This is a genomic window from Huintestinicola sp., assembly GCF_051882455.1.
Taxonomy (GTDB): domain Bacteria; phylum Bacillota; class Clostridia; order Oscillospirales; family Ruminococcaceae; genus Huintestinicola.
Genome location: NZ_JBJERV010000006.1, coordinates 1 through 57,057 on the forward strand (window position 1 = coordinate 1; position 57,057 = coordinate 57,057).

Here is a 57,057-nt window from a genome sequence, read left to right on the forward strand (position 1 = left end):
GGGCTTATTCTAGCCGAGGATTTGTCTATAGGTTGATTGAGAATTAGTATTATATCACGAACATTATCAGAATAAAGCACACCAAAACGGTCTGAACGAAAATTATCAGGGGCAGACCTATCATAAACCGCTTGTGAAGGGTCTTGTGACGGATAATTCGCATCGTTATGTACATTGCCGCCGCGCCGCCAAGCAGGGCTGCGCCGAAAAGCTTTTTCTCGGGTATCCGTCTGCCGCCGTCCCGGGCAAGGCGTTTGTCTGTGCAGGTGAGCGCCGCCGAATAGAAGCTGACGGAGAGGAAATACACGATAAGCACAAGCCACAGCCATTTGTTTTCCGAAAGCATTTCCATAGCTATCACTTTTTCCACGTTGCTCTCGAAAACAGCAGGAGCATGGGGAAAAGCTCCAGTCTGCCCGCAAGCATATCAAAGATAAGCACAAGCTTTGATATGGGAGAGAAGAAGCTGAAATTCTGCGTGGGTCCCACAAGCTCAAGTCCGGGACCGATATTGTTCACAGCTGCGCTCACTGCCGTAAAATTGGTGATGAGGTCGTGTCCGTCAATGGAGATAAGCGCTGCCGATGCCATAAACAGCAGCACGTAGCAGACCATATAGCTGTTTACCGAGCGGACTACTTCGTGCTCGATGGGCTTTGAGTCAACGGAGATTTTTTTAAGCTGCTTGGGGTGTATCATGACCTCAAGCTCCTTGGCAAGACCCTTTACAAGGATAATTATTCTGGTGACCTTGATGCCGCCGCCCGTACTTCCCGCACAGCCGCCCACAAGCATGAGCAGGACGATAATGGTTCGTGAAAGCTCCGGCCAGACATCAAAATCAACCGTCGAAAAGCCTGTGGTGGAGATTATGGAGGCTACCGTAAAGCTTACGTGCCTGAGCGCTTCACCGATACTGTCAAAGAGCCCTCTTACGTTGAAGGTGATTATGGCGATCGCCGACAGGACAATGGTCAGGAATACCCGTACCTCTTTGTTGAAGGCTTCCTTCAGCTTACCCGAAATGATAAAATAATATGAGCTGAAATTGATGGCGAACATTACCATAAAGACAGTGACAACTATCTGGATATAGGGCGAGTAACCGCCCAGACTGTCATTTTTTATTCCGAAGCCGCCCGTTCCCGCTGTGGCAAGAGCGGTATTTAACGCCTCGAACACGCTCATTCCGCCGAAAAGGAGAAGAACGAACTCGGTAAGCGTCAGCACGAAATATATCGAATAGAGGATAAGCGCGGTGGTCTTTACTCTCGGCACAAGCTTGCTCACAGAGGGTCCAGGGCTTTCCGCTTTCATTATGTGGATATTCTGTCCGCCGCTCAGCGGGATAAACGCCATTATGAAAACCAGGACTCCCATTCCGCCCACCCAGTGGGTAAAGCTTCGCCACATAAGCATTGCCTTGGGCATACTCTCTACCTCGGAAAGTATGCTGGCGCCTGTGGTGGTAAAGCCCGAAACGGTCTCGAAAAGTGCGTCTATGAAATTCGGTATGGCTCCCGAAAAGAAAAAGGGCAGCGCTCCGAAAATACTCAGAACTATCCAGCTCATCGATACGATAACAAAGCCTTCACGGGAATAAAGCTCCGTATTTTTCGGCTTCTTTAAAATGAGAAGCCCTCCCACCGCAAGGCAGACCGCTATTGACAGAAGTATCGCCGTTATGCAGCTTTCGCCGTACACCGCCGCAGTTATCAGGGGGATAAGCAGAAACAGGGTCTCAAAAACCAGTATCCACCCGAGTATATATTTTATCATCCGGAAATTCATATGTCCCCCGCTCAACCTTTCTTCAGCACGTCGGTAATGTCATGGAGAGCCATTATCTCAGACACGATGACCACTGCGTCCCCGGGCATAAATACGTCGTGACCTCTGGGAATGATGACCTTTCTGTCTCTGAGTATGGCGGCTACAAGAACATTTTTCTTGAATTTAAGCTCGCTGAGAGGTATCCCCACTATGGGAGATTTTTCCCTGACGATGAATTCCGCCGCCTCCACCTTGTCCTTGATAACGCTGTAGAGCGTTTCCACATTGCTTCCGATGGTATTTTTCATTGCACGGACATAGCGCACGATGCTCTCGGCGGTAAGATGCTTGGGGTAGATTATGGTATCAAGGTCAAGCTGGTTTACCACCTCGTCAAAATCGATACGGTTTATTTTGGTGATGAGCTTGCCCTTGCTCTTGTTTTTGGCAAACAGGGAAAGCAGGATATTTTCCTCGTCAAGATTTGTAAGCGCCACAAATCCGTCTGTATTCTCAAGCCCCTCCTCAAGGAGCAGCTCCTGCTCCACAGCGTCTCCGTTGATGACGGTAACATCGGGAAGGGTGGTGCACATTTCCTCACAGGTTTTAAGGTCCTTTTCGATGACCTTCACGGCAATGTCCGAGCGCAGGAGGATATCCGCAAGGTAATGGGTTATTTCTCCGCCGCCAACTATCATTACGTCTCTTACCGAACGCATTTTATACTTTATCTTGTTAAAGAAATCATTCGCCTTTCGGGGAGATGCCACAACGGAAATAACATCCTTTTCACGGAAAACAAAATCGCCGTTTGCGATGTACGCCTCGCCGTCACGCTCGATGGTGCAGATAAGCACGTCGCACTTGAGCCTTGCAATGACCTCCTTGACAGCCATATTGATAATGGGGCTGCCCTCGGGAAGACGGAATTTTATCAGCTCCACTCTGCCCTTGGCAAAGGTGTCTATCTTTATCGCCGAGGGGAAACGGAGGATACGGGCTATCTCCGCAGCAGACGCAAACTCGGGATTTATTATCATTGCAAGTCCCAGCTCGTCCTTTAAAAACCGCGCCTCCCTGCTGTACTGGGGATTGCGCACGCGGGCGATGGTCTGGCAGTTGCCCTCTTTTTTGGCTATAAGGCAGCACAGGAGATTTAATTCGTCCGAGCCTGTTACGGCGATAAGCAGGTCTGCCTTTTCGATGCCCGCCTCCTGCTGGATAAGGTGGGTGGCGCCGTTTCCCACGACCCCCATGATGTCGTGGCGGCTGATGACCTCGTTTACCTTTGCGGCGCTCAGGTCGATGACTGTGATATTGTTTCCGTCGTTGTTCAGCTGCACCGCAAGGGTCTGTCCGACCTTTCCGCAGCCGACGATGATTATATGCATATAGAAGCTCCTTTTTGTGCTGTAAAAAATTTCTGTATCGTACTTCTGCGGTACATCAGCGTGTCGCTGAAGCCACCTCGTTGGTGAAACAGCAATAATTTCCCTGTTTTGCGGCTCGGTAACTTAAAAAGTGTTGAAGCCGAATTATGCAGATGAACTTTTGTTCGGTGCAGGATCTCGGCTTTTTCGACAGACTGATGTATCGTACTTCTACGGTACATTCTATACCATTTCGGGAGTATTGTCAAGTATATGAGGAAAAGAGACGTGAAAAAGGTGTAAAGAATTATATGTTAAATTAACGGGCGGGATCTTTGTGGGAAATGTCAATTGACATTTAAGAACTTTTGTGCTATAATATTGGTACAGCTTTTTTAAAACCGTTTCCTTTCTGCTTTTTTTAGACGGATATTTACAATGTCATAAAGCCAAATTTTTGTACGTTATCATCATTTTAGCTTATGAGACCGCTTTGTAATTGTTAAAAGTGTTAGAACCTGCTATGCAGTTTGTTAAATTTTTGACAAGTGCATAATTTATGAGTTTTTTCTCTTGATTTTTCTTCGCAAGTGTGATAGAATATATTTAACGAGAAAATTCTGTCTTTTTGTCTGAAAAAATGGCAACGCGGGACGGGATCTTCACAAAATGATGGTATGCGAACGCAATTTTCGGCTCGCACAAAAAAATACTCACAGAAAGCGGGAAATGATTTATGAGCAACAAAGTCACTATTATCGGCGCAGGCAGCGTCGGCTCCACAATTGCCTATACTATGGTCGTTGACGGAATAGCTTCCGAGATCGTTCTTGTTGATATCAATGAAAACAAGGCTCACGGCGAAGCTATGGACATCGTTCAGGGCGTGCCCTTCTGCTCTCCCTGTTCCATTTATGCAGGCAGCTATGAGGATGCCAAGGATTCTGACGTTGTTATCCTCACCTCAGGCGTGGCAAGAAAGCCCGGTCAGTCTCGTCTCGAGCTTGCTCAGACAAACGTTAACATCACCAAGTCCATTATCCCCCAGATCGTTAAATACGCTCCCAACGCTATCTATATCATCGTAAGCAATCCTATCGATATCCTCACCTATCAGTTCATCAAGACATCGGGTCTTCCCGCTAACCACATCATCGGTTCGGGTACTACTCTCGATACCTCCCGTCTGCGCACAGGTCTTGCGGAGACCTTCAACATCAGCCAGCAGAACGTTCACGCTTACGTTTTCGGTGAGCACGGCGACTCTTCCTTCGTTCCCTGGTCTCTCGCAAATGTTTCCAGCATTCCCATCGATCAGTATATCGCTTGCCTCCCCGAGGACAGACGTCCTGTTGTGGACTATGCCGCTATCGAGGAGTATGCAAGAAAATCCGGCGGAAAGATAATCGCAAACAAGGGCGCTACCTTCTATGCTATCGCCATTTCCGTTTGCCATATCTGCAAGTGCCTGTTCAGCGGAATTGACACTAACCTTACCGTTTCCACTATGATGAACGGCGAATACGGCATCAGCGACGTTTGTCTCAGCACACTGTCCGTTGTTGGCAGAGACGGTGTTGAAAGCAAGCTGAACGTTCCCCTCACCGATGAGGAGGTCGCTAAGCTCAGACACAGCGCCGATTGCCTCAAGGCCGTTATCAAGGACCTGGATTTCTGATTTAGTCTGTAACTTATGCAGGCGGCAGTCTGAAAATAACTGCCGCCGTAAGTTATGTATACAGCTATAACAGCTGTATATAATTTTGCTTTAATTTGTTTATAATTTATTCTTACATAAAGGAGTACATAACCAATGGAATACCGTATCGAACACGATTCTATGGGTGAAGTCAAGGTCCCTGCCGACAAGTACTGGGCTGCTCAGACTGAGAGAAGCCACGAGAACTTCCTTATCGGCGTCGGTATCGAGACCATGCCCAGAGAGATCACCAAGGCTTTCGGTTATCTCAAAAAGGCGGCTGCTATGGCTAACCACGCCCTCAAGCCCGAAAAGATGACCGATGAAAAGCTTTCGGCTATCTCCAAGGCCTGCGACGAGGTCATCAGCGGAAGTCTGAACGACCACTTCCCTCTCGTTGTATGGCAGACAGGAAGCGGCACTCAGTCCAACATGAATGCCAACGAGGTAATTGCCAACCGCGGCAATGAGATCGCAGGCAGCAAGCTGCTTCACCCCAACGATGACATCAACATGAGCCAGTCCTCCAACGACACCTTCCCCACTGCAATGCACATTTCCGCTGTTATTGCCATCGAGGACAAGGTCATTCCCGCTGTGGACGAGCTTATCGCTACATTCAAGCGCCTTGAGGAAGAAAATCAGGGCATTGTTAAGAGCGGCAGAACTCATCTTCAGGACGCTACTCCCATTGCTTTCTCCCAGGAGATAAGCGGCTGGCGCTCCTCTCTCGAAAAGGACAGGAAGCTTCTTGAGATAGCTCTTCCCGAGCTTAAAGAGCTGGCTCTCGGCGGTACTGCCGTTGGTACGGGTCTTAACACTCCCAAGGGCTTTGACGTTAAGGTAGCAGAGGCTGTTTCCGAGCTTACAGGCAAGGATTTCAGGACTGCTTCCAACAAGTTCCACGCTCTTACCAGCAAGGACGAGATCGTATTTGCTCACGGCGCTCTCAAGGCTCTCGCTGCCGATATGATGAAGATCGCCAATGACGTCAGATGGCTTGCCAGCGGTCCCAGAGACGGTCTCGGCGAGATAACCATTCCCGAGAACGAGCCCGGTTCCTCCATCATGCCCGGCAAGGTAAATCCCACTCAGTGCGAACAGGTAACTATGGTCGCTGTTCAGGTAATGGGCAACGATGTGGCTGTGGGTATGGCTGCGAGCCAGGGCAATTTCGAGCTTAACGTATTTATGCCCGTCTGCGCTTACAACTTCCTCCAGTCCGCAAGACTTCTTGCTGAGTCCATTACTTCCTTCAACAAGAACTGCGCTGTGGGGATCAAGGCTAACAAGGAGAAGATGCACCACAATCTCCACAACTCTCTTATGCTCGTTACCGCGCTCAACCCCTACATCGGCTATGAGAATGCGGCTAAGACTGCCAAGAAGGCATTCAAGGACAATATCTCCCTCAAGGAAGCCTGCGTTGAGCTTGGTTTCCTCACTGCTGAAAAATTTGACGAGGTGTTCCACCCCGAGCAGATGATATAATTTAATGAAAGGATAAAAGCTATGATTTACAGTTACTATCCGGGCTGCACTCTGAAAAACAAGGCTAAGGACCTTGACAGATATGCCCGTCTTTCCGCACAGGCGCTGGGCTTCACGCTTGAGGAAATCGAAAACTGGCAGTGCTGCGGCGGCGTTTATCCGATGGCAAAGGACGAGATCGCTACCAAGCTTTCCTCGGTAAGAGCCCTTGCTGACGCCAAGGCACACGGCAGAGACCTTGTAACTCTCTGCTCCGCCTGCCACAACGTTCTCAAGCAGGTGAACAACGATATGCTCACTGACGAGGATATCTGCATGAGAGCCAACAACTACCTGAAGCTTGACGAGGAATATCACGGCGAGACCAAGGTGATCCATTTCCTTGAGGTCCTTCGTGATGTTGTGGGCTTTGACAAGCTCAAGGAAAAGGTCGTTAATCCCCTTACAGGCAAGAAGATCGGCGCTTATTACGGCTGTCTGCTCCTCCGCCCCGGCAAGGTAATGCAGATGGACGACCCCGAAAATCCCAAGATAATGGAAGATTTTATCCGCGCTATCGGCGCTGAGCCCGTTATCTACCCCATGAGAAACGAGTGCTGCGGCGGATATGTTGCTCTTGAGGACCGGGAGGCAGCTGCAAAGAGAAGAAATGCTGTTGCTTCAAGCGCAGCAGGCTTCGAGGCTGAGATGATGGTCACTGCCTGTCCTCTCTGTATGTACAACCTCAAGAAGAACGACAGCAGCGTTCCCGTTTACTACTTTACCGAGCTGCTCGCTGAAGCTCTCGGCGTAAAAGATAACTAAGGAGGCAGGAAGATGGATAAAAAAGAAGAAATTCTCCGCATAAGCGGCGTCAATGTACGCAAGTGTATGCGCTGCGGCAAATGCTCCGGCACCTGTCCTTCCTATGACGAGATGGAATATCATCCTCATCAGTTCGTTTATATGGTTGAGTCGGGCGATATCGAGCCCCTGTTAAAGAGCGAGTCTCTTTACAAGTGCCTTTCCTGCTTTGCCTGTGTCGAAAGATGTCCCAGAGGCGTTGAGTCTGCTAAGGTAGTTGAGGCTGTTCGTCTCGCTGCCATCAGACAGAAGGGCAGCAATCACCTCAAGGCAGAAATGGTTCCCGAGCTTTTAGACGATGAAACTCCTCAGCAGCTTCTCGTCAGCGCATTCCGTAAATTCAGTAAGTAAGGAGGAGAAAGATCAATGCATAGAATAGGCGTATTTGTATGCCACTGCGGTACAAACATTGCCGCAACTGTTGATGTCAAGGCTGTTGCCGAGGCTATGAAGCAGGAACCCGGCGTCGTTTTCTCCGTTGAATATCAGTATATGTGTTCCGAGGGCGGTCAGACCATGATCCAGGACGCTATCAAGGAACATAACCTCTCAGGCGTGGTCGTATGCTCCTGCTCTCCCCGTATGCACGAGGCTACCTTCAGAAAGGCTGCTTCCAAGGCAGGCATCAACCCCTATATGGTGGAGATCGCCAATATCCGTGAGCAGTGCTCCTGGATACATAAGGATATTATGACTGCCACAGAAAAGGCTATCATTCTCGCAAGAACTGCTGTTGCCAAGGTTCAGCTGAACGCTCCCCTGGTTGCAGGCGAAAGCCCCGTTACCAAGCGTGCGCTGGTTATCGGAGGCGGTATTGCGGGTATGCAGACTGCTCTCGATATTGCTGAGGCAGGCTTCGAGGTGGACATTGTTGAGAAGCAGCCCACCATCGGCGGAAAGATGACTCAGATAGACAAGACATTCCCCACCCTGGACTGCGCTTCCTGTATCCTCACACCTAAAATGGTTGACTGCGCTCAGAATGAAAAAATTCACATCTACGCTTACAGCGAGGTTGAGGAAGTTAACGGCTTTGTGGGCAACTTCACCGCTAAGATAAGGAAAAAGGCTCGTTATGTAGACACAACTAAGTGCACAGGCTGCGGCGTATGTACCGAGAAATGTCCTCAGAAGAAGGTCCCCAACGAGTTCAACCTCGGTCTCAACACAAGACGTGCTATTTACATTCCCTTTGCTCAGGCTGTTCCCAAGGTTGCTACCATTGACGCTGATTACTGCACGATGCTCAAGACAGGCAAGTGCGGTGTCTGCTCCAAGGTCTGCACAGCAGGCGCTATCGACTACAAGCAGCAGGACGAGATCATTGAGGAAAAGTACGGCGCTATCGTTGCGGCTACAGGCTACAATCCTATAAATATCGAAAAGTATGACGAGTTTGCTTATTCTCAGAGCAAGGACGTTGTTACTTCTCTCGAGCTTGAGAGACTGATGAATGCTGCAGGTCCTTCCAGCGGTACTCTTATCAGACCCTCTTACCTGGACAAGCAGGACGACCCCAAGGCTCACCCCAAGACCATTGTATTCGTACAGTGCGTAGGTTCCAGATCCGACGACGGCTGCGGCAAGCCCTACTGCTCCAAGATATGCTGTATGTACACTGCTAAGCACGCTATGCTCATAAGAGAGAAATATCCCGATACCAACGTTTATGTATTCTACATCGATGTTCGTACTCCCGGAAAGCTCTTCGACGAGTTCTACCGCAGAGCTGTTGAACAGTACGGCGTTCATTACATCAAGGGTATGGTCGGCAAGGTAGCTCCTCAGCCCGACGGCACTCTTTCCGTTCAGGCTTCCGACCTTATCGCCAACAAGCAGCTCCATATCAATGCCGATCTGGTGGTTCTCGCAACCGCTATCGAGCCTGATAAGACTGCCCGCTCCGTTGCTACTATGCTCAGAGCAAGTATGGATACCAACGACTTCTTCACCGAGGCTCACGCTAAGCTTCGTCCCGTTGAAAGCCCCACAGCAGGCGTTTTCCTCTCGGGCGTTTGTCAGGGTCCTAAGGATATCCCCGAGACTGTTTCTCAGGCAAGTGCCGCTGCCGCTAAGGTGATCGGTCTTCTTGCTAAGGACAAGCTCACAGGTAACCCCTGCGTCGCTCAGCCCGACGAGCTTATGTGCAACGGCTGCTCCTCCTGCGAAAAGGTTTGCCCCTACGGCGCTATCACCTATTCCGACAAGGAATTCAGACAGCCTGACAGAACTGTGGCTATCCGCCGCGTTGCTTCCGTTAACGAAGCCGTTTGTCAGGGCTGCGGAGCTTGTACTGTTGCTTGTCCTTCCGGTGCAATGGATCTGAAGGGCTTCTCCAATAAACAGATTATGGCGGAGGTAGATGCAATATGCAAGTAAACGAAAACAAGGAATTCAGACCCAAGATCGTTGCATTCTGCTGCAACTGGTGCTCCTATGCAGGCGCTGACCTGGCAGGCACCAACAGACTTAATTATCCCGCAGATGTCAAGATAATCCGTGTACCCTGCTCCTGCCGTGTTAACCCTATGTTTATCCTCCGTGCTTTCCAGAGAGGCGCTGACGGCGTTATCATGTGCGGCTGCCACCCCGGAGACTGCCACTATACTTCGGGCAACTACTTCGCAAGAAGAAGAATGACTCTCCTCTTCTCCATGCTCGACTTTATGGGCATTGAAAGGGAGAGAACAAGAGTTGAATGGGTCTCCGCTGCAGAGGGCGCAAAATTTGCAGCCACAATGAATGAGTTTGTCGAGACTGTTGCCAAGCTCGGCGAAAACAAGAGATTGGAGGATCTGAGATGCAAGAAGCAGTGATAAAGCGCGCTAAAGAGCTTCTGGCTGACGGCACAGTTAACCGTGTCGTAGGCTGGAGATCAGGCGAATTTGCTTACGATACGACTCCTGCTGTTTTCACATCAGCCGAGGAGCTGGACGCAGATTTCATCTACAACGATTTCTGTGCGCCCAATCTTTCCAAATACATCATCAAGGAATCCCGCAAGGAGGGCAAGCTCCTTGTATTCCTCAAGCCCTGCGATACTTACAGCTTCAACCAGCTTCTCAAGGAGCACAGGATCATTCGTGAAAACGTATATATCATCGCCGTTCCCTGCACAGGCAAGGTTGACGCCGATACAGTAAAATCCAAGGGCGTCAAGGGTATCACAGGCATGGAGAGCGACGGCGAGACCGTTACTATCCACACCCTTTACGGCGACAAGACTATGCCCAAGTCCGAGACTCTCGGTGACAAGTGCCGCACCTGCAAGAGCAAGAAGCACGTTATCTTTGACGAGATCATCGGCGAGGACGGCGAGGTAAATGACGACGGCGCTCGTTTTGAGCTTGTTGAAAAGCTTGAGATGATGACTGCCGACGAGCGTTACGATTTCTGGAGAAATGAACTTTCCAAGTGCATCCGCTGCAATGCCTGCCGCAATGTATGTCCTGCCTGCTCCTGCGAAAACTGCGTTTTCGATAACCCCAATTCAGGTATCGCTCAGAGAGCGGCTACCGATTCCTTTGAGGAGAATATGTTCCATCTTATCCGCTCCTTCCACGTTGCGGGCAGATGCACCGACTGCGGCGAATGTACAAGAGTTTGTCCTCAGAACATTCCTCTCCACCTTATCAACCGCAAGTATATCAAGGATATAAACGAGTTCTACGGTGATTACCAGGCAGGCTCCGACCTTGAGACAAGAGCTCCTCTCAACGCTTACACATTCGATGACTGCGAGCCTAATATCGTATACAAAAGAGGAGGTAACGAATAATGTTCAAGCTTCCTATTGATAAATTAAACGACTTCTTTGCGGCTGTTTCTGCATCTGCGTCACTTTATATGCCCGTTGACGGCGATGACGGCAGAGCAAGCTACAAGAAGTGGAGCGAGGGCGTGACCCTCAGCAAGGCTCTCAACACCGTAAGAAGCGCTAAGGATTTCTTCTTCCCCCAGACCGAAAATCTCTGCGACTTCAACAGAAACGGTCTTAACATCGAGATAATCGACAACAGAACTGAGAGCGAGGACTTCGTTGTATTTGGCGTTCGTGCCTGCGACGCAAGAAGCTTCACTATTCTTGACAAGGTCTTCCTTGTTGACCCTGTGGACAGCTACTATGCTACAAGAAGAGAGCACGGCACTATCGTTACTATGGCGTGCACCGCGCCCGAAGAGAACTGCTTCTGCAATGTTTTCGGCATTGACGCTGCTGCCCCCGAGGGTGACGCTGCCTGCTGGATGACTGAGGACGCTCTCTACATCAAGGCTAACAACGAAAAGGGCGAGAAGTTCATCGAGTCCGTCAAGAGCCTGCTTACCGAATGCGGCAGCGAGGCTGTTGAGGCTCAGCAGAACGAGACCAAGGCTATTATGGAAAAGCTCCCCTTTGCAGGCATTTCCACCGATTATTTCAGAAAGAACACTCTTCTCGATATTTTCAACTCCGAAAAGTGGGCTAAGCTTTCCGAGGCTTGTCTCGGCTGCGGAACCTGCACATTCGTTTGTCCTACCTGCCAGTGCTACGATATCAAGGACTATGATACCGGTCACGGCATAAAGCGTTACCGCACCTGGGACAGCTGTATGTATTCCGATTTTACAAGAATGGCTCACGGCAACTCCAGAAACACTCAGCTCCAGCGTTTCAGACAGAGATTTATGCACAAGCTTGTATATTTCCCCGACAACAACGACGGCGAGTTCGGCTGCGTTGGCTGCGGACGCTGCCTGTCCAGATGTCCCATTTCTATGAATATCGTTAAGGTCGTTAAGACTTTCGGAGAGGAGTAATGAATAATGCTGAATGAAACTTTGATACCTAAAATCGGCGTTGTTACAGATATCCGTCAGGATACTCCCGACGTCAAGACCTTCCGTGTTGTGGGTACAGACGGCAAGAAGCTCTTTGAGCATATTCCCGGTCAGTGCGCTATGCTTTCTATCCCCGGCGTCGGCGAGGGTATGTTCTCCATCACCTCTTCCCCCACTAACAAGGAATTTATGGAATTTTCCATCAAGAAGTGCGGCTGCCTTACCTCCTGGCTCCATATGATGGACGTTGGTCAGCAGATCACCGTAAGAGGTCCCTACGGCAACGGCTTCCCCGTTGAAAGCGTCTTCAAGGGCAAGGACCTCCTCTTCGTTGCAGGCGGTATCGGTCTTGCTCCTCTGCGCTCCGTTATCAACTATGTTCGCGATAACCGCGCTAATTACGGCAAGGTCCAGATAGTTTACGGCTCCCGTTCGATGGACGATCTCGTTGACTACAAGGAGATCATCGACGAGTGGATGAAGGACGACGGCATTGAGGTAAACCTCACCATCGACCGCGAGCAGGAAGGCTGGGACGGTCACGTTGGCTTCGTTCCCAACTACGTTAAGGAGCTTAATCCCGATATAAGCAAGACTGTTGTTATGTGCGGACCCCCTATTATGATCAAGTTCACACTTGCAGGTCTTAAAGAGCTGGGCTTCAACGAAACTCAGGTATTTACCACTATGGAGCTTCGTATGAAGTGCGCTGTCGGCAAGTGCGGAAGATGCAATATCGGCAACAAGTATGTCTGCAAGGACGGACCTGTATTCAGATTTGACCAGCTCGACGAGCTGCCTAACGAATATTGATTAAGGAGTGAAGTTCACGATGGAAAATATGGTAAATATTTATCTGTTCGGCAAGCAGTACAGCGTACCTGCAAGCCTTACAATCATGAAGGCTATGGAATATGCCGGATATCAGCTCGTAAGAGGCTGCGGCTGCCGCAACGGCTTCTGCGGTGCCTGCGCTACTATCTACAGGATCAAGGGTGAGCAGGAGCTCAAGACCTGCCTCGCTTGTCAGACTCAGGTACAGGAGGGTATGTACATCGCTACTCTGCCCTTCTTCCCCCTTGTTAAGCAGATCTATGATATCAACAAGATACCCACTACTCAGGCTGTTATGATGCAGCTCTATCCCGAGATATATGCCTGCGTAGGCTGCAATGCCTGCACTAAGGCTTGTACTCAGAAGCTCAATGTTATGCAGTACATCGCTTACGCTCAGAGAGGCGAATTCGACAAGTGCGCTGAGGAGTCCTTTGACTGCGTAATGTGCGGCGTTTGCTCTTCAAGATGTCCCGCGGGCATCTCTCATCCTCAGGTCGGTATGCTTGCAAGAAGAATCAACGGCAAGTACCTCCAGCCCAAGAGCCAGCACCTTGAGGACAGAGTCAAGGAGATCAATAACGGCGATTTCAAGGCATTCCTTGACGAGCTTATGGCAATGTCCGACGAGCAGATGCAGGAAAAGTATAATAACAGAGACATTGAGAAGTAAGGGAGGGCAAATACAATGTACACAAGTGAAGAAATGCTTGCTTCGATCAGGAAGGTCGAAGCTAACAGAGCTGCAAATGCAGCATTAGAGCCCGAAAGAATGACCGCTGAGCAGAAGGATGAGGTTCTGAAGACCTATCATCCCGACTACATTGAGTCCGAGTTTGAGGAGCTCAAGATCGGTCCCAACAAGGGCGAAAAGGTTCCCCATCAGCTGGCTGACCTTCTCCAGGCTAACAGCCGCATCGATCCTTCCAAGATCGATCTTGAAAATCCCAAGTACGATGTTGATGTTCTCATTATCGGCGGCGGCGGAGCCGGTTCTTCCGCAGCTATCGAGGCTCACAACGGCGGCGCTAACGTTATGATCGTTACAAAGCTCCGTATCGGTGACGCTAACACAATGATGGCTGAGGGCGGTATCCAGGCTGCTGACAAGCCCAACGATTCCCCTGCTATCCACTACGTTGACGTTTACGGCGGCGGTCACTTCAAGGGCAAGCACGAGCTCGTTGCTAAGCTCGTTAACGATGCTCCCGACTGTATTAAGTGGCTCAATGAGCTGGGCGTTGAATTCGATAAGGAGCCCGACGGCACAATGGTCACCACCCACGGCGGCGGTACCTCCAGAAAGAGAATGCACGCTTGTAAGGACTACTCCGGTGCAGAGATAATGAAGACTCTCCGTGATGAAGTTCTCAACCGTCAGATCCCCGTTATCGACTTTACTGCTGCTGTTGAGCTTATCCTTGACGATCAGGGCAAGGCTGCAGGCGCTGTTCTTATGAATATGGAGACCAAGGAGCTTATGGTCGCTAAGGCTAAGACTGTTATCATCGCAACAGGCGGTGCAGGTCGTCTCCATTACCAGGGCTTCCCCACCTCCAACCACTACGGTGCTACAGCTGACGGACTTGTTCTCGCATACCGTGCAGGCGCAAAGCTCCTTTATGCCGATTCCCTCCAGTATCACCCCACAGGTGCTGCATTCCCCGAGCAGATCTTCGGCGCACTCGTTACCGAAAAGGTTCGTTCTCTGGGCGCAAAGCTTGTCAATGTTGACGGCGAAGTATTTATGCACCCTCTGGAGACCCGTGATATCTGTGCTTCCTCTATCATCAGAGAGTGCAAGGCAAGACACAAGGGCATCAGCACAGGCGACGGCGAGGGCATCTGGCTCGATACTCCTATGATCGAACTCAAGAACGGCGAGGGCACTATCGAGAAGAGAATCCCTGCTATGCTCAGAATGTTTATGGAGTATGGCATTGATATCCGTAAGGAGCCTATCCTTATCTATCCTACTCTTCACTACCAGAACGGCGGTATCGACATCACTGTTGACGGTATGAGCAACATTGAAAATCTCTATGTTGCAGGTGAGGCTGTCGGCGGTATCCACGGCAGAAACAGACTTATGGGCAACTCCCTCCTTGACGTTATCGTATTCGGCAGAAACGCAGGAAGAAGCGTTGCTGCTAAGTTCAAGGACGTTACTGTGGGCAAGCTCACTCTTGACCACGTTAACAAGTTCGCTGATGAGATGAAGGCTGCAGGTATCGAGACTGATGTGGTATCTCCCAAGCTTCTTCCCGATTACGCAAGAAGAAGTAACTAACAAAACGTAAAAATACTGTTAAAATTTTACTCAGGTACTTTATTTTAACATTGTTTTGTTGTATAATTTCATAGGTACTTTTCAAACCCCTGCTTTTGCGGGGGTTTGAAATTGTGTATAATCAAATTATGGAGGTATCAGCCTTATGGATCTTTTTAACGGGGTGATATCCATTACGGGTATCTCATTCCTCATGTTCACTGTCTTTATTGTGGCAGGTCTCGGTTATCTTCTTGGTCGTGTTAGCATTAAGGGCGTTTCTCTCGGAACCGCTGGCGTATTTATTGTTGCTCTTCTCTTAGGCGCTCTTGTTTTTTCTGTTGACGGCAGCAATCTTGTTACTGCAAAATTCGGTTCTGACGTTGCACTGGCAAAAAACTATTTTAAAATAATTGAAAATCTCGGACTTATTTTGTTCGTTACTTCGGTTGGTTTTATTGCGGGACCTAATTTCTTCTCCAACCTCAAGAAGAACTTCAAGTCCTATGCGCTTCTTTCTCTTATCATCATTATTCTCGGCGGTCTGACAACAGTTTTCTGCATCAAGGTTCTCGGCTGCGGCACTTCTATGGCAGTTGGTCTCCTTTCCGGTGCTCTTACCTCTACTCCCGCTTTTTCTGCCGCAAAGGATACTCTCAGCTCCGTTTATGCCGCAAACACTGATGTTGTTGCCAACTATGCTGCAAATTCAGGCGTTGCTGCTGATGAAGCTTCCAAGACTATTATCTCACAGTTTGAGGATATTGTTACTGTAGGTCACGGTATCGCTTACCTCTTTGGTGTTGTGGGCGTTGTTCTCTTCGTTCAGATCATTCCCAAGCTTCTGAAGGCTAATATTGACGAGGAAAGAAAGAAGATATCCTCTGTTGATACAGGCAATGCTGCTTCTGAGGGCAAGAAGCTTTTCAATATCGACAACTTCGGTCTTGCCGCTTTTGCCATAGCTGTTGTGATCGGTATGTTTATCGGCGGTATCAAGATTCCTATGGGTTCTTCTAAGTTCTCCCTCGGTACCACCGGCGGCTGCCTCCTCGCTTCTCTCGTTGTTGCTCACTTCGGTCACTTCGGTTCTCTCAGCATGAAGCCCGAAAAGCGTATGCTTGAGCTTTTCAGAGAGTTCGGTCTTATGGCGTTCCTTATCGGCGCAGGCGTTCCCGGCGGTGCTTCCTTCGTTAAGTATTTCCAGCCTTCTTACTTCCTCTACGGCGTATTGATGACCCTCGTTCCTATGATAGTCGGCTTCATCATTGCAAAGTATGTTATCAAGCTTCCCCTTTTCAACAACCTGGGCGGTATCACAGGCGGTATGACTTCCACTCCCGCTCTCGGTACCCTTATCAACGTTGCAAAGACTGACGATGTGGCTTCCGCTTATGCGGCTGCTTACCCCATCGCTCTCATTGCTGTTGTGCTGGTTTCTCAGTTTATCATCGTATTCTTCCCCGACCCTCTTTCGGTGGTTGGAATGTGAATTAAGGGAGCTGCCCGTTTTGGGCGGCTCCTTTTGTTATATCAAAAAAAGCTGCCATACAGAATTTTGTATGACAGCTTCTTATTTTATGAAATTTACCCGAGTTATGCCGATTTGAATATCCCGTATGTGTAAAGGAGCGGAACGGCAAGAATAAGAATGTCTCCGAAATTAAATCTGTGTGCAAATATGCTGCAAAAAAGGGAGACAAGGCATATTGCCGACATTATCAGTCCCCATATAAAGGCATTCTTGCGTGAGGAGGAGCTGCGGTATGATGTGAAGCCGTAAAATCCCATTGCTCCGAAACCGCCGCAGGTAATGGCTATTCCGATAATATTTCCGATAAATCCAAGCATTGTTCCCTGCCGTACCATAGAAAATATGGCGAGACCCATATAATACCCATGACCAGTAAGCACTCTTATGCCCAATATCAGGGAAGCTATGGCAATTATTCCGCATAATACCGAGGTTATGTCTATAAGCTTTCTCATTATTTTTCCCCATTGCTTTTAAATTTGCAGATATATTCATCTGCATATTTACATTGTACCACAACAGGCGAAAATTGTCAATATCTGCCTTTTCCCTCCTTAATGGTCAGGCAGGTAACTGCGATAAGATTTGGGAAAATAAGAAAAACGTTTATGATATCCGAGAGTCCGAAAAGAAAATTCAGTGAAAAAAATCCCGCCAGCCCTCCGCACAGGCAGAAGATAAGCTTGTATAATACAAAGGACTCCTTTCCTTCCGCAAGATACTCAAGGCATTTTTCTCCGTAGCAGCACCAGCCAAGCACTGCCGCCCATGCAAACAGGCATACGCATAAGCATATGAATATACCCCCGCCTCTTCCGAAACACAGCGTGAAGGCTTCGGAAAGAGTCTCCTTTCCCGAGGACAGTATGGCGAGAGCGGTGAGGGTGCAGCAGACTATGGTATCGAGAAATACCTCCAGCGCCGCCCAGGCACCCATGCTTTCGGGAGAGGAAAATCCCCCTTCGCTGTGGACAAGCACCGAGCTGCCCATTCCCGCTTCGTTTGAGAATATCCCACGCCGCAGACCCACAGATACCGCTTTTGACACTGCCCCGCCGAATATCCCGCCTGCTGCGGCTCTGAATGTAAAGGCATCGGTCAGTATCTCACGGAAAATATCCGAAAGGCTGCTTCCTGTCAGTATTATCAGTGCTATACAGCCACCTGCATAGAGCAGTCCCATTACCGGAACAAGCTTCTCGGCGGCGTTCATTGCGGCGTCGGCTGCCTTTTGGGAGGAGAATATCACAAATGCGGCGGCGGCAGAGGAAATAAGCCCTGCTGTCCATTTCGGCATAAGTCCCTGCTCGCTTACTGCTTCCGAGAGTGCGGCTGTCTGGCTCATACAGCCCATAACAAGTGCGGCGCAGAGGCAGGCGGCGGCGTATATTACCGCCAGCTTTTTTGAGCCTAACCCCTTTTCAATGTAAAGCATAGGGCCTTTGGGCTTATGGGGATATCTTTCAGCGTACTCTCCGCCCAGACGGTTTTCGGAATATGCCAGCGCCATTCCGAGAAGTGCCGATATCCACATCCAGAAAACGGCTCCCGGACCACCCGTGGTTATGGCGGCGGCACAGCCTGTGATATTTCCCGTTCCCATTGAAGCGGCAAGGGCCGACATTACCGCTCTCCCGCTGCCCTTTCCGCCGCCAAGATATTTTTTCAGTCTCAGCAGGATAGATCCGCTTTTGTATGTATGATAGATACCGCAGAGAAGTATTGCCCCTACGGTAAAAGGTCCCCAGAGAACGGCATTTATTGTTTCCATAGCTTTTCTCCCCCGGATGTTTTATTTGATTTTATGCTCTGATAAGGGGGAATATTACGCATATTTTTCGATAAGCAAAAAATATATAAATATATCGAAAAAACATTTGAAATTTATTCCGTTATATGATATAATAAAATAAGATATCGGTAAAACGAAAAAAGTTCATTTGGCGGAGGTTGCTATGGCTAAGAAAAGAAATAAGAAGAGTTCGGCAGTTAACATAATCGAGGGCGTTGTGATCGGTATTCTTATAATCCTTATCGCAGGTATGCTCTTTCTGTATTTTTCGTTCAGCGACAACGGTGCCGCTCCGAATATTTTCGGTTACACCTTCTATCACACCAAGGCGGTGAAAATGGAGCCTAAAATTCCCCAGAACACGGTCGTTATCGGTAAAACGGGCGACCTTGAAAATATCAAGGTGGGCAGCGTTGTGGTATGCAAGATAGGTGAGGACACTGTGCTTACAAGAGTTGTTCAGCTTATCAGCGAGAACGGCGAGATGTCCTATGTGGTCAAATTTGATACTGCTCCCGCCAATGATACCTTCAAGATACCCGCTGAAAATATCATCGCAAAAGCCACCAGCCAGAGCAGCATTTTCGGCTCTGTACTGAACTTTGCAACTTCTACATTCGGCATCATGCTGGTCATAATCATTCCCAGCTTTATTATAATCGTGTTCCAGGTGATAAGGATCGTTAATGTTAAGCGCACCCAGGAGGAAGCGGTTTCCCTTGACGAGCTTGACGAGATAATGACAAATGATGACGAGGACGGGCATGATTTCTTCGAGGAGCCTGCCTCCTTCTCCACTCCCGAACCTGAGCCTGAACCTGTTCCCGTTCAGGAGAAAACTGTTCTCAGCGTCGATAAGAATGGCAAGGCCGGTCTCTCCGCAGTCAGAGAAGAGGGAACTCCCCTGTTTACCTATGACGGATTTGCGGGAAATAAAAACAAGCGCCCCGAAACAAAGCAGGGCAGCTCTGTTGTCAAGCCCGTTAAAACGCCCCATACTGACAGATTTTTCTCCGAATATGCTTCCGAGGAGGAAAAAGCTCCGCTTTATGAAAACAAAGCGGAACAGCCTGCGGCAGAAGAGGAGAAAAGCGTTGATTTTATGAGCGGAGTTATCCCCCAGAGCATTGCAGAAGCTGCCGCAAAGGCAGAAATTCCTGCCGAGGAAAATTCTCCCGAGCCTGTCAAGACCTACGAGCCCAAGGCTGTAAGGGAGGATAAGATCGTGAAGGAAGCGAGAAATATCCCCGAGCAGGCGGTAATTCCCAAGGAAAAGCTTGCTCCCCCGAAAAAGAAAAACAACAGCAAGGCAATAAGCGAGCTTATGAGCATTATTGACGCAGAGGAGTCAAAGCTGAAAAAATGAGTTATATGAAAATTGCTTTGAATGAGGCATACGAGGGTATCAGAAACGGCGAGGGCGGTCCTTTCGGAGCGGTCATCGTTAAGAACGGCGAGGTCATCGGAAAGGGTCACAACCGAGTGCTTGCAGACCATGACCCCACTATGCACGGCGAGGTGGCGGCTATTCGAAACGCCTGCCGGAATATCGGCTCTCACAGCTTAAAGGGGTGTACGCTCTACACAACGGCGTATCCTTGCCCTATGTGTATGAGCGCGGCGCTGTGGGCAGGAATTGACAGGATAGTATACGGCTGCACCGTTACAGACACCGCAGATATCGGCTTCAATGACGATAATTTTTACGAAGCAATAAAGAGCGGCGAGGCTATTCCCCTTGAATGTGAGAACAGGGAGAGCTGTCTTGAGCTTTTTAAGGAATACGAGTCGTTAAGAGCGCAGAGATATTGATATCGGGTCGGCAAATTCGGAAGGAAAGTGGCTGGATCTGCCGATCATTTTACTAAAACAAAACCCGTGAGAAAGCCGAAGCCTTCTCACGGGAATTATATTTTTGCTCGTTATTTATCAAACCTGGCTGTTGTTGTCAAGGAAATCCATAACATCGTCAACAGTTGTGAATGCGAGAGAAGTGCAGGTATCTGCGCAGCCGTAGTAGATGCAAATTCTGCCTGTATCAGCGTCAACAAGGTTAGCGCAGGGGAATGTTACTGCATCTGTATCGCCGACAAGCTCATAATACTCCTGAGGGCTGAGGAGGTAGGAAGCGCCTCTCTTGAGGACCTTCCAGGGCTCGTCCTTGTCAAGGAGAGCTGCGGAGAAGCTGTAAACATAACCGTTGCAGGAGGTAAGAACGCCGTGATAGAAGATGAGCCAGCCTCTGTCTGTCTCGATGGGAATAGGACCTGCGCCCATCTTAGTGGACTCCCAGCCCTTGGAGGGACCCATTACGTGTCTGTGCTGACCCCAGAAGGTAAGGTCGGGAGACTGACTGATGAACATATCGCCGAAGGGTGTATGACCGCTGTCGGAAGGACGGCTCATCATCATGTACTTGCCGTTGATCTTTCTGGGGAACATAACGCCGTTTCTGTTGAAAGGCAGGTATGCGTTCTCAAGCTGTGTGAAGGTCTTGAAATCGTATGTATAAGCGATGCCGATAGTGGGCTTCCAGCCGTAAGCGTTGCACCAGGTAACAACGTACTTGTCCTCGAGCTTGCAGACTCTGGGGTCATAGCCGTACTGCCACTCTGCTACCTCGGGAATATCGCACTCAAAGTGGATACGCTCCTCGTTGATATCCCAGTTGATGCCGTCCTTGGAGAAGCCTGCGTGAAGCTCCATATTACGCTCTCTGTCGTCAACTCTGAAAACGCCTGCGAACTTGTAGTCGCCTGTCTCGAAGGGAACTACGGAGCTGTTGAAAATGGAGTTGGAAGGCTCTCTGTAGCCGTTAGCCTTCTTGACCATAATGTGGTCACGCTTGATGATGGGGTTAGCATTGTAGCGCCAAACTACGTCCTTGCAGCCCTCGGGCTTGTCCATCCAGGGAATGTTGGGCATCGATACACCGTTTACAACTTTTGTTTTCATAGGGTAAAACCGCCTTTCATTATAATAAAGATAAAATGGTTCAACACACGTTTTATCTGTGCTGTTCACTATATTTACTATACCAAAAATTTCTCCGTTTGTCAATGATGTTAGTTTTGCTATTTAGCGCAGTTTAATTTTGTTAAATATGCACAACAAAGTATGTTTTGAACATATTAAAACGGTCATTTGCCTGTTTGCAGTCAAATTTAAACGTTATCGAAGCTGATTTTCAATCATTTGTAAGCCCCCAAACAGACAAAGGTATATACACTTTTATCTAAAATGCACAGAAAACTCCCTTGATTTTTTACGCAAAGCTTTTATTTATTTTAAATTTAATCTAATTTAACCAAAATCAAGTTAAATTTAACCTATAAAAAAGACCTGCGCCGTCATGACGCAGGTCTCTGAAATTTGCTTTATCAGCCCATATTGGAAAGCTTGATAGACTTGGGGTCAACGTTTCCGTCATAGCCGTCATTTAAGGGTGTGCCCTTATTGTGCTTGGAAGCGTCAGCCTCGATAGCCTTAGCCATTGCCTCGATCTCGCTGAGGTCAAAGCCAAAGTTATTGTTAAGCTTGGGAGTAGGCTTGGGAGCTGCTGCAGGCTTTGCAGGTGCAGGAGCGGGAGCAGGTGCGGGCTTAGCTGCTGCAGGTGCAGGTGCGGGAGCAGGAGCGGGCTTAGCTGCTGCAGGAGCAGGAGCGGGTGCAGGTGCAGGAGCGGGCTTAGCTGCTGCGGGTGTAGGAGCAGGTGCAGGCTTTGCAGCCGCAGGTGCGGGAGCAGGTGCAGGCTTAGCAGGTGCGGGTGTGGGAGCAGGTGCAGCCATCTTTACGCCCTTAGGAGGAGTAAACTCGGGGATACCGTCCTTCTTGAGAGTATCCTGAGTATTTGTAAGGAGACCTGCTGTCTCGGTGATCTTTGCAATGCTCTCGGTAAGGCTCTGCTTGGAAATAGTTTCCAGCATTTCCTTGATGGAATTTACCTGACCCTCGATCTCTGTGATCTCGGCAAGAACAACTGCCTTCATATTATCGGCAGCACGTCTCATTTCGGAGGTCTTGCCCTCGGCGTCGCTCATCATCTTGGAGGACTTATCCTCAGCGTCGGTAAGGATCTTGGTAGCCTTTTCATCAGCGGTCTTAACGATAGTAGAAGCCTTGCTGTTAGCGTCGTCAACTACCTGATTAGCAAGCTTCTTTGCGTCCTCGTCCATCTTTCTCGCATTTTCCTTTGCGGTGGTAACGATGGTGGTAGCAGTTCTCTGAGCTTCCATAAATACGTTTGTAAGGTCCATTGCGCTGCTCTCTGCGGGAGATGCTGCGGCAGCGGCATTCTTTGCCTCGATAAGCTCGTTTTCCATATCGCTGATCTTCTTCTTCAGATCTGCGATCTCCTTGTCCTTCTCGGCAGCCTCAGCCTCGGCATTTGAGAGCTGATTCTTGAGAGACTCATTGCTTGTCTGGAGCTCGGTGATCTTAGCCTTGTCGGACTCGAGAAGCTTTTCATACTTCTCCTTATCCTCCATATTTCCGCCGCTGTTCTCAAGGAGAGCTTTCTTTTCTTCAAGCTCGTTTTCAAGCGTATATATCTTAGTATTGAGCTGATCTACGTATGCAAGTACATCCTTCTTGTCAAATCCGCCGAAGTTGACGGTTTTAAGGAATCCGTTTTCTGCCATGGTATGATACCTCCAAAAAATAAACTTAGCAGACGCAGATGCTTTACAGCGAGTATGTATGGTCTGCTGTTAATATATTTCTATTATAACACATTGTTCAAAATACAGCAACCAATTTCCGAAAAAAAATATGCATAAACTTGTCGCTTGATTTTTGGGCAGGAATTACAAATATAGTTGCCTATATTTTCCTATGGCGTACAATATACACAAATTCAGATATTTTTATGTACAATAATTGCTGCTGCGCTTTCTTATGAATTGTAATACTGTTCTCTCATTTTCTTTTTTAGCTCTTCTATCTCCATGTCCCTGGCGGATATCGTTTCATCGGCTTCGGCAAGCTTCTTTTTTGTGTAGTTTAGTTCATTTTCAAGCCCTTGGATCTTAACGTTGAGACTGTCTACAAGACGCAGTACATCTTTTTTGTCAAATCCGCCGAAATGCACTGTTTTTGGAAAGAGTGACTTATCCATTATAAAAACCTCCGTTCCTTATAGATCTTTTATATTATAACACATTGTGAATGTAATGTCAACTTTTTTCTATATGTATAATAATACCCCTCGCCTTCGGTACAAAGCCGCAAAGCGAGGGGTATCTTCAGTTTCTGAATGAGTCCAGCTCGGAAACAAGCTGCTGTTCGGCAGCAATAAGCTCATTTGTGAGCCGCTTGCTTTTCTCGTCGGCATAGTGATATTTGTCAAGATATTTGTTCAGTGTCCTGATACCCTTCTCACAGCCGTTTGTCACGAGCATTGCGGCGTCTGTATCGTCACCTGTCTGCATTGTAAGCTGAGTTTTGAGCGAGGACATTGATTTTGCCATTGCCCCCGCAGATCTTCCCTTGTCCTTTATGCGGTTGAGCTGCCTTTCAGTCTCGGCTCTGAGCCTTATATGCTCCTGCCTGCTCTGCTTGAGTATCTGTTCAAGCTCAGGGTCAGCCGCCTTGGGTATCACATCTTCAAGTGACGTGATACCCATTTTTATCCCCGCGTCACATTCCCTCAGAAGCTTTGAGGTATCGTGTTCATTTTCATATGGCATACTTAGTTTCCTCCCGATTTATTTTTGATTATTTTCCCCGCCCGTAAAAAAATTATTTATCCGAAAAGGTCATTAAAGAAATTTGACAAAAACTATTGCACATTTTTGAAAGATATGGTATAATTTACATAAATCATAAAATCACTGATACACATTTCCAAAATAATTTATAAAAGGAAGATGAATAATGATTTTTTTCGGAACTAAAAAAAATGACACCGCTCCCGTAAGCCCCTCCCCCGCTTCAGGGCTCAACCAGCCCGCAAATGCCGATGATTTCTTCAAGGATATGGGCAGAAAGCCGAAAAAGCGCGAGGTGGACGTTAATATAGAGTCCCCGGAGATCGTTGGTCTCAGAGAGGAGCCCCTCCCTCCTCCGGGCAGCTCCATTAAAAACATTGCGGAGCAAAGCACAGACGGGCTTGCCGACAAATCAGGCTTCGACGACAGCTTTATCCATGGAAATATCGTCACCGTCAACACCGAAGTTATCGACGTTGACGATGCTCTTGCAAAAGAACGTGCAGAAAAGGCACGACTTAAAGAAGAAAAGATGCTCAGCTCCCAGAACCCCGATGATTTCTTCAAGGATATTGACAGGAGAAAAAACAGGGTCAAGGCGGACATTGCAGTTCCCGAGGTAACAGGGCTGAGAGAAGCTCCCCTGCCGCCCCCGGGCAGCGCTATCAGAAACATTGCCGATGTAAGCACCGACGGGCTTATTGACAAAACAGGAATTGTCACAGAGGGTCTCGGCAATATTTCCGAAGTTGATATCGGCACAATAGACACAAGCGTCCTCAGACCCGAATAAGGAACCGCAATGAACAAGGAATGGTCCGAGCTCAACAAGACTATGCAGACGCAGCTAAAAAAGCGTGAGACTTTTTCCCGGGGTATCGATACCCTTCTTATGCTCAGAAGCGAGCTAAAAAAGGAGATATTCCGTTTCAGAGACGAGCTTTCCCGTGAGGAGCTGTGCGCCGCCCCTTTTATAAATGCCGATGGATATCACAGCAAAACTATCGCATATTCCCTGTGGCACATTTTCCGAATTGAGGACATTACCGCACACACACTTATTGCAGGGGACGAGCAGGTGTTTTTCGGGCAGGATTTCCAAAGCAGGATAAAATCCTCCATCATCACAACGGGCAATGAGCTTGTCAAGGAGGAAATAGTCAAATTTTCCGAGGCTCTTGACATTGATGAGCTGTACGCCTACATATCCGAAGTTGACCGCTCCACATCTAAGCTTCTCAGGTCACTTTCCTTTGATGATATGAAAATAAAAGTCTCAGATGAAAGGAGAAGCGTTCTTGAGAGTCTGAATGTGGTCAGCAGTTCGGAAAACGCCCGCTGGCTCATTGATTACTGGTGCGGCAAGGACAGCTGCGGACTTATTAAAATGCCCCTGTCGCGGCACCCGATAATGCACATCGAAGCCTGTCTCAGAATTGAGGATAGACTCCGAAAGCTGCGGCTCAAGGGCTGATAATATGGTATTTCAGATCTGCGTTATGCTTTTTTAAAGCAAAGCGCAGATTTTTTTATTTTTCCTATTGACATTTTTGGTCTATTGTGATAGACTATGTATAAGCGTTACGGTCTATAGCAATAGACCAAATATCAGATAGAAGGACGGTCATTAAAATGAACATATCCGACAGCGAGCAGAGATTGCTTGAGATAATCTGGGAAAACGAGCCTGTAAAATCGGGAAGGCTTGTAAGCCTTGCATTCGAAAGGCTTGGGTGGAAAAAGTCCACTGTTTACACCGTTATAAAAAAGCTTACGGACAAGCAGGCGATAAAGAGCGAAAATGCGGTCATCACTTCCCTGCGCCGGCGGGGCGATGTGCTGGGAGAGAGATCGGAGAGCCTTGTGAACAAGGTCTGCGGCGGCTCTCTGCCAATGTTTCTCACCGCATTTCTCAGCCGCGAAAAGCTTACAAAGGAAGAAGCCGAGGAGCTGAAAAGGCTCATTGACGAGCACACAGAGGAGGGCTGACAATGGAGAGCATTTTCAGAACAGTTCTCAATATGAGCATTACGGGCACATACATTGCCGCCGCGATCATGCTTATCAGGCTTTTTATGAAAAAGCTGCCTAAAAAATATTCCTATGCTTTATGGAGCATTCTGGGAATACGCCTGCTCTGCCCCTTTTCCTTTTCATCGGCGGCGAGCCTTTTTAACCTTATCCGCCCCGAGACAACGGAGAGCCGAATGACCTATATCCCCGAGGATATTTCACATTCCCCATCGCCCGCAGTGACTATCTCTATTCCCCAGGTAAACGAGGCTATAAACAATTCCCTGCCTGCGCCCGTTCCCGAATACAGCGCAGACCCTATGCAGATAATTATGTCCGTCTGCTCTGTCATATGGCTCATAGGCGTGGGGGCAATGCTTATTTATACGGCTGTATCGTTTATAAGGGTAAATCGACTTGTGAGGGACAGCGAACATCTGAGGGACAATATTTACCTCTGCGAAAATATCGGCTCGCCCTTTGTTTTCGGATATCTGAGACCGAGGATATACATTCCGGCAGGCGTTTCGGAAAAGGACACAGAATACATTGCCGCCCATGAGAACACCCACATCAGGCGGGGCGATCACTTTATCAAGCTTCTGGCAACTGCGGCGCTGAGCATACATTGGTTCAATCCAATGATTTGGCTGTCCTACAGGCTTATGTCAAGGGATATGGAGCTTTCCTGCGATGAAAGGGCAGTTAGAAGCTTTGAGGGAGACGTAAGACGGGAATACGCAAATGCACTTCTGAATATGTCTCTGCGGCAAAACAGGCTTTACGGTCTTCTGGGATTTGGGGAGACGGGTATCAAGTCAAGGATAAAGGGCGTTCTGAGCCTAAAAAAGCCTACGGTCATTGCCACAATATCCGCTGTGATACTTCTTGCAATTGCGGCGGTCTGCCTGCTCACTAATTCGGAAAATTCCGGAATTACCCTTGAAAATAATGCAGGCTCATATTCTGTAGCGGTTATAACCTACAAAGATGAAACCGAGACAAGGCTTTCCGACGGGGAATATATCCGTGAACTGATAGACAAAATAAACGGCGCAAAGCTTAAAAAGATACGGAAAAGCTCTCTGCCCGACATTGACGGCGGGATATACCTTGACTACGCTTTCAGAATGTACAAAAGCTCAGACTTCACGGGAGAATATGACAGCCTTACCGTTTGCCGCTCGGGAGATGTATTTTATGCGGTCTATGAGTCGGAGGGCAGTACGGAATATTATAAGATGTCGGAGGAAGGCTATAATGAGCTTTGCGGATTGCTCTCAGATGCACCGGTGAATGAGGAGCTTGAACAGCAGCTTGAACAAGAGACTGAACGGCAGCGTGAACTGGAGCTTGAACAGCAGCTTGAACGAGAGACTGAACGGCAGCGCGAACTGGAGCTTGAACAGCAGCTTGAACGAGAGATTAAACGGCAGCGTGAACTGGAGCTTGAACGGGAGCTTGAGTTCTGTTTAAGCTACCTCACCGATTACTGGAACGACTTTATGAAGATAGGTGATTTTGCTCCCGAGAAATACATCTCCGACCCCGATATGCTTATGTATGCCAATGCGAAAAAGAAAGCCAATGAGGATACTTTAGGCAATGGAGTAAAATCGCTTGAAGCAAAAAGCAGCATTGGAAAAGTCCTGAGCGGCATTACCGACGAGGGCAGAATATGGCTTTCATTTACCTACAACATTGAGCTTAACCTTGAGGACGGGACCACAGACAATGAACACTATAACGGCTACAAGGCATATTTCGAGCTCGAAGGCTCGGGAGACTATATGAAAGTTTACCGTCAATATGATATGTGGGGTGCGTGGCTTGAAGAACTGGGAATTGAAGGGACATATGATGAACCTTCCGACCTGCAGTATGTTGATATTGTCAAGGCAAGAGAGAGCATAAAATATCCCGAATATTGGCGCAGTCACAGCGAGGATTATCCTATATATCACAGGGTAACGGGAGGCTATTCCCCCGACCCGGAGGACAACAGAACGGTCAATGTCTTTCTTATGATACCTGCCGAATGGGAAATGGGGCACAGCACCGCTTCATTAAACGGCGGAAAGGTTTTTGAGATAGGCGTTCCCTATCCCGTAAGCGAAGGAATCGACCCCGAGGATTTCAAGACAGATATAGCTCACGGCTATGAGATAACTGTGAATGAAGAAAAATTCGGCGGTGAGGATGACCCGTTTGAATATTTTATCTCCACCTCCACTCCCGATAAATATTCACCCGATGGCAGCTATGATGCTTATGACTATGTTGTAAGAAGCGGGGATTATTACATATTTCTCAGCTTCATTTCCGATGCGGGAACGAGCGGGGAGACAATATATAAGCTGCTCAGCTCGCTAACCATAACCGAAAATACATAACACAAAGCTCCCCCTGTCAAATTGACAGAGGGAGCAAGCTTTTAATTTTTATCAGTTTTCAGCGTCCTGAAGGGCGTCGTAGCCATTCTCGCCGGTTCTTACTCTTACAACGTCCTCAACATCGTAAACGAATATCTTTCCGTCTCCGATATGACCGCTGTAGAGAGCCTTTCTTGCGGCTTCAACGACTGTTTCAACAGGAACCTTGCAGATAACAACTTCGACCTTTATCTTAGGCAGGAGCGTGGTCTCGATGGGAACACCGCGATACATTTCGCCTGCACCCTTCTGAGTGCCGCAGCCAAGGATATTTGTAACCGTGAAGCCTGTTACGCCGATATCGCTGAGAGCATTCTTGAGATCGTCAAACTTGCCCTGCTTGCAGACGATGGAGACCTTGGTGTACTTGTTCTTTGCGTTGGGGTCTCTCTCGATATGAGGACGGTTCTCAACAACGGGAACTGCTGCCGCAACGGGAGCAGGCTCCTCAACTGTGGACTTGCCTGTGAAGATAGAGATGGAAGAATTTGCGGGCATAAAGTCTGCATATGCGGAAGGAAGACCGTGCTCTGTGATATCGAGACCTCTTGTCTCCTCCTCTGCGGAAGCTCTGAGACCGATAGTTGACTTGATGATAACGAATGTGATAGTGATGGTGATCGCTGTCCATACAGCAACTGTTACAACGCCAAGAGCCTGAGTGCCGAGAAGTCCAAATCCGCCGCCGTAGAACAGACCGTTCATTGTGCATTCGGGAGCTGTTTCTGTTGCGAAAAGACCAACTGCAAGAGTACCCCAGATACCGTTCATCATATGTACTGCAACTGCACCAACGGGGTCATCGATGTAGAGAACGTGGTCAAGGAGCCATACGCCGAATACTACTAAGAGTCCGGAAACAACGCCCACCATTGCTGCGCCGAAGCAGTCCATTACATCACAGCCTGCTGTGATACCAACGAGACCTGCAAGGGAAGCGTTAAGGCACATCGAAACATCGGGCTTGCCGTATTTTACCCATGTGAATATCATACATACGACCGTTGCAACTGCGGGAGCTACCGTTGTTGTAAGGAAGATGGAGCCGAGCTGAGGACCTGTGGTTGCTGCTGCGCCGTTGAAGCCGTACCAGCCGAACCAGAGGATAAAGCAGCCGAGAGCGCCTATTGTAAGTGAGTGACCGGGGATAGCGTTTACCTTTGTTACCTTGCCGTCCTTGTCCTTGACAAATTTGCCGATTCTGGGACCAAGAATCTTTGCGCCGATGAGAGCGGAGATACCGCCTACCATATGGATAGCGCAGGAGCCTGCGAAATCGTGGAAGCCCATCTGAGCGAGCCAGCCGCCGCCCCATATCCAGTGTGCTTCAATTGGATAGATAAGACCGCTGATAACTCCGGAGTAGATGCAGTAGGAAAGGAACTTAGTTCTTTCAGCCATTGCACCCGAAACGATAGTCGCTGTGGTCGCACAGAATACAAGGTTGAAAACGAAATTGGACCAGTCGAAATTCTCATAGCTTGTGAAAATATCGAAGCCGGGCTTTCCGATAAGTCCCATATAGTCCTCACCGAGGAGAAGGCTGAAGCCTATCAGAATGAACATCACAGTACCGATACAGAAATCCATCAGGTTTTTCATTATGATGTTTCCTGCGTTCTTGGCTCTTGTGAAGCCCGTTTCTACCATTGCGAAGCCTGCCTGCATAAAGAATACCAGTGCAGCGCCGATGAGGAACCAGATACCGAACACTTCGCCCAGAACGGACTCCTGAACGGTCATAAGTTCTTCTGTCATATAAATCACCCTCCATTTTTTAAAACAAAAACGGCAATATAAAAAATGCAATTCCCTGAAAATATTCTTGCATTTTTTACAGCGCCGTTGCTGTTTTTTCTATGGTTTTATTATACAACGCAATTTGCCGTTTGTCAAGAGTTTTTTGAAAATTTATGCAATAAATCATATTTATTCCTGCATTTTATATCCAATATTATTGCATTTACACACTTTTATGATAAATTATGAATTTTGTATTTTGATAAATTGCATATTTTAGGGTAGTATCCTGCAAATTCGGGCAAATACGGGCGATATCATTCTATATGCAAGTAAAACAAAACTGCCTTGCATTTTCAACAAGGCTGTTTATCATACATATTTAAATGGTTTTTCGTCAGATCTCAGTATTGTCAATTGTCAGCCAATGCAATATCCTTAATGACCTCCCCCGCAATGATAAGCCCCACCACCGAGGGCACAAAAGCTATAGACCCGGGGATCATTCTCTTTTTGCAGTCCTCTTCCTCGCAGTCGGAGGTGCCGTTCGGAACAATAGGCGTTTCCCTTGAATAGACCACCTTGAGATGCTTTATCCCCCTGCGCCGCAGCTCGTATCTCATGACCTTTGCAAGAGGGCATACGGAGGTCTTGTAAATATCCGCCACCTCAAAAGCGGTGGGGTCAAGCTTGTTGCCTGCCCCCATGGAGCTGATAATGGGGGTGCCGCACCTGTCCGCATTCATTACAAGCTCAATTTTCCCCGAAACGGTGTCAATGGCGTCCACCACATAGTCATACTCCGTAAAATCAAATTCGCCTGCGGTCTCGGGAGTGTAGAAAACAGGGTGCTTCACCACCTTGCAATCGGGTGCAATATCCATGATACGCGCCGCAGCAGCGTCGGTCTTGAGCATACCCACAGTGCTTTGCAGAGCAATTATCTGCCTGTTGAGATTTGTAAGGCTCACCCTGTCGCTGTCAATAAGGTCAATGGCGCCCACGCCGCTTCGCGCAAGGGCTTCAACCACATATCCGCCCACGCCGCCTACGCCGAACACCGCAACACGTGCATTTTTAAGTCTTTCCATAGCCTCGCCGCCCAGAAGCAGCTCGGTTCTTGAAAATTCATTAAGCAATTTTAACGCTCCCTTTTCATTTACTTAAATAATAGTATATCATTCTTTTCGGAAATTTGTCAATATTATATACTGCCCTCTCGCATTTTATAAAAGAATATACGATACATATGCCTTTTCAATCAGCAATATGCACAAAAGCAATGTATAAATAATAACTTTTATAACAAATATTTGTATTGCGTTTAAAATTTATTAAAAAGGCTCTTGACAAAAAGGAATAAATAGGTTAGAATAAGGGAAAGCAGAAGTTATACCCTTTTGCTGTCAATGTGTTTTTTCACGGGGGCAATGCTATGACAGCTGAACGCAGCGAAAATAACGATAATCTGTGTGATGTGCTGTCCGAACGCTCCGACGAGGAGCTGGCAATGCTCTGCCGGGAAAACAAGCTTTATGTTTCCGGCTACAGTGAGCTTATCTACCGTTTTTTTCCAATGATAAAGAGCAAAGCGGCGGCTATCTGTCCCGACCCTTCCGCCTATGACGATCTCATTCAGGAGGGTATGCTCGGGCTGCTGAGCGCAGTCAGAGGATATAAGGACGATAAAAGCTCAAAATTCTCGTCCTTCGCATATTCCTGCATTGTGAACCGCATGAAAACTGCGGCTGCAAAGCTCAGGGGTCAGCAGTTTGCAGAGGACAGCAGCGATAACGAAGAACCCGCAAGCACTCTCACTCCCGAAAGCATTATAATTCAGAGGGAAATTCTGAAAGAGCTTGAAAACACATTATCCCCTATGGAAAGGCGCTGCTTTCTGCTTCACCTCTCAGGGCTTACTTTTGAGGAGATCGGAGCAAGGCTCGGCATTCCGGAAAAATCCGCTAAAAATGCCGCCGGAAGAGCGAGTGCAAAGCTTAGAGGGAAACTCGTCGGCAACGACGGATAATTTACGTGCATATGAGCAATGCTCATCTGTATATATGCGGCCAAGTAGCTTAATCATTTAGAGCGTTGTTTATCAAAGGTGTCGGTGCGAGTCCGTCCTCAGGTCCAATCAAAATTTATTTAAGCGAGGGAAATTAAAATGTACGAAGACAAGACATTAGTATGCAAGGAATGCGGCCAGGAGTTCGTATTCACTGCAGGCGAGCAGGAATTTTACGCTGAAAAGGGCTTTGAGAACGAGCCTCAGAGATGTAAGAGCTGCCGCAGCGCACGCAAGAACGGCGCCAAGGGTGAGAGAGAAATGTTTGAGGCTACCTGCGCTTCCTGCGGCGGAGTAGCAAGAGTTCCTTTCAGACCCAGAGAGGACCGTCCCGTTTACTGCAGCGAGTGCTTCGCTAAGATGAAGGAAGAATAATTCCGAGGGGCTTTATTTATGAGTCATACCCGGTCTGTCACCATGCGGCGGCAGATCGGGTTTTTATTTTGCCGCATTGCAGGATATATCTGCGTATAAAATTTTTAAAAATTTATTTTCTTGCAACATAAGCGTTTTTCTTGACTTTCGGCGGAAATTATGATAAAATAAAATAAAGTATGTATTTATTGGGAGAGATCATTCATGCCGCCTGAAAACAGTGCCGGACAAAGCCCTGCAAGGAATTATCAGCTGGATTTTCTGAAGCTGATCTTTACTTTTTTTGTATTTTTAGGTCATGCAGGTACTTTTTTTGCAAACCCGGGTACAAGAATACCTTTTGATATATCGTGGACATCTTTGGGATATGTAAGCGTTCATTCGTTTTTTGTTATCTCGGGACTCCTTATGATAAATTCCCTGTCAAAGCTGAAAACGCAGCCCGATAAAGCGGGTGAGACCGCGCTTAACTTTGTGGTACGCAAGTATAAGGCAATTGCACTGCCTTATATCGTCGTGCTCATTATCAATATTTTCGTGTACTTTAACGTAAACGGCTCTGCGGCAGGGCTCAAAAAGCTCCCCCACCTGCTTCCCGAGATCTTCTGCCTCTCCCAGAGCGGCACGAACATTGCAATGATAAACGGACATACCTGGTATATTTCGGCAATGCTCGTTGCATTGCTGCCCCTCGCATATCTTTATCTCAGAAACAACGACCTTTACATCAATATCCTTGCGCCCTTCGGCGGACTGCTGCTGCTCGGATTTATGCTTTCCTCCGAATACACCAATTCCCGTCACTATCTCAGTCAGTATGAATACTGCGGATTTATACTCGGCGGCGTGCTCAGAGCCGCCTGCGGGATACTCTTGAGCGGAGTGGCCTGGATCATCTGCAAAAAGCTTATCGCAGGAGTAAAAACAAAAGAGAGCCGCATACTGCTCACCATTATTGAGGCGGTCCTTTATCTTCTGTTCTTCGGCATCTGGTTTTATGCAGACCGCGACACAAAGTATTCATATATCGCTATGATGATAATCCCCATTATTATAGCAATAGTTTTCAGCCAAAAAAGCTATTTTTCAGAAATTTTCCAAAACAGGATATTCCGTTTCTGCGGCTCGCTGTCACTTGCTGTCTATCTGAACCAGTGGTGCGCAGAGATCCTTATTATGGAGTATTTCCCCGGAAAAAGCTTTAAGATGAGTTTACTTCTTATGGCAGGGATCACCGCTGCAAGCTGCTGCATTTACTATGCCGCTATCCATTTGCTCAGGCTTCTCTGGAACAAAAAGCTGAAAAAGCTCTTTGCAGATAAGCTCACTGAAAATGACAATTAAATTTTCCGGCATTTTTGAAATATGACAGTTAAAAACGGACTTTCGGTTTTATAATCTATTGACATTGAGAAAAAAATATCATATAATAAACTTGTACAGGTGTCTCCCGAGGTATAGGCTATCAAGTGTGAAAGGCGGTGCTTCAAGTGAAAAAACGGTATCTTGTTCTGACTGTAATAACGCTCATATCAATGCTTTTCCTTTTCACAGGCTGTGCCGACTCCAACGATGTCTCTGCCGCAGAAGCAGGCAATGCGGAGCTTTCCAAGGACGAGCTTGTCTCCAAGGTGGACAATCTCGAAAGCCAGCTTGCCGAGCTTCAGACCGAAGCCGCCCCCACCCTTATCCCCAAGTCAAAGCTTGATTATCTGAACGGCTCCGACCTCCCCGAGGTCAGCGCAGCAGTAAGCGCCAAGGAAAACGCTATGGTGGACCTTCCCAAGACCATAACCATAAAGGGCGTGGAATATTCCACCTCCCTCACCTCCCTCACTCTTAACAATATGGGGCTTACCAACGAGGATATCGCTGACCTGAAATATATGCTGAACCTCACCGAGCTTCACATCTATCAGAACAACATCAGCGACCTTACCCCCATAATGGGTCTTACAAATCTCCAGACCCTTTCCCTTTTCAAGAACAATATTTCCGACCTTACGCCAATTTCAGGGCTTACAAATCTCCGCACTCTCTATCTGAGAGATAACGAGATCAAGGATATCTCGCCTCTGAAAAATCTGGTAAATCTTACCAATCTGGATCTTTCCGACAACGAAATAACGGACATTTCCCCTCTCGAAGGCATGAAGGGTATGAAGCTCCTCAAATTAAATGACAACAAGATAAGCGATATATCCCCTCTTGAGGGCATGGTGATGATGGACCGTCTCCATTTACAGAATAATTCCATCACCGATATTTTCCCTCTGTGGCGTATGAGCGCTGTCACCGAAATATACATAAACGGCAATCAGATAACCGACATCACTCCCCTGGCGGAGCTTAAAACTCTGGGCTGGCTCAAGCTTTCGGACAATCCCCTCACCGACCTCAGCCCCGTTTACGAGCTGGACAGCCTGAAAAAGCTTTATATAATCAATATCGATCTCAAGCGCACATCGGACTTCAACGAGCTTGAATATCTTGAAACACATCTTCCCGACTGCGTTATTGTGACAAATTAAAAAAATGTGACTCTGCCGTCTTAACAGAGTCACTTGATTTTTTTCAAAATCGCTTGATTTTTTCCGAAAGGACGTTATTTTATGGAAACCATTACCGTGAATGCCTCCGAAAAATACGATGTTATCATCGGCGGCGGACTGCTGAAAAACTGCGGTGAATACGTAAGAAAGGTCACAAAGGCTGAAAAGATAGCCCTCATCTCCGACGACAACGTAAGCGGGATATATTCGGACAGGGTGAAAAAGTCCCTGAGTGAAGCGGGATTTGACGTTTGCAGCTTCATATTCCCCCACGGCGAGGCTTCAAAATGCTCCGACACATTAAATAAAATTTACAGCTTCCTGGCAGCCAACCATTTCACAAGAACAGACTGCATCATAGCTCTGGGCGGCGGCGTTACGGGAGATATGGCAGGCTACGCTTCGGCGACCTATCTCAGAGGAATGGATTTCGTCCAGCTCCCAACCTCTCTCCTTGCCCAGGTGGATTCCTCTGTAGGCGGAAAGACCGCCATCGACATTCCCGAGGGAAAAAATCTTGTGGGTGCATTCAAGCAGCCAAAGCTTGTTCTGTGCGACACCGAAGCCCTCAGGACCCTCCCCCGTGATTTCCTCATTGACGGAATGGGCGAGGTAGTTAAATACGCAATGATAAGATCTGCCCCCCTTTTCGATATCCTTATGAGCCGCGATATCGACAGCATATGGGAGGTAATGGAGGATATCATCGCCCGCTGCGTTGCCATAAAGCGTGACGTTGTTGAGGCGGACGAGTTTGACAAGGGCGAGAGAATGCTCCTTAATTTCGGTCACACCCTCGGTCACTCCATCGAGCAGTATTACCATTACACAGGAATTTCCCACGGCAGAGCGGTGGCAAAGGGAATGGAAATGATAACACGGCTTGCCGAGAGCAAAAATATGTGCAGAAGCGGTCTTACGGACGAGCTTATGACCGCGCTCGGAAAATACTGCCTTGACATCACCGTTGAACCCGAGGCAAAGGACCTCGGCGGTGCCTGCCTTAACGATAAAAAAAGAGCGGGCAGCAGTATCAGTGTTATAATATGCTCTGATATCGGCGTTTCCTCCGCCGTAAAAATGACAGTTGACGCTTTTGAAAGCTTCTTAAAATAAATTTTTCTTGAAAGTTGGTCTTGTATGGACGTTAAGATCTACCCCTCAAAGCTTATCGGAACGGTAAGCGCCCCCTCCTCGAAAAGCTATTCCCACCGAATGATAATCGCCGCCGCCCTTGCGGACGGAGTTTCGGAGATATCAAACGTTACCGACTCCAATGACATAACGGTCACATCTCAGGCAATGGAGGCTCTCGGCGCAAACGTGCTCGCCGACAGCGGCACATACACCGTAAGGGGCATTAAAGCTCCCGCCGAAAAAGCAGAGATCGACTGCGGCGAAAGCGGCTCCACTCTAAGATTTATCATTCCCGTTGCGGCTGCTCTGGGAACAACAGCCACCTTAAACGGTCACGCCAAGCTCCCTCAGAGACCCATAACCCCCTACACAAGGGAATTTCCTTCAAAGGGCGTTACCTTTGAGCCGCAGAGCGGTCTGCCCATTACCCTGACGGGAAAGCTCAGAGCAGGCGAATATGACCTTGAAGGCGACGTTTCCTCACAGTTTATAACAGGTCTTATGCTGGCGCTGCCTTTGTGCGATGAGGACTCGGTGATAAAGCTCACCTCCCCCCTCCAGTCAAAGCCCTATGCGGATATGACTATAGCGGCGCTGAAAAAATTCGGCATTGACATCAGAGAGATGTCTATGAACGGTCTGCCCATTTATCTTATCAAGGGCGGTCAGAAATACAAGCCCTGCCGCACAGCCGTTGAGGGCGATTATTCTCAGGCGGCGTTCTTCTTTGCCGCAAACGCTCTCGGCTCGGAGGTAAAGGTAACAAACCTTGACCCCCATTCCGTTCAGGGCGACAAGGCGATACTTGATATTATCGCTTCCTGCGGTGCGGATATGGCTCCTTTTACCGTTGATGTTGCCGATATACCCGACCTCGTTCCCATTCTTGCGGTCTTAGGCTCATTCACAAAGGGACAGTCAAAGATCGTTAATGCCGCCCGCTTGAAAATTAAAGAAAGCGACCGTCTTACCTGCGTGGCAAATGCCCTTAACGCCATCGGCGGCAAGGTAACAGCAGGAGACGATTTCCTCACAATGGAGCATATCGATACATTCACAGGCGGCGAGGTTGATTCCTGCCGGGATCATCGTATAGTAATGGCAGCCGCCATTGCCGCTACATCCTCAGATGCCCCCGTTATCATTCACGGTGCGGAGAATGTTAATAAAAGCTATCCCCGATTTTTTGATGACTTCAAGTCGCTCGGCGGACAGTTTGAAATATTGTAAGCCTTTTTAAATGGAAGGAGAAACCTACCGATGTCCTCATTCTGGAACCACAATATAAGCATTTCCCTTTTCGGGGAATCCCACGGTCCCGCTATAGGCGTGACTATTGACAATCTTCCCCCCGGGGAATATATCGACTTAGAGCAGCTCAAGGAGTTTATGGCACGACGCGCGCCCCGCAACGACGCTACCTCCACCCACCGCAGGGAAGCGGATATGCCCAGCATTATGTCGGGTATGCTCAACAACCGTACCACGGGCACTCCCCTTATGGCGCTCATTCAGAATACCGACCAGCATTCAAATGACTATAAAAACGTGTCCCATCTTGCCCGCCCGGGTCACGCCGATTATACGGGCGCAGTCCGCTATCGGGGCTTCAATGATGTAAGAGGCGGCGGTCATTTCTCGGGCAGACTTACCGCTCCCATCGTATTCGCAGGAGCAGTCTGCGGTCAGATCCTTGAGCGCAGGAGCATTTACACAGGCGCTCACATCGCTCAGATACACAATATCAAGGATACCATGTTCGACCCCTGCAACATCGACAGGGAGACAATTATCAATATCCGTCACAAAAAGATACCCGTTATCAATGATAAAAAAGGTACCGCTATGTACAACGACATCGCCAAGGCAAGAGAATGTCTCGACAGCGTGGGCGGTATCGTTGAATGTGCCATTACAAACGTGCCTGCGGGCATAGGCTCCCCTATGTTCGAGGGACTTGAAAACACCATCGCACAGCTGGTTTTCGGCATTCCTGCGGTAAAGGGCATTGAATTCGGCGCAGGCTTCAACGCCGTAAAAATGCTGGGAAGCCAGAATAACGATGACTTCTATGTTGACGACCACGGTCACGTCAAGACCAAGACCAACAATCACGGCGGTATTCTCGGAGGAATTTCCAGCGGTATGCCCATAATTTTCAGAGTGGCATTCAAGCCCACTCCCTCCATCGCCCAGCCCCAGGACACCATCGATTACTCAAATCTCACCAATTCCACCATCGAGATCAAGGGCAGACACGACCCCTGCGTTGTGCTGAGAGCAGTGCCCGTAGTGGAGGCGGCAGCCAATATCGCAATACTTTCGCATATGCTGGATTACCCCAACTTCTGAAAGGGTAAGGATAGCACAGAGGAAAAAGGAGAAAAGGAAAATGTCGGGTCAGCAGATGACAAGCCCGGAGCTTAACTCCGTTCACAGCGTTAAAATTCTGCTGTGCTATATTTTAGAAAAGCTTAACCGCCCCGTCACCGAGGAGCAGCTGAGACTCATCTCGGAGGACAGCGGCGTAATAAACTATTTTTACTATTCCGACGCCCTTTCGGAGCTTATCCGGAACGGCTCTGTCATTTCGGATAAGGGCAGCATAAGCCTTACCGAAAAGGGCAGGCTGGGCTCGGAATACTTTAACCGCTACATTCCCCTTGTTTTCAGAAAAAAGCTTCTGAAAGCCGCATTGGGTTTCTTTATCCGCGAACAGAACGAGGATATGTGCTCCTGCGCCGTTTCCGAGGCTGAGGACGGCTGCATGGTAAGCTTTGCGCTCTCCGACGGGGGCAGAGAGCTTATAAATATGAGCTTTTTTGCACCGGATACAGCTCAGGGCGAGCTTATTGCGGAAAGGATAAGGTCAAATCCCGGGGGAGCTTACAAAAAGATACTGGGCTTTCTTCTCGATAACTCCGAGGAAGAAATAGACGTTGAAAAATACCTTTGATGAAAGGAAGATCACTATGACTGTCAGCGAAAGCACACTTGAAAGGCTCTATGGCGCAAACGCTGTTTCTATGCAGAAAAGCAGATATGAAGCTGCAATGAAAAGCTTTGAGGAGATCTACGGCAAGCAGGATAATATCAGGCTCTTTTCCGCTCCCGGAAGGACCGAGGTAGGCGGAAACCACACCGACCATAACCGCGGCTGCGTTATGGCTGCGGCTGTGGGACTTGACGTTATCGCCGTTGTTTCGCCCTGCGAGGGAAACGTTGTTTCGGTAAAATCAGAGGGCTTCCCCGAGGACGTGGTTGACATCTCCGACCTTTCCGTAAAGGAAAACGAGAAAAATTCCTCCGCTTCCCTTATCAGAGGTGTTGCGGCAGGCTTTAAGAACGCAGGTCTCAAGGTCTGCGGCTTCAAGGCTTATACTACGTCAAATGTGCTCAAGGGCAGCGGTCTTTCCTCTTCGGCGGCGTTTGAAGTCCTTATCGGCACCATATTCTCATATCTCTGCAATGAGGGCAGCGTTTCTGCGGTAAAGATCGCACAGATCGCACAGTATGCGGAGAATGTTTACTTCGGCAAGCCCTCGGGTCTTATGGACCAGATGGCTTCCTCGGTAGGCGGATTTATCACCATTGATTTCAAGGACACCGAAGATCCCGTTATCGATTCGATCTCCTATGATTTTGCCTCATCGGGCTACACCCTCTGCATCGTGGACACAAAGGGAAACCACGCCGACCTCACTCCCGAATATGCAGCAATACCTGTAGAAATGAGATCCGTGGCAAAATTCTTCGGAAAGTCCGAGCTTCGCGATATCACAAAGGAGCAGCTCCTTGAAAATATCGCCGAGGTCCGCAGGGAATGCGGCGACAGAGCTGTGGCAAGAGCATTCCACTTCTTTGACGATAACGAGAGGGTGGGAAAAGAAGCGGAGGCGCTCAGAAACGGCGATATCGATGGATTTCTGAAGCTTGTGAGCGAAAGCGGAAACAGCTCCTTCAAATATCTTCAGAATGTTTTTGCCGTTAAAAATCCCTCGGAGCAGGGACTTGTTATGGGTCTGTACATTTCCGAAGATCTGCTTCGGGGCAGAGGCGCTGTGAGAGTTCACGGCGGCGGCTTTGCAGGCACTATCCAGGCATTCGTTCCCCATGACCTGCTTGATACATATTCCGAAGCTATGGAAAAGGTTTTCGGAAAGGGAAGCTGCTATAAGCTGTATATCCGTCCTGTGGGCGGAACAGAGATAAAGTAAAAAAAATGCGGTCTGCGTTTCAACCGAAAGCAGACCGCTTCATTTTTTTCGTTCAAGCAATACAATAAAATAATGCGCTAATACTAATTCTCAATCAACCTATAGACGGACTAATTGGTGGAGCAATAATTATCAGTCCACCGAATATGTCACTCTCAGCAGCTCCTCCACCGATGTAATGCCCATGCTTACAAGCTCTGCGGCGCTTTCTTTGAGGGGCTTCATTCCCTGAACGTTCTTGGCATACTCCTCGATCTCCTCTCTCGGAGCGTTATCGGTTATCATACGGCGTATCTCGCTGTCAACCGTTATCATTTCGTGAATGGACGTCCTGCCCTTGTAGCCCGAGTTGTTGCACTGGCTGCAGCCGCGGCTCCTGCGTATTTTGAGGACTTCTCTGCCGCCCAGCGCCGCAAGCTCCTCCTTGGTGGGAGTGTCATAATAGCCGCAGTTGGGGCATATCCTGCGTACAAGCCGCTGTGCCACCACGCCCACCAGGGTCGCGGATATCATATACTCGGGGATACCCATTTCCCTGAGCCTGATAATTGAAGATACAGCGTCGCCGGTGTGCAGAGTGGACAGCACAAGATGACCCGAGACAGCCGCCCTTACGGATATCTGAGCAGTCTCCTCGTCACGTGTCTCGCCCAGCATAATAATGTCGGGGTCCTGTCTCAGAAGCGCTCTCAGACCCTTTTCAAAGGTAAGCCCCGCCTGATTATTCACCTGCATCTGGTTAACTCTGGGGATAGCCCTTTCCACAGGGTCCTCGATGGTGGAAATGTTCACCTGCTGCTTGGCAAGGTGCTCGAGAGCCATATAAAGAGTTGTGGTCTTACCCGAACCCGAGGGACCTGTTATGTATATCATGCCCCCGGGAGAGCGGAGCATTTCAAGGAATTTCTCGCTGTTCTCATCGGACATCCCGAATCGTCCGCTGGTGTCGGAAACAACTTCGTTGGAGAGAAATCTCAGCGCCGCCTTTTCACCGAAAACAGTAGGTATCACCGAAACGCGGACATTCATCACATATCCCTCGATAACTGTCTTGAAATGGCCCTCCTGAGGAAGCCGCTTTTCGGCAATGTCAAGGTTAGCCATAATTTTTAGCCTTGAGATAAGAGCGGCGTGAACGGCGGCGGATATATCCACATAGTCAAGCACCACCCCATCAATTCTCATACGCACCGAGGTGCTGTTTTCAAAAGGCTCGATGTGAACATCGCTTGCCCCCGAGGAGCATGCCTTCACAAGCAGGCTGTTTATGAGCTTGACAACGGGAACATCGCTGTCGGTCTCGAAGTCCTCAAATACTCCCTTGGGCGGAATGTAGGAGGCGTCGGGAAGAGTGTCGGCAGCCATAGCCGCAGAGCGGGCGTTCACATCGGTATAATTGTAGTCAATGGCTCTTTTTATCTGGTCGGACTCCGCAAGGACGATCTCCAGCTGAGCGCCCGTTATCTGGCGGATATCCTCGATCGCGTAAAGGTTCAAGGGGTCGCTGACAGCCACAATAAGCCTGCCCCCCGCAGTGTCGATGACGAGAGCGCAGTATTTTTCCGCAAGCTGTCTCGGAAGCTTGCCAACCACCTTGGGGTTGACCTTTGTTGCGTCAAGATCGATGACCTTGCAGCCAAGCTTTTTTCCCATAGCGTCAAGTATCTGCCCCTCGGTAACGAAGCCCATATCAAGCAGAACTGTTCCCAGACGGCGTTTGCCGTCCTTTTTCTGTTCCGCAAGAGCCTGAGAAAGCTCTTCATCTGTAATATAGCCGTATTCCTTCAGGACCTCGCCTATGGGGATAATTTTGCTCATTTTACGGCACTCCCTTTTTGAAAAAAATTGATTTATTTTTATTATAATTTATTTTTGTACAAATTTCAATATGCAGATACAAATTTTATGAGATAGTCAAAATGTTTTTGCAAAAATGTGTAAAATAAACCGAACTTTATATAAGGGTATTGACGATTTATAGGGAATGTGGTAAAATTATAGTCAGAAAATTTTGATATGAGTAACCGTTGCACGGGAATGCTTACGGTCGGAAAGGAGCTTTTATGCCTACCTATAAATACAAGGCTGCCGCACTGAGCGGCAGAGCTGTAAACGGCAGGCGTGAAGCCGCCGATGAAAGCAAGCTGAGAGCTGCTCTCAGAGATGAACAGCTTTTTCTTGTAAACTGTACGGAAGTTAACGAAAAGCATTCGTCAAAGCAGCTGACCTCGGCGGAGCTTATCGATTTCTGCCGTCAGACAGGCTCAATGCTCTCCGCAGGGCTTACTCTCACTACCGTCCTCGGCATAATGCTGAAAGAGGAAATGAGCGACAATATGCAGCTTGCGGTAAAAAGCGTCTACCGCAGCATAAAGCTGGGCGCTCCGCTGTCGGAGGCAATGGCATACACAGGCGGCGCATTTCCGAAGGCTGCCTGCCGTATGATAGCCGCCGCCGAGGAAAACGGAACTGTTCCCGACGCCTGCATACGGCTTGCGGAGCATTATGAAAAGGACGAAAAAAGCAGATACGGCTTCAAGAGCCGGCTTGCATTTCCTCTGGCTCTTCTCGGACTGCTCGTGCTGCTGCTTTTCGCGGCTCTGATATTTGTCATACCCGTGTTTGCCGAAATTTACGGCGGAGAGGAGCTTCCGCCCTTTACGGCGTTCCTGCGGCGCTTAAATGTCTTTCTGACTGACAAATGGCTGTACGCCCTGCTTATCATAGGAGCTTTGGCGGCTGTCATCAGGCTTACACTGGCTATCCCCTCGGTGGAGATGTACATTTCAAAGCGGCTTGTGACAATGAAAAGAGCAGGCAGGCTTTTCAGGGTCATCTACACATCGCGCTTCTGCCGCACCTTTTCGGCTATGTACAGCGGAGGTCTGTCGGTCATATCCGCCTGCGCCGCCGCGGGTGAGGATATCGGCAGCGTGTATATGGAAAAACAGGTGGACGAAGCGATAAAGGCTATGCGAAGGGGAAGCACCGTCCGTGCGGCATTTGAAAGCGCTGACGGCTTTGACGGAAGACTGAGATCTGCCGTACTTGCGGGCGAGGAGTCGGGCAAGCTGGGAGAGATGCTTTCTGCGGCGGCTGAAGCTCTGGAACAGGAATCGGAACGGGCTGTAAAGCAGCTTTCCGAATTTGCGGAGCGTGTGATATTCGGTTCGGCGGCTTTTCTGACGCTGCTGATATTTGCAGTTATCATGCTCCCCGTTTACGAGCTTTATCTTGCAATCTGACCTATAAAAGGAATGTGCGTTTATATGGATATATCTGTTTATTTTTCTCCCGGGGGGATACGTATCGCAATGGGCAGCTTTTCAAAGGGCACCATAGTCCTTAAACGGCTCATTACCGTTCCCACCGAGCGCGACGCCATTATCGGCGGAGTTATCACCAATGACAGAGCCTTGAAAAAAGCCCTTGCCGATACCTGGAAGCATAATATGCTCCCAAAAAAGAATATAAGGCTCACGGTGGACGGAGGAGCAGTTCTCTTAAAGCCCATGACAGTGCCGATCACCGGCGAAAAAAATCTTGAGAGCATTATCAGGGGCGAATTTTCCGATGTGGAAAATGCCGATGACCTGCTTATCGACTATGCTGTGGACGAGCCTGCTTTAAAGGACGGAGGAGCTTCGGTTTTCGCCTTTGCCGCAGGACGGGAGTTCATCGGCAGCTATGTGGACCTCTTTTCCGAAATAAAATGCGGGATAAAGTCCATAAACACCGCTCAGAACTGCTGTATCAGCTATATGAAATTCACGGGGGCGGCAGATGGCAGGACCTGTATACTTGCCAGCGCCGACGGTAACGTTCTTCTGCTTCTGCTTTTCGTAAACGGGAAATACAGCTTCTCAAGCAGAGTGAGGCTTTTTTCCGAAAGCGGCACACGGGAATATGCGGAGGAGATCTGTGCGGCTGTTTCGTCAATGATACAGTTTCATAAGGCTCAGAGATACGGTACGGAGCTTCGGGACATATTCTTCTGCGGTCTCGGCGAGGACCATGCCGAGGTGTTTCACGCCGCAGAGTCAGCCTTTGAAAGCCTGAAAATATCCGATCTGCCCATACCTGTGGGCTGTATCACCAGGAGAGGAAACGGGATATCCGCTGAGGACGCAGAGTCAATGTCGGATTATATTTACTGTCTCGGAAATCTCATTTCATTATAACAGACGGCTTTTCCGCAGGGATAAGCCGCAGGAAAGCTGGCAGCAAAACTATGAAAACGCTTAAACGTCACGAACTGAATTTATATTTGAAATACCTTGAGGACCCGAAAAAGAAGCGTCGCAGGAGAGAATTTGCCGCTGCCTTTTTCCCCGCCCTTGGGATCGTTCTGCTCATAACCGTCTCTGCGCTTTCCCTTAAAATACAGGAAAGGTCTCTTACCGGTCAGATAGCGCTGCAGCGTGCGGCAGCCGAGGAGAGACGGGATACGGCAAGAGCGGCTTCCGAATATGCTTCGGGCGCAAATATTTTTCGTGCCGAGACCGCCAGGGTATCCCTTTTCAAGCTGATAAGAGAGTCATACCCCGTTATCGGCACAAGCGAGATAGAAACGGTCATATCCTGCTCGTCTCCCGATATGAGCGTTACGGACATTTCCTGCACCCAGAGCGAGGGCAGCATGGTATTCACACTGCAGGTGAGAAATGTGGAGAATATACCCGATTATGTGCGAAGGCTCAAGGCGACCGAGCTTTTCAGCCAGGTCACATACAGCGGATATTCAGAAAAGGCGGACGGCTCATACACCGTTGAAGCGGTGATGAAGCGGCAGCCTGTTTACGATGATTCAAGCTTTTACGGCTACATAAACGAGTCGATGAAAAATCGCTGAGAAAGGATTGGTCATGATATGGCATTAACGGGCAGCGACAAAAAGCTGATTTATTTCGGAGCGCTGCTTGCGGCGGCTTCGGCGTCCTATCTGCTGCTTATCTCCCCCATGGCGGACAGGGTAAGCGAGCTTCGTCACGAGCTTAACAAATGCTCCGATGAAGCAGGCATCGTCATATCACGCAGCGAGGAGTACGATAAGTCGAAGAAAAGCTACGAGAGGGCGGAAAAGGAATATAACGAGTCCTTTTCGGGCTTTTGCAGGGCAGGAGACTTTGAGTCTGTTGACGAGCTGCTTACGGACAGGCTCCTTAATATGAATTTGTCGCCTGTTTCCCTTAATATGAGCGACAGTGAGAGCGGAGCCCTTATCCCTTACAACTTCGCAGGCAACAAGCAGGCAGAGGAGTATGCCTTTGACTACTCAAGCTATATCGTTCCCATTGATGTGGAGCTTTCCTTTGAGGGTTCATTTAACGGCTCACTGAGATATGTGGATATCCTAAATGAAACGGAGGGAGTTTCCGTCCGCTCGGTAAGCTTTAAGGAGCTGTCCCCCAGCGGCGCATATTCCTCGGGGCTTATCGGTTCAATGGTCCGCACGGATATCATGCTCACCGTTTATACATATGACAGCGCCAGCTTCTTATCAAGCGTGAGCCCCGGAGAAATTGAGAACCTGTCTTCATAAGAAATGTGTGCGGATTTTCGAGCATAATTTTGTCTAAGACAAGCCAAAGATCCGCAGGCGGGCTTGCCGCCCGGCAAGGATCTTTAACGCAGTCTTAGGCAAAATTTGCCGAAAAGACGTGCGTATATGCTTGTGAAGACAGGTCCTGAGTGATTTTTTTTGCGTGCAACCTGTGGTTTGCAAAAAGAACGCCGCGATCTATAGCCATTTTTCGGGAATATGGTATAATCAGAGCATAATAAAAATCCAGGAGGCGTTTTATATGACCATAGGCGAAAAAATTTCAAAGCTCAGAAAAGAAAAGAATTTCACCCAGGAGCAGCTGGCAGAAATACTGAACGTATCAAGGCAGTCTGTTTCAAAATGGGAGACCGACCTGACCTATCCGGAGACGGAAAAGATAATTGCACTCAGCAAGCTTTTTGAATGCTCTGCCGACTATCTTCTCAAAGATGACGCGGACGAAAGCGGACGGGAGGTCAAGGTCAAGATAATCGAGGTGGACTCGTCGGAAAAAAATCGTGAATATATAAATTCTCTTTTGCTCACCCTTTTTTCCTTTCCCCCGCTGTTCGGATTTATCGTGGCATTTTTTTCGGTAAGAAATTCCGAAAGGATCGGTTCAAGGAAAATGAAGATACTTTCATTTGTGGGAATGGCGGTCTCGCTTATAATGACAGCTCTGATGGCGATCGGAATTATTTTTGAACTTTAAAGTAAAACAGCGGTCTGCTTTCGATCGGAAGGCAGACCGCTAAGTTTTTTGAAAAAAATTTTCAAAAGCACTTGACAAATCAGAACTTTTGTGCTATAATATATTTATGCGGAACATTCATTCGGATTTTGTTTTCATCTCTTCGGGATACATTGCCCTGTTTCTGTCGTAAACGTGGGAAAGAAATTCGCCGCTGTCGGTCATTGACTTTATTTCGGCGGGTGTGCATAGTCTGAAATCACAGGTCTCCCCCTCCTGTAATCTGATTTCCTTTTCCGAAAAGTCCCCTCGGAAAAGATAGAAAAGATGAATGGCATTGCCGCCTGATTTTCCCCGTCTCACTATCTCTCCCCGATATTCAAGGCTTTCGGGGGCGGCGGAAAGTCCCGTTTCCTCGGAAAGCTCCCTTACTGCGGCTTCAAGAGGCGTTTCTCCCGATATGACCGAGCCTCCTGTGGTCTCCCACATTCCGCCGAAATGCTTTTCGGGGCTGCGCTTGGTGATAAGTATTTTTCCCTCAAGGTTTACGGGCAGGACATTTGCCACAATATGGAATTTTCCGTCGGGCAGAGGCTTTCCCCGTTCCCATATTTCTCCCAAAGGTTCTCTGCGTTCGTTGTACAGGTCGAAATATTCGGGCATTATTTCTCAGCTCCTTAAATTATTTTCAAGATGTTCCGTAAGCATTTCTTCATTTTTCTCAAACCACCTCAGAAGGGCGGTGGAAAATTCTGCTTGTCGGAGATATATCACGCTGTTGCGGGCTTCCGAGGCGTAATACTGAGCATAATAATCGCATACCGCAAGCTGATAATAAAATAGTTTCACCGACATTTTTATATCATACCGGTTCAGCTCAGAAAAAGAAAGATAATGGGAAAAATACGCTGTCAGCCCTTCGGGAGATATCTCGCCCCGTGCGCACTCGGGAGCGGCATAGACATAGGAACGGACTATTTCCCATATGGCAGGGTGAACGCAGGCTGTTGTCCAGTCGATAACGGCTTTTATCCTGTTCTCGGAGCAGATGAGCTGGCTGATAAAATAATCGCCGTGAGTGGGTGTCAGAGTGAGCCTGTCAAGGTCAAGGGTGAAGCCCGGAAACCGCTTTATCATTCCGATACGGTATCTCAGGTCACAGACTGTTTTTTCATCGCGGCGCGCTTCGGCGGTCACGAGGGTATTTTCATAGGAGCGAAGGGCGTTTTCGGGCGTCATATATCTGAAAAAGTCCTCTCCGATGCCCGCTTGCAGTCCGCTGTGATCCTTCAGAGCGGCGTGTATCCTGCCCAGAGTTTCCGCAGAATCCCGAAGTATGGAGGGAGGGGCGGTGTTCCAATCCAAAACCTGTCCCCTGATGTATTCCTGAACATGAAAGAGCCGCCCTTTTTCATCGGTGCTTATATATTCACCGTTTTTGTTCTTTATAAATCGGCAGACGCTTATCCCCTTTTCCTGCAGATATTCGCAGAGGGCAGGCTCGGCGCAGGGGTCGTTCATCTCGCTTGTTGACGGGAATTTTACCACAAATTTCCCTTCATCGCAGTCTGCAAAAAAGGTTTCGGAGCCTGCACCGTTCGCTGAGTGCTCAAGCTCTGTCACATTAAGACCGTACATTTTTTTCAGAAGCTTATCCATACCTTTTTTCAAGCTCCTCTATTGTAGGCTGCACCTTTTCAAGGCTGTATTTCGTGCCGTCGGGGGTCCGTGTGATGAAACGATGTGTGAAAAGCTCCCTGCGGAGGGTGGCAGGGTCATTGAAGCTGTGCCACCTGTTAAGAAGCTCGTTTATTTCCTTTTCCGAATATATCCTGTCTGCCTCTATTTTTCCTGCCAGATACATAAGCGCATAAAGCTTCATCTTCCGCTTGGCGGGATAGGCGGTCAGCACCCCGTTTTCATCAAGAAAGCTTTTAAGTATCTCAGTCACTTTTATTCTCCTCTTTCTCTGTCACAAGCTCTGTCCACGCAGGGATAAAGCCTGCCTTTACCGCTGTTTTCTGGGAGGCGATATGGGAGACGGAGGTGCCGTAATATGGCAGCTTTTCAAGCTCAAGCACTTTGTTTTTTAAAAGGCTCACAAGGGCGGCGCCTATGCCGTTTCCGCGGTGTTCGGGCAGGACGTTTATGCCTATCTGATACATATAGGGGCTGTCGGCGCTGGCTCCTGCCATTCCTATGATATCCCCGTTTTTTACGGCGGCTATTCCCAGTACATCGGGAGTCTCCTCACAGAATGCATAGGCTTCGTCAAAGCGGTCGTCATCACGAAACTGCTCTATTTCATTCTGAGTATAGAAAACCGTATCAAAATCATAGGGCTCGGGAGCGGTTATTTTCCCGGAAATGAAGAAGGGGTGGAGCTGCTTTATCTTATAGCCGAATTTACGTACAAGGCTCTCCAGCTCGATGACCGTCTGCGCTTCCATAAACCAGGCGCCGTCCAACTTGCTGTATTTTTCACGGCACACTGACACGATATCCTCCCTGCCTGTGACGAGTATTTTTCCGTTTACGGCACATATTTTTAAAAAGCACTCGCTGTTTTTTCCGAATTTTCTCCGTCCCTCAAGAGGGGTATAAACGGTGAAGATATTTTCTCTTCCCGAAACCTCCTCGGGGGTACAGCAATAATCTCTTGAAAGCTGATACTGAAGCGTTTTGTTCATATGAATGTCCCCTTTCATTTTGGGTGTTGGGCTTTTTCAGCCGATATATTTTTCCATTAAATTGAAATCTCCCTTGCGCCATTTTACAGTTCCCGTCTTTTTGAAGCCAAGCTTTTCGTACAGACGGAGAGCATAGGGATTTTCGGTGAAAACGTCAAGGCGAATTGCCTTTATCCCCTGTCTGCGAAGCTCGTTTTCGATATATGAAACTGTCTCTGCGGCTATTCCTCTGTGCTGAAATTCGGGGCTGACGCAAAGGCGGTGAATGACCCCGAAGGGCTCGTTCGGGTACTGCCAGCTGCCGTTTTTGTATTCGTCGTCAAAGCTTTGGTTCAGGGTATAGATCACAGCTATCCTTCCCTCCACAGTTCCTACAAACTGCTCGCCTTTGGATATATCCTCAGAGAAGTCCTCGGGTATGGGATAAAGCTCGTCCCATTGATGTATGCCGTTTTTCTCCATTTCAAGTATGGCAGAGCTTACAAGGCTGATTATTTCGGAGAGGTCGCTCCGACAGGCTTTTCGGAATATTATCTCGCTCATTTTATCACCATCCGTTTAACTAATACGATTAGTATAGCATATTTCATACCGCTTGTCAAGGAAAATGCCCTGCGGTACGGAAACCTTTTTTCTCAACTGTTAAATTTTATAGAAAATGTACAAATCCTCTTGACAAATTTTGCAGATGAGTGTAAAATAAAAGGGTAAGCGTTCAGCTGTTTACAATGGAGATCATCGGGGAAGCCCGAGAAAGATTATCGGAGGAAAGAATTATGCAGAAGGCTATTGGCGTTTTAACAAGCGGAGGAGACGCTCCCGGAATGAATGCGGCTGTCAGAGCCGTTACAAGAGCCGCTATCAGAAAGGGATACCGTGTTATCGGCATTCAGAGAGGCTATAACGGACTTCTGAACGGCGAGTGCGAGGAACTCAGCTGCCGTGACGTTTCCGACATTATCCAGCGCGGAGGTACTATCCTCTACACCGCAAGATGCAAGGAATTTATGCAGGAGGAATACGTTAAGAAGGCTGCTGAAAAGTGCAAAGAGCTTAATATGGAGGGTCTCGTTGTTATCGGCGGCGACGGCTCGTTCAGAGGTGCTGCAGACCTTTCAAGGATCGGCGGTATCCGCTGCGTAGGTCTCCCCGGAACTATTGACAACGATATCCAGTGCACAGAGTATACAATTGGCTACGATACAGCAATGAACACCGCTCTTGAGATGATCGACAAGCTCAGAGACACCAGCCAGTCCCACGACAGATGCTCTGTTGTTGAGGTAATGGGCAGACACGCAGGCTGGATCGCTCTTAACGTTGCCATCGCTTCGGGCGCTATCGCTTGTGTAACACCCGAAATGCCTTATGATATAAACGCTATTGCTGACAAGATCATCAAGGCTCACGAGGCTCAGAAGGAGCACTTTATTGTTGTTGTTGCCGAGGGCGTTGAAAACTCCGAGGGCATTACAAAGAAGATCAACGAGCTTACAGGCATCGAGACCAGACTTACTGTTCTCGGTCACGTTCAGAGAGGCGGTATGCCCACTCTCAGAGACAGAGTTGCTGCAAGCCAGATGGGCTATCACGCTGTTGAGCTTATCGACAGAGGCGTTACAAACAGAGTTGTGGGTATGAAGGATAACAAGATCATCGATGTTGATATCCAGGAGGCTCTGGCTATGAAGAAGCCCTTCGATACAGAGCTTTACAGAGTCTGCAACGAAATTACATTCTAAAAAAATCATCCGCATTACAGAGTAGGCGGCTGTGCGTATTAAGTGTCCCGACGACGGGGAGTTGCGTCGGGAACGAAATGCTTTGAAGCTTTCAAAGCTGCGGTACAGTCTCCGCATCCCGCTGAATGCATTATAAAAAGAGGCTTTTCATTCTCTTTAAATAATGCAGTTGGCAAGTTGAGTTTGCATTATTTTAAGGAGGTCATATAATGAAAAGCTTTTTTAATTTATTTATCGACTCGGCAAAATCCCTCAAGAATCTCAGAACTCTCGCCACCACGGGAATGCTGCTGGCAATGGCTATTGCAATACGTTCCCTCGCCATTCAGGTAACGCCCGATCTGCGTATCGTGTTCACCTGTATCCCCATCAGCCTTATCGGTCTGCTGTACGGTCCCGTTGTCTGCGGAATGTCCACCTTCGCACTTGATATTATCGGATTTCTTATCGACAACAAATCCGCCCGCGGCTACAGCATTGAGCTTGCTATGGTCGTTATCCTTTCGGGTATACTTTACGGCATTTTCCTTTACAAGCAGACCATCAAGCCCCAGTGGAGCGACCTGCTGAGAGTTGCTCTCGCGAGATTTTGCGTGATTTTCATCTGCAATATCTGTCTTAATTCCTATTTCCTGTACACACTCTATGTAAATCCCGGCTTCACCCTTTTCGGAGCAACCGAGGATATGAGAAACGCCTTTGGAGTCTGGATAACTCCCAGAGTTATAAAAAATCTGGCACAGTTCCCCATTGACTTTGTTCTGCTTGCGGCGGTTATACCTGCGGCGCAGGCGGCATATACAAAGGTGAGAGCACAGTACAGCAGAAACGACAGAAAGCTTTCTGAAAGGTAATTGTATGAAAATCAAAGTTTTTCATACCCGAGTTTTGTTTTCAGGACTGCCGTCCCGAATTTCCTGACGGAAACCGCAAAGCTCTATTGAAAGGAAATGAAATTTAAATGATAAAGGTTGGTTTTATCGGCACAGGCAATATGGGCGGTGCCATAATCCGCGGCATTATCTCGCAATATGGAGAAAATGCGGAAATATGGGCTTACGACCCCGACACAGCAAAGCTTTCGGAGCTTGAAAAGCTCGGAGTTAATGCCGCTTCAGCTGAGGCTGAGGTGTGTGAAAAGTGCAAGTACGTTTTTCTTGCAATAAAGCCTCAGATGTTTGACGCTGTACTCCCCAAGCTTGCTCCCTCGGTGACGGAGGACAACGTTATCGTCTCCATCGCCGCAGGAATCACCGAGGAGTATATCGCAAAAATGACTATCCCGAATGTCCGCGCGGTCATTGTTATGCCCAATACTCCTTTCCTTCTCGGTGAGGGTGCCACAGCCCTTGCCAAGGGAAAATTCACATCGGACCGAGAGTTCGGCGTGGTGATGGACATCTTCTCCACAGGCGGTATCGCAAAGGTCGTTCCTATGGACAAGATGAAGGAGATAATCGCCATAAACGGCAGTTCTCCCGCTTTCATCTATCTGTATGCCAAGGGCTTTGTTCAGTACGCCGAAAGCGTTGGGATCGACGGACAGACGGCGCTGGAGCTTTTTGCAAAATCCCTTATCGGCTCCGCTAAAATGCTCACCGACTCGGGAAAGTCCGTTGACGAGCTCATTAAAATGGTTTCCTCCCCCGGAGGCACGACCCTTGCAGGTCTTGACGGACTGTATGAGGGCAGGCTTACCGATGTTGTTGCTGACTGCTGCCGCCGCTGCACCAAGAGAGCATACGAGCTTTCAAAATAAAGAATGAAATCCCATTCGTCTGCATAGATTATAGTAAAATATAAATCAAAGGACGAATGATAATATGACCGTAAATGTTCAGAAAAGACACAGCTACAGGGTGAAACGGGTGAACAGGTCTGCTCCGAGGAGCGCACTTTCTCCTGCAAAGCGGATATATCTGCTTTTGACGGCGATATCAGCCGCAGGTGTTTTTATCGGCGCCTGTTCGGTGATAAATTCGGATATTCCCTTTGAACTGAGGGCTGAAAGCAGCTTTTCGGACAGCTTTGCGGGCAGTCTTGCGGCGGTCATGCTATATGTGGCTATATGCTTCTTTGCAGGCACGTCATCGGCAGGGTCTGTCTGCGGATATCTGCTGTGTCTCTTTAAGGGAATGGGCGCGGGCTTTTTGTCGGCGGAAATATTCCGTTCGGGTCTTGCATCTGTAAATTTACAGGCGGCGCTTAATGTGCTGCCCTTTGAGGCTGTCAGCACAGCGGCGGTCATCTTTGCCGCAAGAGAAAACATCAGAATGTCCCGTCTGATCTCCGAAAAGGCATTCGGAAACAAAAACATCGGGGTGGACAGTTCAGACTGCCTCAGGCTTTACTTGATGAAATTCGGCGTCATTACGCTTCTTGCCGTTGGGGCGGCACTTATTGACGGCCTTCTGGCTGTCGCTGCGGGGAATATGCCATAAAGGCTAAAATGAAAGGAAGTTTTACATTGTCATTTTTAGGCTTTGGAGCCGATTACGAAAAAGCAGGCTCGGGAATATCCAAAAACGCTCCTCGCAAAAAGCCCTTTTTTCAGTTCTGCGAAGCGTATTTCGGCAGGTTCTGGAAAATGCTGAAGCTGAGTATGCTGACGTTTCTGTTTTGTATCCCCATCGTTACCATTGGTCCTGCAATTGCGGGAATGACCAAGGTTTTAAGGACATATTACCTTGATAAGGACACATTTATTTGGCACGAGTTCTGGAAGGGATTTTCCCAGAACTGGAAGAAATCTCTGCCCGCAGGTCTTATTGATGTGCTTTTCGCTATATCCCTTGTCTGCGCGCTGAATGTATATCCCGCTATGGGAGAGCAGGCTGCTGCGGCAGGCGGCAGCAGCGCCCCATATACCATACTCTGCGTTATTTCCGTGAGCTTTGCTCTTACGGTTCTTATGATGAATTTCTATGCTATGCCTATGCTGGTGGCTACTGACCTTTCCTTTAAAAATATTATCAGGAACTCCTTTTTCCTCACCTGTATCGGTCTGAAAAGGAATATCATCACACTTCTTATCATTCTTCTCACAGCAGGATTTATTGCTATATGCTTTCTTGTAAGTCCTGTTTCGCTGATACTGATACCCATATGGGCGATAAGCTTTCTGGGATTTGTGATCATCTTCAACTCCTACCCCCTCATTCAGAAATATGTCATTGACCCCTATTACGAGGAGCAGGGACGGGATAATCCCGAGTATGATTACCTGAAACCCCTTGACGAAGATGAGTCCGTATTCACCGATAAGGGCGGCGAGGAGGCTCCCATTGAGGGAAAAAGCGCCAAAAAGAAGAAAAAAGGCAGAACTATTTCCTGATCTGACAAAAAAATCTCCGATATATATAAAAAATTTCAAAAAAGCCCTTTACAAAGGGAAAAATATGTGATATAATAACATTGTTGCGCATTTTAAAAACAGGCGCAGCATTACTACCCCTTGACTAAGCTTACGGGTAAAGCCCGTTCGGGAAAATACCTGCCGTATGCCCGGTGAGGGGAATATTTTAAAGAGGTGTATTTATTATGATGCTCAAGGAAGAAAAGAACGCTATTATCGAAGCAAACAAGCTCAGCGAGAACGACACAGGTTCCCCCGAGGTTCAGATCGCTATTCTCACAAAGAGGATCAACGACCTTAACGCTCATCTCAAGAACCACCACAATGACCACCACTCCAGAAGAGGTCTTCTCAAGATGGTTGGTCACAGACGTAATCTGCTTGCATACCTTCAGAAGAAGGATATCAACAGATACCGTGCTATCATCGAGAAGCTGGGTCTTCGTAAGTAATCTTTTTCAAAAATCCTCAAGGCAGACTGCAGGGGCATCGTTCCTGCGCTGCCTTTTGGCGTTTTGAGCAGTCACCATAGGCGGTCGTTTAGCATTAAATCGGGTATATAAGCCCTTTGTTTGTATATCGGATTTATTGCTATACATACCGCCTCAGCACAAATTTATGGAGGTATAACAGATGAATCAGATGAAAACCTTTGACAATCACAGAGTTTTTAAAACTATGTTCGCAGGCAGAGAGCTTACTGTTGAAACTGGCAAGACCTGCGAGCTCTCAAACGGCTCCTGCTGGGTAAAATACGGCGAGACTGTTGTTATGGCAAACGTTACTGCCAGCGTTAAGCCCAGAGAGGGCATTGACTTCTTCCCTCTTTCCGTTGATTATGAGGAAAGACTTTATTCTGTAGGAAGAATTCCCGGTTCCTTTATGAAGAGAGAGGGCAAGCCCTCCGAAAAGGCTATCCTCACATCACGTGTGGTTGACCGTCCTATCCGTCCCCTCTTCCCCAAGGATATGAGAAATGACGTTTCCGTTGTTATGACTGTTCTTGCTGTTGACCCCGACAACTCCCCTGAGATCGTTGGTATGATAGCTACATCTGTTGCTATCTCCATTTCCGATATTCCCTGGAACGGACCTATCGGCGGCATCAGCGTTGGTCTTGTTGACGGCGAGATCGTTCTTAACCCCACTCTTGAGCAGAGAGCAAGAAATGACCTTAACCTTACCGTTGCAGGTACAATGGAAAAGGTTGTCATGATAGAGGCAGGCGCAAACGAGGTCGATGACGACACTATGCTCGAGGCTATCATCAAGGGTCACGAGGAGATCAAGAAGATCGTTGCTTTCATCGATGATATCCGTTCCCAGATAGGCAAGAAGAAGTTTGAGTTCGAGTCTATGGACGTTGACCACGATATGTTCGACGCTATCGAGGAATTTGCCGCTGACCGCGTAATGGTCGCTCTCGATACCGATGACAAGAACAAGCGCGAGGAAATGCTCAATCCCATCAAGGACGACATTCACGCTAAGTTTGACGAGATATATCCCGAAAAGGCTGCAATGATAGACGAGTGCATCTACAAGCTCCAGAAGAAGATCGTAAGAAACTGGCTCTACGAGGGCAAGCGTGTTGACGGCAGAGGTCTTGACGATATCCGTCCTCTCGCTGCCGAGGTAGGCGTTCTTCCCAGAGTTCACGGTTCGGGTCTCTTCACAAGAGGTCAGACTCAGGTCCTCACCGTTGCAACTCTCGGCCCTGTAAGCGATGCTCAGCGCATTGACGGTCTTGACGAGGAAGACTCCAAGAGATATATGCACCACTACAACTTCCCCTCCTACTCTGTTGGCGAAACTAAGCCCTCCAGAGGCCCCGGCAGACGTGAGATCGGTCACGGCGCACTTGCTGAGAGAGCTCTTGAGCCTGTTATCCCCTCTGTTGAGGAGTTCCCCTATGCACTGAGACTGGTTTCCGAGGTACTTTCCTCCAACGGCTCCACATCTCAGGGCTCCATCTGCGGCTCCACACTCGCTCTTATGGACGCCGGCGTGCCCATCAAGGCACCTGTTGCAGGTATCTCCTGCGGTCTTATCACAAGAGATGACGGAAGCTTCCAGACAATGGTAGATATCCAGGGTCTTGAGGACTTCTTCGGCGATATGGACTTCAAGGTAGGCGGCACAAAGAAGGGTATCACCGCTATTCAGGTGGATATCAAGGTTGACGGACTTACCTACGATATCATCAGAGAAGCATTTGCAAAGACTCACAAGGCAAGAGATTATATCCTTGACGAGGTTATGCTCAAGGCTATCCCCGAGCCCCGTGCAGAGGTTGGCAAGTATGCTCCCAAGATGCTCCAGACCAAGGTCCCCATTGATAAGATCAGAGAGGTCATCGGTCAGGGCGGCAA

General features: G+C 48.3%; 56 protein-coding genes and 1 riboswitch (1 of these 57 only partly in view). Of the genes, 39 read left to right on the top strand and 17 right to left on the bottom strand.

The annotated features are described in order from the left end of the window. Nucleotides 1–49: 49 nt before the first annotated feature. Genes ACI4J0_RS00680 through trkA form a run of 3 tightly spaced genes read right to left on the bottom strand, consistent with a single transcriptional unit; the run spans nt 50 to nt 3,164 of the window. Nucleotides 50–352 carry a DUF1294 domain-containing protein gene (locus ACI4J0_RS00680; RefSeq protein WP_439763945.1) on the bottom strand — a complete coding sequence of 101 codons (303 nt, stop codon included), beginning with the start codon at nt 350–352 and terminating at the stop codon, nt 50–52. Nucleotides 353–357: 5 nt separating this feature from the next. Beyond that, on the bottom strand, nt 358–1,791 hold the full coding sequence (locus ACI4J0_RS00685; RefSeq protein ID WP_439763891.1) for a TrkH family potassium uptake protein: 1,434 nt from the start codon (nt 1,789–1,791) through the stop codon (nt 358–360). Nucleotides 1,792–1,802: 11 nt separating this feature from the next. After that, nucleotides 1,803–3,164: a Trk system potassium transporter TrkA gene (trkA, locus tag ACI4J0_RS00690; protein WP_439763892.1), complete on the bottom strand. Its 1,362-nt coding sequence runs from the start codon at nt 3,162–3,164 to the stop codon at nt 1,803–1,805. A gap of 715 nt (nt 3,165–3,879) precedes the next feature. Here trkA and ACI4J0_RS00695 point away from each other — a divergent pair. From ACI4J0_RS00695 to ACI4J0_RS00750, 12 genes are all read left to right on the top strand, one after another. After that, nucleotides 3,880–4,821 (top strand): L-lactate dehydrogenase, encoded by a 942-nt coding sequence (locus ACI4J0_RS00695; protein WP_439763893.1) that lies wholly within the window; start codon nt 3,880–3,882, stop codon nt 4,819–4,821. Nucleotides 4,822–4,956: 135 nt separating this feature from the next. Beyond that, the gene (fumC, locus tag ACI4J0_RS00700; protein WP_439763894.1) at nt 4,957–6,333 is read left to right on the top strand and encodes a class II fumarate hydratase; all 1,377 of its coding nucleotides are present in this window, start codon (nt 4,957–4,959) and stop codon (nt 6,331–6,333) included. 21 nt (nt 6,334–6,354) lie between these two features. Continuing rightward, nucleotides 6,355–7,137 carry a CoB--CoM heterodisulfide reductase iron-sulfur subunit B family protein gene (locus ACI4J0_RS00705; RefSeq protein ID WP_439763895.1) on the top strand — a complete coding sequence of 261 codons (783 nt, stop codon included), beginning with the start codon at nt 6,355–6,357 and terminating at the stop codon, nt 7,135–7,137. Nucleotides 7,138–7,149: 12 nt separating this feature from the next. Continuing rightward, entirely contained in the window at nt 7,150–7,527 is a 378-nt protein-coding gene (locus tag ACI4J0_RS00710) for a 4Fe-4S dicluster domain-containing protein (protein WP_439763896.1), read from the top strand. A 15-nt stretch (nt 7,528–7,542) separates the two neighbouring features. Then, complete coding sequence (locus ACI4J0_RS00715) at nt 7,543–9,555, top strand: 4Fe-4S binding protein (RefSeq protein WP_439763897.1); 2,013 nt, start codon at nt 7,543–7,545, stop codon at nt 9,553–9,555. Then, on the top strand, nt 9,546–9,992 hold the full coding sequence (locus ACI4J0_RS00720) for a hydrogenase iron-sulfur subunit (RefSeq protein WP_432649417.1): 447 nt from the start codon (nt 9,546–9,548) through the stop codon (nt 9,990–9,992). The genes ACI4J0_RS00715 and ACI4J0_RS00720 overlap by 10 nt, the downstream gene beginning before the upstream one ends. Further along, nucleotides 9,977–10,954 (top strand): 4Fe-4S dicluster domain-containing protein, encoded by a 978-nt coding sequence (locus tag ACI4J0_RS00725; RefSeq protein ID WP_439763898.1) that lies wholly within the window; start codon nt 9,977–9,979, stop codon nt 10,952–10,954. The genes ACI4J0_RS00720 and ACI4J0_RS00725 overlap by 16 nt, the downstream gene beginning before the upstream one ends. After that, nucleotides 10,954–11,973 carry a 4Fe-4S dicluster domain-containing protein gene (locus ACI4J0_RS00730; RefSeq protein ID WP_439763899.1) on the top strand — a complete coding sequence of 340 codons (1,020 nt, stop codon included), beginning with the start codon at nt 10,954–10,956 and terminating at the stop codon, nt 11,971–11,973. The genes ACI4J0_RS00725 and ACI4J0_RS00730 overlap by 1 nt, the downstream gene beginning before the upstream one ends. A 6-nt stretch (nt 11,974–11,979) precedes the next feature. Next, on the top strand, nt 11,980–12,807 hold the full coding sequence (locus ACI4J0_RS00735) for an FAD/NAD(P)-binding protein (protein WP_439763900.1): 828 nt from the start codon (nt 11,980–11,982) through the stop codon (nt 12,805–12,807). A gap of 19 nt (nt 12,808–12,826) precedes the next feature. Beyond that, the gene (locus ACI4J0_RS00740; RefSeq protein ID WP_439763901.1) at nt 12,827–13,501 is read left to right on the top strand and encodes a 2Fe-2S iron-sulfur cluster-binding protein; all 675 of its coding nucleotides are present in this window, start codon (nt 12,827–12,829) and stop codon (nt 13,499–13,501) included. Nucleotides 13,502–13,516: 15 nt separating this feature from the next. Next, nucleotides 13,517–15,118 carry an FAD-dependent oxidoreductase gene (locus ACI4J0_RS00745; protein WP_439763902.1) on the top strand — a complete coding sequence of 534 codons (1,602 nt, stop codon included), beginning with the start codon at nt 13,517–13,519 and terminating at the stop codon, nt 15,116–15,118. 145 nt (nt 15,119–15,263) lie between these two features. Beyond that, nucleotides 15,264–16,589 (top strand): permease, encoded by a 1,326-nt coding sequence (locus tag ACI4J0_RS00750; protein WP_439763903.1) that lies wholly within the window; start codon nt 15,264–15,266, stop codon nt 16,587–16,589. A gap of 104 nt (nt 16,590–16,693) precedes the next feature. Here ACI4J0_RS00750 and ACI4J0_RS00755 read toward each other — a convergent pair whose 3' ends face one another. Together ACI4J0_RS00755 and ACI4J0_RS00760 are read right to left on the bottom strand one after the other, a co-directional pair. Then, entirely contained in the window at nt 16,694–17,086 is a 393-nt protein-coding gene (locus tag ACI4J0_RS00755; protein WP_439763904.1) for a hypothetical protein, read from the bottom strand. A 77-nt stretch (nt 17,087–17,163) separates the two neighbouring features. Then, nucleotides 17,164–18,402 (bottom strand): alanine/glycine:cation symporter family protein, encoded by a 1,239-nt coding sequence (locus ACI4J0_RS00760; RefSeq protein ID WP_439763905.1) that lies wholly within the window; start codon nt 18,400–18,402, stop codon nt 17,164–17,166. 184 nt (nt 18,403–18,586) lie between these two features. Between ACI4J0_RS00760 and ACI4J0_RS00765 the strand changes: the two genes are divergently transcribed. Together ACI4J0_RS00765 and ACI4J0_RS00770 are read left to right on the top strand one after the other, a co-directional pair. Then, nucleotides 18,587–19,789 carry a signal peptidase I gene (locus tag ACI4J0_RS00765; RefSeq protein WP_439763906.1) on the top strand — a complete coding sequence of 401 codons (1,203 nt, stop codon included), beginning with the start codon at nt 18,587–18,589 and terminating at the stop codon, nt 19,787–19,789. Then, a complete protein-coding gene (locus tag ACI4J0_RS00770) occupies nt 19,786–20,235 on the top strand; it encodes a nucleoside deaminase (RefSeq protein ID WP_439763907.1) in 450 nt (149 codons plus the stop codon). The genes ACI4J0_RS00765 and ACI4J0_RS00770 overlap by 4 nt, the downstream gene beginning before the upstream one ends. Before the next feature lie 117 nt (nt 20,236–20,352). Here the strand turns inward: ACI4J0_RS00770 and ACI4J0_RS00775 are convergent, their stop codons facing one another. From ACI4J0_RS00775 to ACI4J0_RS00790, 4 genes are all read right to left on the bottom strand, one after another. Next, the gene (locus tag ACI4J0_RS00775) at nt 20,353–21,378 is read right to left on the bottom strand and encodes a glycoside hydrolase family 130 protein (RefSeq protein ID WP_439763908.1); all 1,026 of its coding nucleotides are present in this window, start codon (nt 21,376–21,378) and stop codon (nt 20,353–20,355) included. Nucleotides 21,379–21,803: 425 nt separating this feature from the next. Continuing rightward, nucleotides 21,804–23,060, bottom strand: a complete 1,257-nt coding sequence (locus ACI4J0_RS00780; RefSeq protein WP_439763909.1) for a hypothetical protein — start codon at nt 23,058–23,060, stop codon at nt 21,804–21,806. A gap of 254 nt (nt 23,061–23,314) precedes the next feature. Next, a complete protein-coding gene (locus ACI4J0_RS00785) occupies nt 23,315–23,536 on the bottom strand; it encodes a hypothetical protein (RefSeq protein ID WP_439763910.1) in 222 nt (73 codons plus the stop codon). A 127-nt stretch (nt 23,537–23,663) separates the two neighbouring features. Beyond that, complete coding sequence (locus ACI4J0_RS00790) at nt 23,664–24,107, bottom strand: hypothetical protein (protein ID WP_439763911.1); 444 nt, start codon at nt 24,105–24,107, stop codon at nt 23,664–23,666. A 187-nt stretch (nt 24,108–24,294) separates the two neighbouring features. Here ACI4J0_RS00790 and ACI4J0_RS00795 point away from each other — a divergent pair, with 187 nt between their 5' ends. From ACI4J0_RS00795 to ACI4J0_RS00810, 4 genes are all read left to right on the top strand, one after another. Continuing rightward, nucleotides 24,295–24,921, top strand: coding sequence for a hypothetical protein (locus tag ACI4J0_RS00795; protein ID WP_439763912.1), 627 nt, complete (start codon nt 24,295–24,297; stop codon nt 24,919–24,921). 9 nt (nt 24,922–24,930) lie between these two features. Next, a complete protein-coding gene (locus tag ACI4J0_RS00800) occupies nt 24,931–25,602 on the top strand; it encodes a phage head-tail adapter protein (protein WP_439763913.1) in 672 nt (223 codons plus the stop codon). A gap of 158 nt (nt 25,603–25,760) precedes the next feature. Further along, nucleotides 25,761–26,117 carry a BlaI/MecI/CopY family transcriptional regulator gene (locus ACI4J0_RS00805; RefSeq protein ID WP_439763914.1) on the top strand — a complete coding sequence of 119 codons (357 nt, stop codon included), beginning with the start codon at nt 25,761–25,763 and terminating at the stop codon, nt 26,115–26,117. 2 nt (nt 26,118–26,119) lie between these two features. Next, complete coding sequence (locus tag ACI4J0_RS00810) at nt 26,120–28,534, top strand: M56 family metallopeptidase (protein ID WP_439763915.1); 2,415 nt, start codon at nt 26,120–26,122, stop codon at nt 28,532–28,534. A 51-nt stretch (nt 28,535–28,585) separates the two neighbouring features. Here the strand turns inward: ACI4J0_RS00810 and ACI4J0_RS00815 are convergent, their stop codons facing one another. Together ACI4J0_RS00815 and ACI4J0_RS00820 are read right to left on the bottom strand one after the other, a co-directional pair. Further along, entirely contained in the window at nt 28,586–30,331 is a 1,746-nt protein-coding gene (locus ACI4J0_RS00815) for an ammonium transporter (protein ID WP_439763916.1), read from the bottom strand. A 395-nt stretch (nt 30,332–30,726) separates the two neighbouring features. Continuing rightward, nucleotides 30,727–31,452, bottom strand: a complete 726-nt coding sequence (locus tag ACI4J0_RS00820) for a tRNA threonylcarbamoyladenosine dehydratase (protein WP_439763917.1) — start codon at nt 31,450–31,452, stop codon at nt 30,727–30,729. Nucleotides 31,453–31,748: 296 nt separating this feature from the next. On the opposite strand from ACI4J0_RS00820, the gene ACI4J0_RS00825 reads away from it, so the two are divergent. The 9 genes from ACI4J0_RS00825 (at nt 31,749) to ACI4J0_RS00865 (ending at nt 40,662) form a co-directional block, all read left to right on the top strand. Beyond that, the gene (locus tag ACI4J0_RS00825; RefSeq protein ID WP_439763918.1) at nt 31,749–32,342 is read left to right on the top strand and encodes a sigma-70 family RNA polymerase sigma factor; all 594 of its coding nucleotides are present in this window, start codon (nt 31,749–31,751) and stop codon (nt 32,340–32,342) included. Between the two features lie 138 nt (nt 32,343–32,480). After that, nucleotides 32,481–32,756, top strand: coding sequence for a zinc-ribbon domain containing protein (locus ACI4J0_RS00830; RefSeq protein ID WP_432649440.1), 276 nt, complete (start codon nt 32,481–32,483; stop codon nt 32,754–32,756). Between the two features lie 204 nt (nt 32,757–32,960). Further along, on the top strand, nt 32,961–34,100 hold the full coding sequence (locus ACI4J0_RS00835) for an acyltransferase family protein (RefSeq protein ID WP_439763919.1): 1,140 nt from the start codon (nt 32,961–32,963) through the stop codon (nt 34,098–34,100). A gap of 146 nt (nt 34,101–34,246) precedes the next feature. After that, the gene (locus ACI4J0_RS00840) at nt 34,247–35,287 is read left to right on the top strand and encodes a leucine-rich repeat domain-containing protein (protein WP_439763920.1); all 1,041 of its coding nucleotides are present in this window, start codon (nt 34,247–34,249) and stop codon (nt 35,285–35,287) included. Between the two features lie 81 nt (nt 35,288–35,368). Further along, on the top strand, nt 35,369–36,424 hold the full coding sequence (gene aroB / locus ACI4J0_RS00845) for a 3-dehydroquinate synthase (RefSeq protein WP_439763921.1): 1,056 nt from the start codon (nt 35,369–35,371) through the stop codon (nt 36,422–36,424). Between the two features lie 24 nt (nt 36,425–36,448). Beyond that, entirely contained in the window at nt 36,449–37,675 is a 1,227-nt protein-coding gene (gene aroA, locus ACI4J0_RS00850; protein ID WP_439763922.1) for a 3-phosphoshikimate 1-carboxyvinyltransferase, read from the top strand. A 30-nt stretch (nt 37,676–37,705) separates the two neighbouring features. Continuing rightward, entirely contained in the window at nt 37,706–38,797 is a 1,092-nt protein-coding gene (gene aroC / locus ACI4J0_RS00855) for a chorismate synthase (protein ID WP_439763923.1), read from the top strand. Between the two features lie 40 nt (nt 38,798–38,837). Continuing rightward, nucleotides 38,838–39,401, top strand: coding sequence for a DUF4364 family protein (locus tag ACI4J0_RS00860; RefSeq protein ID WP_439763924.1), 564 nt, complete (start codon nt 38,838–38,840; stop codon nt 39,399–39,401). Nucleotides 39,402–39,417: 16 nt separating this feature from the next. After that, a complete protein-coding gene (locus ACI4J0_RS00865; protein WP_439763925.1) occupies nt 39,418–40,662 on the top strand; it encodes a galactokinase in 1,245 nt (414 codons plus the stop codon). A gap of 132 nt (nt 40,663–40,794) precedes the next feature. Here ACI4J0_RS00865 and ACI4J0_RS00870 read toward each other — a convergent pair whose 3' ends face one another. Next, nucleotides 40,795–42,480, bottom strand: coding sequence for a GspE/PulE family protein (locus ACI4J0_RS00870; RefSeq protein WP_439763926.1), 1,686 nt, complete (start codon nt 42,478–42,480; stop codon nt 40,795–40,797). A gap of 245 nt (nt 42,481–42,725) precedes the next feature. Here ACI4J0_RS00870 and ACI4J0_RS00875 point away from each other — a divergent pair, with 245 nt between their 5' ends. The 5 genes from ACI4J0_RS00875 to ACI4J0_RS00895 all read left to right on the top strand — a co-directional run bounded on the left by ACI4J0_RS00875 (nt 42,726) and on the right by ACI4J0_RS00895 (nt 46,919). Next, a complete protein-coding gene (locus ACI4J0_RS00875) occupies nt 42,726–43,907 on the top strand; it encodes a type II secretion system F family protein (RefSeq protein WP_439763927.1) in 1,182 nt (393 codons plus the stop codon). A gap of 24 nt (nt 43,908–43,931) precedes the next feature. Beyond that, the gene (gene pilM / locus ACI4J0_RS00880; protein WP_439763928.1) at nt 43,932–44,843 is read left to right on the top strand and encodes a type IV pilus biogenesis protein PilM; all 912 of its coding nucleotides are present in this window, start codon (nt 43,932–43,934) and stop codon (nt 44,841–44,843) included. Between the two features lie 50 nt (nt 44,844–44,893). Then, nucleotides 44,894–45,514 (top strand): hypothetical protein, encoded by a 621-nt coding sequence (locus ACI4J0_RS00885; protein ID WP_439763929.1) that lies wholly within the window; start codon nt 44,894–44,896, stop codon nt 45,512–45,514. An 18-nt stretch (nt 45,515–45,532) separates the two neighbouring features. After that, nucleotides 45,533–46,204, top strand: a complete 672-nt coding sequence (locus ACI4J0_RS00890) for a hypothetical protein (RefSeq protein ID WP_439763930.1) — start codon at nt 45,533–45,535, stop codon at nt 46,202–46,204. Nucleotides 46,205–46,466: 262 nt separating this feature from the next. After that, a complete protein-coding gene (locus ACI4J0_RS00895) occupies nt 46,467–46,919 on the top strand; it encodes a helix-turn-helix domain-containing protein (protein ID WP_439763931.1) in 453 nt (150 codons plus the stop codon). Between the two features lie 117 nt (nt 46,920–47,036). Here the strand turns inward: ACI4J0_RS00895 and ACI4J0_RS00900 are convergent, their stop codons facing one another. From ACI4J0_RS00900 to ACI4J0_RS00920, 5 genes are read right to left on the bottom strand one after another with little or no spacing between them, the layout of a single operon-like run. Beyond that, a complete protein-coding gene (locus tag ACI4J0_RS00900) occupies nt 47,037–47,561 on the bottom strand; it encodes an NUDIX hydrolase (RefSeq protein ID WP_439763932.1) in 525 nt (174 codons plus the stop codon). A gap of 6 nt (nt 47,562–47,567) precedes the next feature. Next, nucleotides 47,568–48,557 (bottom strand): phosphotransferase enzyme family protein, encoded by a 990-nt coding sequence (locus ACI4J0_RS00905; protein ID WP_439763933.1) that lies wholly within the window; start codon nt 48,555–48,557, stop codon nt 47,568–47,570. Beyond that, complete coding sequence (locus ACI4J0_RS00910) at nt 48,550–48,849, bottom strand: DUF2087 domain-containing protein (RefSeq protein WP_439763934.1); 300 nt, start codon at nt 48,847–48,849, stop codon at nt 48,550–48,552. The genes ACI4J0_RS00905 and ACI4J0_RS00910 overlap by 8 nt, the downstream gene beginning before the upstream one ends. Beyond that, a complete protein-coding gene (locus tag ACI4J0_RS00915; RefSeq protein WP_439763935.1) occupies nt 48,842–49,588 on the bottom strand; it encodes a GNAT family N-acetyltransferase in 747 nt (248 codons plus the stop codon). The genes ACI4J0_RS00910 and ACI4J0_RS00915 overlap by 8 nt, the downstream gene beginning before the upstream one ends. A gap of 36 nt (nt 49,589–49,624) precedes the next feature. Then, nucleotides 49,625–50,131, bottom strand: a complete 507-nt coding sequence (locus ACI4J0_RS00920; protein WP_439763936.1) for a GNAT family N-acetyltransferase — start codon at nt 50,129–50,131, stop codon at nt 49,625–49,627. Nucleotides 50,132–50,364: 233 nt separating this feature from the next. Between ACI4J0_RS00920 and pfkA the strand changes: the two genes are divergently transcribed. The 7 genes from pfkA to ACI4J0_RS00955 all read left to right on the top strand — a co-directional run. Beyond that, entirely contained in the window at nt 50,365–51,330 is a 966-nt protein-coding gene (pfkA, locus tag ACI4J0_RS00925; protein ID WP_439763937.1) for a 6-phosphofructokinase, read from the top strand. Between the two features lie 15 nt (nt 51,331–51,345). Then, nucleotides 51,346–51,456: riboswitch (THF riboswitch) on the top strand. Between the two features lie 83 nt (nt 51,457–51,539). Next, nucleotides 51,540–52,184, top strand: coding sequence for a folate family ECF transporter S component (locus tag ACI4J0_RS00930; protein WP_439763938.1), 645 nt, complete (start codon nt 51,540–51,542; stop codon nt 52,182–52,184). Between the two features lie 107 nt (nt 52,185–52,291). Beyond that, nucleotides 52,292–53,089: a pyrroline-5-carboxylate reductase gene (proC, locus tag ACI4J0_RS00935; RefSeq protein ID WP_439763939.1), complete on the top strand. Its 798-nt coding sequence runs from the start codon at nt 52,292–52,294 to the stop codon at nt 53,087–53,089. Nucleotides 53,090–53,153: 64 nt separating this feature from the next. Then, complete coding sequence (locus tag ACI4J0_RS00940; protein WP_439763940.1) at nt 53,154–53,771, top strand: hypothetical protein; 618 nt, start codon at nt 53,154–53,156, stop codon at nt 53,769–53,771. A gap of 8 nt (nt 53,772–53,779) precedes the next feature. Next, entirely contained in the window at nt 53,780–54,664 is an 885-nt protein-coding gene (locus ACI4J0_RS00945) for a YesL family protein (RefSeq protein ID WP_439763941.1), read from the top strand. Nucleotides 54,665–54,870: 206 nt separating this feature from the next. Next, nucleotides 54,871–55,137, top strand: a complete 267-nt coding sequence (rpsO, locus tag ACI4J0_RS00950) for a 30S ribosomal protein S15 (RefSeq protein ID WP_439763942.1) — start codon at nt 54,871–54,873, stop codon at nt 55,135–55,137. Nucleotides 55,138–55,318: 181 nt separating this feature from the next. Beyond that, nucleotides 55,319–57,057 carry the 5' portion of a polyribonucleotide nucleotidyltransferase gene (locus ACI4J0_RS00955; protein WP_439763943.1) on the top strand. The gene runs 397 nt beyond the window's last position, so 1,739 of the gene's 2,136 nt are visible here — the first part of the coding sequence; it begins with the start codon at nt 55,319–55,321; its stop codon lies beyond the right edge, outside the window.

Coding starts and splice junctions, on each gene's coding strand:
- ACI4J0_RS00730 (WP_439763899.1), top strand. CDS start 10,954: ATGTTCAAGCTTCCTATTGATAAATTAAACGACTTCTTTGCGGCTGTT.
- ACI4J0_RS00765 (WP_439763906.1), top strand. CDS start 18,587: ATGGCTAAGAAAAGAAATAAGAAGAGTTCGGCAGTTAACATAATCGAG.
- ACI4J0_RS00870 (WP_439763926.1), bottom strand. CDS start 42,480: ATGAGCAAAATTATCCCCATAGGCGAGGTCCTGAAGGAATACGGCTAT.
- aroB (WP_439763921.1), top strand. CDS start 35,369: ATGGAAACCATTACCGTGAATGCCTCCGAAAAATACGATGTTATCATC.
- ACI4J0_RS00810 (WP_439763915.1), top strand. CDS start 26,120: ATGGAGAGCATTTTCAGAACAGTTCTCAATATGAGCATTACGGGCACA.
- ACI4J0_RS00930 (WP_439763938.1), top strand. CDS start 51,540: ATGAAAAGCTTTTTTAATTTATTTATCGACTCGGCAAAATCCCTCAAG.
- ACI4J0_RS00770 (WP_439763907.1), top strand. CDS start 19,786: ATGAGTTATATGAAAATTGCTTTGAATGAGGCATACGAGGGTATCAGA.
- ACI4J0_RS00695 (WP_439763893.1), top strand. CDS start 3,880: ATGAGCAACAAAGTCACTATTATCGGCGCAGGCAGCGTCGGCTCCACA.
- ACI4J0_RS00735 (WP_439763900.1), top strand. CDS start 11,980: ATGCTGAATGAAACTTTGATACCTAAAATCGGCGTTGTTACAGATATC.
- ACI4J0_RS00795 (WP_439763912.1), top strand. CDS start 24,295: ATGATTTTTTTCGGAACTAAAAAAAATGACACCGCTCCCGTAAGCCCC.
- pfkA (WP_439763937.1), top strand. CDS start 50,365: ATGCAGAAGGCTATTGGCGTTTTAACAAGCGGAGGAGACGCTCCCGGA.
- ACI4J0_RS00940 (WP_439763940.1), top strand. CDS start 53,154: ATGACCGTAAATGTTCAGAAAAGACACAGCTACAGGGTGAAACGGGTG.
- aroA (WP_439763922.1), top strand. CDS start 36,449: ATGGACGTTAAGATCTACCCCTCAAAGCTTATCGGAACGGTAAGCGCC.
- rpsO (WP_439763942.1), top strand. CDS start 54,871: ATGATGCTCAAGGAAGAAAAGAACGCTATTATCGAAGCAAACAAGCTC.
- ACI4J0_RS00760 (WP_439763905.1), bottom strand. CDS start 18,402: ATGGAAACAATAAATGCCGTTCTCTGGGGACCTTTTACCGTAGGGGCA.
- ACI4J0_RS00900 (WP_439763932.1), bottom strand. CDS start 47,561: ATGCCCGAATATTTCGACCTGTACAACGAACGCAGAGAACCTTTGGGA.
- ACI4J0_RS00865 (WP_439763925.1), top strand. CDS start 39,418: ATGACTGTCAGCGAAAGCACACTTGAAAGGCTCTATGGCGCAAACGCT.
- ACI4J0_RS00800 (WP_439763913.1), top strand. CDS start 24,931: ATGAACAAGGAATGGTCCGAGCTCAACAAGACTATGCAGACGCAGCTA.
- ACI4J0_RS00710 (WP_439763896.1), top strand. CDS start 7,150: ATGGATAAAAAAGAAGAAATTCTCCGCATAAGCGGCGTCAATGTACGC.
- aroC (WP_439763923.1), top strand. CDS start 37,706: ATGTCCTCATTCTGGAACCACAATATAAGCATTTCCCTTTTCGGGGAA.
- ACI4J0_RS00785 (WP_439763910.1), bottom strand. CDS start 23,536: ATGGATAAGTCACTCTTTCCAAAAACAGTGCATTTCGGCGGATTTGAC.
- ACI4J0_RS00875 (WP_439763927.1), top strand. CDS start 42,726: ATGCCTACCTATAAATACAAGGCTGCCGCACTGAGCGGCAGAGCTGTA.
- ACI4J0_RS00725 (WP_439763898.1), top strand. CDS start 9,977: ATGCAAGAAGCAGTGATAAAGCGCGCTAAAGAGCTTCTGGCTGACGGC.
- ACI4J0_RS00805 (WP_439763914.1), top strand. CDS start 25,761: ATGAACATATCCGACAGCGAGCAGAGATTGCTTGAGATAATCTGGGAA.
- ACI4J0_RS00830 (WP_432649440.1), top strand. CDS start 32,481: ATGTACGAAGACAAGACATTAGTATGCAAGGAATGCGGCCAGGAGTTC.
- ACI4J0_RS00790 (WP_439763911.1), bottom strand. CDS start 24,107: ATGCCATATGAAAATGAACACGATACCTCAAAGCTTCTGAGGGAATGT.
- ACI4J0_RS00920 (WP_439763936.1), bottom strand. CDS start 50,131: ATGAGCGAGATAATATTCCGAAAAGCCTGTCGGAGCGACCTCTCCGAA.
- proC (WP_439763939.1), top strand. CDS start 52,292: ATGATAAAGGTTGGTTTTATCGGCACAGGCAATATGGGCGGTGCCATA.
- ACI4J0_RS00915 (WP_439763935.1), bottom strand. CDS start 49,588: ATGAACAAAACGCTTCAGTATCAGCTTTCAAGAGATTATTGCTGTACC.
- pilM (WP_439763928.1), top strand. CDS start 43,932: ATGGATATATCTGTTTATTTTTCTCCCGGGGGGATACGTATCGCAATG.
- ACI4J0_RS00680 (WP_439763945.1), bottom strand. CDS start 352: ATGGAAATGCTTTCGGAAAACAAATGGCTGTGGCTTGTGCTTATCGTG.
- ACI4J0_RS00890 (WP_439763930.1), top strand. CDS start 45,533: ATGGCATTAACGGGCAGCGACAAAAAGCTGATTTATTTCGGAGCGCTG.
- ACI4J0_RS00780 (WP_439763909.1), bottom strand. CDS start 23,060: ATGGCAGAAAACGGATTCCTTAAAACCGTCAACTTCGGCGGATTTGAC.
- ACI4J0_RS00885 (WP_439763929.1), top strand. CDS start 44,894: ATGAAAACGCTTAAACGTCACGAACTGAATTTATATTTGAAATACCTT.
- ACI4J0_RS00945 (WP_439763941.1), top strand. CDS start 53,780: ATGAAAGGAAGTTTTACATTGTCATTTTTAGGCTTTGGAGCCGATTAC.
- fumC (WP_439763894.1), top strand. CDS start 4,957: ATGGAATACCGTATCGAACACGATTCTATGGGTGAAGTCAAGGTCCCT.
- ACI4J0_RS00755 (WP_439763904.1), bottom strand. CDS start 17,086: ATGAGAAAGCTTATAGACATAACCTCGGTATTATGCGGAATAATTGCC.
- ACI4J0_RS00815 (WP_439763916.1), bottom strand. CDS start 30,331: ATGACAGAAGAACTTATGACCGTTCAGGAGTCCGTTCTGGGCGAAGTG.
- ACI4J0_RS00835 (WP_439763919.1), top strand. CDS start 32,961: ATGCCGCCTGAAAACAGTGCCGGACAAAGCCCTGCAAGGAATTATCAG.
- ACI4J0_RS00775 (WP_439763908.1), bottom strand. CDS start 21,378: ATGAAAACAAAAGTTGTAAACGGTGTATCGATGCCCAACATTCCCTGG.
- ACI4J0_RS00685 (WP_439763891.1), bottom strand. CDS start 1,791: ATGAATTTCCGGATGATAAAATATATACTCGGGTGGATACTGGTTTTT.
- ACI4J0_RS00715 (WP_439763897.1), top strand. CDS start 7,543: ATGCATAGAATAGGCGTATTTGTATGCCACTGCGGTACAAACATTGCC.
- ACI4J0_RS00895 (WP_439763931.1), top strand. CDS start 46,467: ATGACCATAGGCGAAAAAATTTCAAAGCTCAGAAAAGAAAAGAATTTC.
- ACI4J0_RS00720 (WP_432649417.1), top strand. CDS start 9,546: ATGCAAGTAAACGAAAACAAGGAATTCAGACCCAAGATCGTTGCATTC.
- ACI4J0_RS00905 (WP_439763933.1), bottom strand. CDS start 48,557: ATGGATAAGCTTCTGAAAAAAATGTACGGTCTTAATGTGACAGAGCTT.
- ACI4J0_RS00705 (WP_439763895.1), top strand. CDS start 6,355: ATGATTTACAGTTACTATCCGGGCTGCACTCTGAAAAACAAGGCTAAG.
- ACI4J0_RS00860 (WP_439763924.1), top strand. CDS start 38,838: ATGTCGGGTCAGCAGATGACAAGCCCGGAGCTTAACTCCGTTCACAGC.
- ACI4J0_RS00750 (WP_439763903.1), top strand. CDS start 15,264: ATGGATCTTTTTAACGGGGTGATATCCATTACGGGTATCTCATTCCTC.
- ACI4J0_RS00740 (WP_439763901.1), top strand. CDS start 12,827: ATGGAAAATATGGTAAATATTTATCTGTTCGGCAAGCAGTACAGCGTA.
- ACI4J0_RS00745 (WP_439763902.1), top strand. CDS start 13,517: ATGTACACAAGTGAAGAAATGCTTGCTTCGATCAGGAAGGTCGAAGCT.
- trkA (WP_439763892.1), bottom strand. CDS start 3,164: ATGCATATAATCATCGTCGGCTGCGGAAAGGTCGGACAGACCCTTGCG.
- ACI4J0_RS00825 (WP_439763918.1), top strand. CDS start 31,749: ATGACAGCTGAACGCAGCGAAAATAACGATAATCTGTGTGATGTGCTG.